This is a genomic window from Thalassovita litoralis, from assembly GCF_900182725.1.
GTDB lineage: Bacteria > Pseudomonadota > Alphaproteobacteria > Rhodobacterales > Rhodobacteraceae > Thalassobius > Thalassobius litoralis.
The window spans coordinates 1-56,830 of record NZ_FXTO01000021.1; the positions used below are offsets into that span (position 1 = coordinate 1).

The 56,830-nt window shown below is 60.1% G+C and carries 56 protein-coding genes (1 of these 56 cut by a window edge); 39 read left to right on the plus strand and 17 right to left on the minus strand.

Annotated features, from left to right (window positions below):
* The first annotated feature begins 140 nt into the window (after positions 1-140).
* Positions 141-986, plus strand: a complete 846-nt coding sequence (locus FN828_RS14085; protein ID WP_142494115.1) for an FAD-dependent monooxygenase — start codon at positions 141-143, stop codon at positions 984-986.
* Positions 983-1,156, plus strand: coding sequence for a DUF2783 domain-containing protein (locus FN828_RS14090; protein WP_142494116.1), 174 nt, complete (start codon positions 983-985; stop codon positions 1,154-1,156). Before FN828_RS14085 ends, FN828_RS14090 begins: the two co-directional genes overlap by 4 nt.
* Positions 1,157-1,199: 43 nt before the next feature.
* Here FN828_RS14090 and FN828_RS14095 read toward each other — a convergent pair whose 3' ends face one another.
* Positions 1,200-1,397, minus strand: a complete 198-nt coding sequence (locus FN828_RS14095) for a heavy-metal-associated domain-containing protein (RefSeq protein WP_142494117.1) — start codon at positions 1,395-1,397, stop codon at positions 1,200-1,202.
* Between the two features lie 141 nt (positions 1,398-1,538).
* On the opposite strand from FN828_RS14095, the gene FN828_RS14100 reads away from it, so the two are divergent.
* Both FN828_RS14100 and cueR read left to right on the plus strand, forming a co-directional pair.
* Positions 1,539-3,998, plus strand: coding sequence for a heavy metal translocating P-type ATPase (locus FN828_RS14100; protein ID WP_142494118.1), 2,460 nt, complete (start codon positions 1,539-1,541; stop codon positions 3,996-3,998).
* 4 nt (positions 3,999-4,002) lie between these two features.
* Positions 4,003-4,398, plus strand: a complete 396-nt coding sequence (gene cueR, locus FN828_RS14105; RefSeq protein WP_142494169.1) for a Cu(I)-responsive transcriptional regulator — start codon at positions 4,003-4,005, stop codon at positions 4,396-4,398.
* Between the two features lie 129 nt (positions 4,399-4,527).
* Here the strand turns inward: cueR and FN828_RS14110 are convergent, their stop codons facing one another.
* The 6 genes from FN828_RS14110 to FN828_RS14135 are packed head-to-tail and all read right to left on the minus strand — an operon-like array spanning position 4,528 to position 11,489.
* Positions 4,528-5,511, minus strand: coding sequence for an NAD(P)H-dependent flavin oxidoreductase (locus FN828_RS14110; protein ID WP_142494119.1), 984 nt, complete (start codon positions 5,509-5,511; stop codon positions 4,528-4,530).
* 4 nt (positions 5,512-5,515) lie between these two features.
* Positions 5,516-6,301 carry an enoyl-CoA hydratase/isomerase family protein gene (locus FN828_RS14115; protein ID WP_142494120.1) on the minus strand — a complete coding sequence of 262 codons (786 nt, stop codon included), beginning with the start codon at positions 6,299-6,301 and terminating at the stop codon, positions 5,516-5,518.
* 9 nt (positions 6,302-6,310) lie between these two features.
* Complete coding sequence (locus tag FN828_RS14120; protein WP_142494121.1) at positions 6,311-7,441, minus strand: CaiB/BaiF CoA transferase family protein; 1,131 nt, start codon at positions 7,439-7,441, stop codon at positions 6,311-6,313.
* A complete protein-coding gene (locus FN828_RS14125) occupies positions 7,438-9,585 on the minus strand; it encodes a 3-hydroxyacyl-CoA dehydrogenase NAD-binding domain-containing protein (protein WP_142494122.1) in 2,148 nt (715 codons plus the stop codon). Before FN828_RS14125 ends, FN828_RS14120 begins: the two co-directional genes overlap by 4 nt.
* Before the next feature lie 17 nt (positions 9,586-9,602).
* Complete coding sequence (locus FN828_RS14130; RefSeq protein ID WP_142494123.1) at positions 9,603-10,811, minus strand: acetyl-CoA C-acetyltransferase; 1,209 nt, start codon at positions 10,809-10,811, stop codon at positions 9,603-9,605.
* Between the two features lie 24 nt (positions 10,812-10,835).
* Positions 10,836-11,489: a TetR/AcrR family transcriptional regulator gene (locus FN828_RS14135; RefSeq protein ID WP_142494124.1), complete on the minus strand. Its 654-nt coding sequence runs from the start codon at positions 11,487-11,489 to the stop codon at positions 10,836-10,838.
* A gap of 204 nt (positions 11,490-11,693) precedes the next feature.
* On the opposite strand from FN828_RS14135, the gene FN828_RS14140 reads away from it, so the two are divergent.
* The 9 genes from FN828_RS14140 to FN828_RS14180 all read left to right on the plus strand — a co-directional run bounded on the left by FN828_RS14140 (position 11,694) and on the right by FN828_RS14180 (position 22,229).
* On the plus strand, positions 11,694-12,569 hold the full coding sequence (locus FN828_RS14140) for a branched-chain amino acid ABC transporter permease (RefSeq protein ID WP_142494125.1): 876 nt from the start codon (positions 11,694-11,696) through the stop codon (positions 12,567-12,569).
* Positions 12,570-12,573: 4 nt separating this feature from the next.
* Positions 12,574-13,668: a branched-chain amino acid ABC transporter permease gene (locus tag FN828_RS14145; RefSeq protein ID WP_142494126.1), complete on the plus strand. Its 1,095-nt coding sequence runs from the start codon at positions 12,574-12,576 to the stop codon at positions 13,666-13,668.
* Complete coding sequence (locus tag FN828_RS14150) at positions 13,665-14,435, plus strand: ABC transporter ATP-binding protein (RefSeq protein ID WP_142494127.1); 771 nt, start codon at positions 13,665-13,667, stop codon at positions 14,433-14,435. Before FN828_RS14145 ends, FN828_RS14150 begins: the two co-directional genes overlap by 4 nt.
* Complete coding sequence (locus FN828_RS14155) at positions 14,432-15,196, plus strand: ABC transporter ATP-binding protein (protein ID WP_142494128.1); 765 nt, start codon at positions 14,432-14,434, stop codon at positions 15,194-15,196. The genes FN828_RS14150 and FN828_RS14155 overlap by 4 nt, the downstream gene beginning before the upstream one ends.
* A gap of 4 nt (positions 15,197-15,200) precedes the next feature.
* Positions 15,201-17,045: an AMP-dependent synthetase/ligase gene (locus tag FN828_RS14160; RefSeq protein WP_142494129.1), complete on the plus strand. Its 1,845-nt coding sequence runs from the start codon at positions 15,201-15,203 to the stop codon at positions 17,043-17,045.
* Positions 17,046-17,115: 70 nt separating this feature from the next.
* The gene (locus FN828_RS14165) at positions 17,116-18,282 is read left to right on the plus strand and encodes an ABC transporter substrate-binding protein (RefSeq protein WP_142494130.1); all 1,167 of its coding nucleotides are present in this window, start codon (positions 17,116-17,118) and stop codon (positions 18,280-18,282) included.
* A 90-nt stretch (positions 18,283-18,372) separates the two neighbouring features.
* Positions 18,373-19,524 (plus strand): acyl-CoA dehydrogenase family protein, encoded by a 1,152-nt coding sequence (locus tag FN828_RS14170; protein ID WP_221930555.1) that lies wholly within the window; start codon positions 18,373-18,375, stop codon positions 19,522-19,524.
* Positions 19,525-19,527: 3 nt separating this feature from the next.
* A complete protein-coding gene (locus FN828_RS14175) occupies positions 19,528-21,069 on the plus strand; it encodes a long-chain-fatty-acid--CoA ligase (RefSeq protein ID WP_142494131.1) in 1,542 nt (513 codons plus the stop codon).
* Positions 21,069-22,229: an acyl-CoA dehydrogenase family protein gene (locus FN828_RS14180; protein ID WP_142494132.1), complete on the plus strand. Its 1,161-nt coding sequence runs from the start codon at positions 21,069-21,071 to the stop codon at positions 22,227-22,229. Before FN828_RS14175 ends, FN828_RS14180 begins: the two co-directional genes overlap by 1 nt.
* A 135-nt stretch (positions 22,230-22,364) precedes the next feature.
* Here FN828_RS14180 and FN828_RS14185 read toward each other — a convergent pair whose 3' ends face one another.
* Positions 22,365-22,772, minus strand: coding sequence for a group III truncated hemoglobin (locus FN828_RS14185; protein WP_142494133.1), 408 nt, complete (start codon positions 22,770-22,772; stop codon positions 22,365-22,367).
* 561 nt (positions 22,773-23,333) lie between these two features.
* Here FN828_RS14185 and ileS point away from each other — a divergent pair.
* A complete protein-coding gene (gene ileS, locus FN828_RS14190; RefSeq protein ID WP_142494134.1) occupies positions 23,334-26,237 on the plus strand; it encodes an isoleucine--tRNA ligase in 2,904 nt (967 codons plus the stop codon).
* Positions 26,238-26,346: 109 nt separating this feature from the next.
* Positions 26,347-26,811 carry a methylated-DNA--[protein]-cysteine S-methyltransferase gene (locus tag FN828_RS14195; RefSeq protein WP_142494135.1) on the plus strand — a complete coding sequence of 155 codons (465 nt, stop codon included), beginning with the start codon at positions 26,347-26,349 and terminating at the stop codon, positions 26,809-26,811.
* A 122-nt stretch (positions 26,812-26,933) separates the two neighbouring features.
* Here the strand turns inward: FN828_RS14195 and FN828_RS14200 are convergent, their stop codons facing one another.
* From FN828_RS14200 to fsa, 4 genes are all read right to left on the minus strand, one after another.
* Positions 26,934-27,632, minus strand: coding sequence for a CDP-alcohol phosphatidyltransferase family protein (locus FN828_RS14200; protein ID WP_268987213.1), 699 nt, complete (start codon positions 27,630-27,632; stop codon positions 26,934-26,936).
* Positions 27,633-27,656: 24 nt separating this feature from the next.
* Positions 27,657-28,577, minus strand: a complete 921-nt coding sequence (locus FN828_RS14205) for a tyrosine recombinase XerC (protein WP_142494136.1) — start codon at positions 28,575-28,577, stop codon at positions 27,657-27,659.
* Positions 28,574-29,281, minus strand: coding sequence for a DUF484 family protein (locus FN828_RS14210; protein WP_142494137.1), 708 nt, complete (start codon positions 29,279-29,281; stop codon positions 28,574-28,576). Before FN828_RS14210 ends, FN828_RS14205 begins: the two co-directional genes overlap by 4 nt.
* Before the next feature lie 93 nt (positions 29,282-29,374).
* Positions 29,375-30,028, minus strand: a complete 654-nt coding sequence (gene fsa / locus FN828_RS14215; protein ID WP_142494138.1) for a fructose-6-phosphate aldolase — start codon at positions 30,026-30,028, stop codon at positions 29,375-29,377.
* Between the two features lie 87 nt (positions 30,029-30,115).
* Between fsa and FN828_RS14220 the strand changes: the two genes are divergently transcribed.
* The gene (locus tag FN828_RS14220; protein ID WP_142494139.1) at positions 30,116-32,311 is read left to right on the plus strand and encodes a primosomal protein N'; all 2,196 of its coding nucleotides are present in this window, start codon (positions 30,116-30,118) and stop codon (positions 32,309-32,311) included.
* Positions 32,312-32,315: 4 nt separating this feature from the next.
* On the opposite strand, the gene FN828_RS14225 is transcribed toward FN828_RS14220, so the two are convergent.
* On the minus strand, positions 32,316-33,380 hold the full coding sequence (locus tag FN828_RS14225) for a YeeE/YedE family protein (RefSeq protein WP_142494140.1): 1,065 nt from the start codon (positions 33,378-33,380) through the stop codon (positions 32,316-32,318).
* A 185-nt stretch (positions 33,381-33,565) separates the two neighbouring features.
* Between FN828_RS14225 and FN828_RS14230 the strand changes: the two genes are divergently transcribed.
* The 4 genes from FN828_RS14230 to FN828_RS14245 all read left to right on the plus strand — a co-directional run bounded on the left by FN828_RS14230 (position 33,566) and on the right by FN828_RS14245 (position 37,552).
* Positions 33,566-34,798: an MFS transporter gene (locus tag FN828_RS14230; protein WP_142494141.1), complete on the plus strand. Its 1,233-nt coding sequence runs from the start codon at positions 33,566-33,568 to the stop codon at positions 34,796-34,798.
* A gap of 3 nt (positions 34,799-34,801) precedes the next feature.
* The gene (locus tag FN828_RS14235; protein WP_142494142.1) at positions 34,802-36,169 is read left to right on the plus strand and encodes an MATE family efflux transporter; all 1,368 of its coding nucleotides are present in this window, start codon (positions 34,802-34,804) and stop codon (positions 36,167-36,169) included.
* Positions 36,170-36,228: 59 nt separating this feature from the next.
* Positions 36,229-37,095 (plus strand): 50S ribosomal protein L11 methyltransferase, encoded by an 867-nt coding sequence (locus FN828_RS14240; RefSeq protein ID WP_142494143.1) that lies wholly within the window; start codon positions 36,229-36,231, stop codon positions 37,093-37,095.
* A 112-nt stretch (positions 37,096-37,207) separates the two neighbouring features.
* The gene (locus FN828_RS14245; RefSeq protein ID WP_142494144.1) at positions 37,208-37,552 is read left to right on the plus strand and encodes a hypothetical protein; all 345 of its coding nucleotides are present in this window, start codon (positions 37,208-37,210) and stop codon (positions 37,550-37,552) included.
* Between the two features lie 118 nt (positions 37,553-37,670).
* Here the strand turns inward: FN828_RS14245 and FN828_RS14250 are convergent, their stop codons facing one another.
* Positions 37,671-37,877: a DUF1127 domain-containing protein gene (locus FN828_RS14250; protein WP_142494145.1), complete on the minus strand. Its 207-nt coding sequence runs from the start codon at positions 37,875-37,877 to the stop codon at positions 37,671-37,673.
* A 305-nt stretch (positions 37,878-38,182) separates the two neighbouring features.
* Here FN828_RS14250 and ruvC point away from each other — a divergent pair, with 305 nt between their 5' ends.
* The 18 genes from ruvC (at position 38,183) to folD (ending at position 54,970) form a co-directional block, all read left to right on the plus strand.
* Positions 38,183-38,683: a crossover junction endodeoxyribonuclease RuvC gene (gene ruvC / locus FN828_RS14255; protein WP_142494146.1), complete on the plus strand. Its 501-nt coding sequence runs from the start codon at positions 38,183-38,185 to the stop codon at positions 38,681-38,683.
* Positions 38,680-39,372: a Holliday junction branch migration protein RuvA gene (gene ruvA, locus FN828_RS14260; protein WP_142494147.1), complete on the plus strand. Its 693-nt coding sequence runs from the start codon at positions 38,680-38,682 to the stop codon at positions 39,370-39,372. Before ruvC ends, ruvA begins: the two co-directional genes overlap by 4 nt.
* A gap of 3 nt (positions 39,373-39,375) precedes the next feature.
* Positions 39,376-40,401 (plus strand): Holliday junction branch migration DNA helicase RuvB, encoded by a 1,026-nt coding sequence (gene ruvB / locus FN828_RS14265; RefSeq protein WP_142494148.1) that lies wholly within the window; start codon positions 39,376-39,378, stop codon positions 40,399-40,401.
* 105 nt (positions 40,402-40,506) lie between these two features.
* Entirely contained in the window at positions 40,507-41,127 is a 621-nt protein-coding gene (locus FN828_RS14270; RefSeq protein ID WP_142494149.1) for a hypothetical protein, read from the plus strand.
* Positions 41,127-41,672: an RNA 2',3'-cyclic phosphodiesterase gene (gene thpR / locus FN828_RS14275; RefSeq protein WP_142494150.1), complete on the plus strand. Its 546-nt coding sequence runs from the start codon at positions 41,127-41,129 to the stop codon at positions 41,670-41,672. The genes FN828_RS14270 and thpR overlap by 1 nt, the downstream gene beginning before the upstream one ends.
* Positions 41,673-41,738: 66 nt before the next feature.
* The gene (ybgC, locus tag FN828_RS14280) at positions 41,739-42,122 is read left to right on the plus strand and encodes a tol-pal system-associated acyl-CoA thioesterase (protein WP_142494172.1); all 384 of its coding nucleotides are present in this window, start codon (positions 41,739-41,741) and stop codon (positions 42,120-42,122) included.
* Between the two features lie 128 nt (positions 42,123-42,250).
* Positions 42,251-42,946 (plus strand): protein TolQ, encoded by a 696-nt coding sequence (tolQ, locus tag FN828_RS14285; protein ID WP_142494151.1) that lies wholly within the window; start codon positions 42,251-42,253, stop codon positions 42,944-42,946.
* Positions 42,947-43,438: a protein TolR gene (gene tolR / locus FN828_RS14290; RefSeq protein WP_142494152.1), complete on the plus strand. Its 492-nt coding sequence runs from the start codon at positions 42,947-42,949 to the stop codon at positions 43,436-43,438.
* 7 nt (positions 43,439-43,445) lie between these two features.
* Positions 43,446-44,567 carry an energy transducer TonB gene (locus tag FN828_RS14295; protein WP_142494153.1) on the plus strand — a complete coding sequence of 374 codons (1,122 nt, stop codon included), beginning with the start codon at positions 43,446-43,448 and terminating at the stop codon, positions 44,565-44,567.
* Positions 44,567-45,886, plus strand: coding sequence for a Tol-Pal system beta propeller repeat protein TolB (gene tolB / locus FN828_RS14300; RefSeq protein ID WP_408033809.1), 1,320 nt, complete (start codon positions 44,567-44,569; stop codon positions 45,884-45,886). The genes FN828_RS14295 and tolB overlap by 1 nt, the downstream gene beginning before the upstream one ends.
* Positions 45,887-45,963: 77 nt before the next feature.
* Positions 45,964-46,467: a peptidoglycan-associated lipoprotein Pal gene (gene pal, locus FN828_RS14305; protein ID WP_142494155.1), complete on the plus strand. Its 504-nt coding sequence runs from the start codon at positions 45,964-45,966 to the stop codon at positions 46,465-46,467.
* Positions 46,468-46,477: 10 nt separating this feature from the next.
* Positions 46,478-47,311 (plus strand): tol-pal system protein YbgF, encoded by an 834-nt coding sequence (gene ybgF / locus FN828_RS14310; RefSeq protein WP_142494156.1) that lies wholly within the window; start codon positions 46,478-46,480, stop codon positions 47,309-47,311.
* Between the two features lie 2 nt (positions 47,312-47,313).
* Entirely contained in the window at positions 47,314-48,537 is a 1,224-nt protein-coding gene (gene tilS, locus FN828_RS14315) for a tRNA lysidine(34) synthetase TilS (protein WP_185959025.1), read from the plus strand.
* An 80-nt stretch (positions 48,538-48,617) separates the two neighbouring features.
* A complete protein-coding gene (gene ftsH / locus FN828_RS14320; protein WP_142494158.1) occupies positions 48,618-50,537 on the plus strand; it encodes an ATP-dependent zinc metalloprotease FtsH in 1,920 nt (639 codons plus the stop codon).
* A gap of 64 nt (positions 50,538-50,601) precedes the next feature.
* Positions 50,602-51,366 carry a methyltransferase domain-containing protein gene (locus tag FN828_RS14325; protein ID WP_142494159.1) on the plus strand — a complete coding sequence of 255 codons (765 nt, stop codon included), beginning with the start codon at positions 50,602-50,604 and terminating at the stop codon, positions 51,364-51,366.
* A 113-nt stretch (positions 51,367-51,479) separates the two neighbouring features.
* Positions 51,480-52,076, plus strand: coding sequence for an MOSC domain-containing protein (locus tag FN828_RS14330; protein ID WP_142494160.1), 597 nt, complete (start codon positions 51,480-51,482; stop codon positions 52,074-52,076).
* A gap of 101 nt (positions 52,077-52,177) precedes the next feature.
* Complete coding sequence (locus FN828_RS14335; protein ID WP_142494161.1) at positions 52,178-53,854, plus strand: formate--tetrahydrofolate ligase; 1,677 nt, start codon at positions 52,178-52,180, stop codon at positions 53,852-53,854.
* Between the two features lie 213 nt (positions 53,855-54,067).
* A complete protein-coding gene (gene folD, locus FN828_RS14340) occupies positions 54,068-54,970 on the plus strand; it encodes a bifunctional methylenetetrahydrofolate dehydrogenase/methenyltetrahydrofolate cyclohydrolase FolD (protein WP_142494162.1) in 903 nt (300 codons plus the stop codon).
* A 70-nt stretch (positions 54,971-55,040) separates the two neighbouring features.
* Here folD and FN828_RS14345 read toward each other — a convergent pair whose 3' ends face one another.
* Both FN828_RS14345 and FN828_RS20575 read right to left on the minus strand, forming a co-directional pair.
* The gene (locus FN828_RS14345; RefSeq protein ID WP_142494163.1) at positions 55,041-55,502 is read right to left on the minus strand and encodes a hypothetical protein; all 462 of its coding nucleotides are present in this window, start codon (positions 55,500-55,502) and stop codon (positions 55,041-55,043) included.
* A gap of 3 nt (positions 55,503-55,505) precedes the next feature.
* Entirely contained in the window at positions 55,506-55,667 is a 162-nt protein-coding gene (locus FN828_RS20575) for a hypothetical protein (RefSeq protein ID WP_185959026.1), read from the minus strand.
* A gap of 94 nt (positions 55,668-55,761) precedes the next feature.
* Here FN828_RS20575 and FN828_RS14350 point away from each other — a divergent pair, with 94 nt between their 5' ends.
* Complete coding sequence (locus tag FN828_RS14350) at positions 55,762-56,532, plus strand: LytTR family DNA-binding domain-containing protein (protein ID WP_185959027.1); 771 nt, start codon at positions 55,762-55,764, stop codon at positions 56,530-56,532.
* 16 nt (positions 56,533-56,548) lie between these two features.
* Here FN828_RS14350 and FN828_RS14355 read toward each other — a convergent pair whose 3' ends face one another.
* A protein-coding gene (locus tag FN828_RS14355) for a PaaI family thioesterase (RefSeq protein WP_142494165.1) crosses the window boundary here: on the minus strand, positions 56,549-56,830 show its 3' portion. The gene runs 138 nt beyond the window's last position; 282 of the gene's 420 nt are visible here — the last part of the coding sequence; the start codon falls outside the window, past its right edge; its stop codon occupies positions 56,549-56,551.

Here is a 56,830-nt window from a genome sequence, read left to right on the forward strand (position 1 = left end):
GGGAAAGAACGGTCGCAGCCGCGCCATCTGTTCGTCGGTCAGCCAAAATAGATTGCTCATGATACCCCCTGAAAGTTTGGGGATTTGAAGCATGCGACCAATGCGATCTCAAGCCGATTAATGGGTCCTGAGCCTACCAATTGCACCCCGGCGAAAGCGCCGAGGAGGCCACGCGCGAAGAAAACGTGCGGGCCTCGGTCGCATCGGTGTTGGAGGAGATCGGCCATCGCGGTGCGTGGGATCTGGAATGGTGGAGCGTCTATTCCGCCAATACGCTGGCCTTGGATAATTACCGCGATGGGCGGGTGTTCTTTATCGGGGACAGCGCCCATATCGTGCCGATTTTCGGGGTGCGTGGGCTGAATAACGGCATGGCGGACGGGCAGAATATCGGCTGGAAACTGGCCTGGGTGCTGAACGGTTTGGCGGACGAGGGGCTGTTGGACAGCTATTCGCCGGAACGGCGCGGGGCCACGTTGGATGTGTTCGCCAATGCGGGCAAAAGCACGCGGTTCATGACGCCGCCCACCGCCGGGTGGCAGGTGATGCGGGACGCGGCGCTATCGTTGGCGCTGACCCGGCCCCGGATGGGGCAATTGGCCAATCCCCGGCAGATGACGCCCTATACCTATGCGGATAGTCCGATCACGCTGCCGGATGCGGATACGTTCATGGCCGGACCCGCGCCGGGGGCGGTGGCGCTGGATGCCGCGCAGGGGGATGGATTCCTGAGTGACGGGTTTGGCGCAGGCTTTGCCGCGCTGGCCTTTGGTCCCGCCGGGGCCGAGGCGGTCAAGGGGATCAAAGCCACAGTGGTAACGCTGACCGCAACGGGGGCGGTGGCCGCGAAATACGGGGCGGTGGATGGCACGGTGTATCTGATCCGCCCGGATATGCACATTGCCGGGCGTTGGTTGCAGGCCCGCCCCAATCAGATTGGGGCGGCGTTGGACACGCTTTTGACCGTGAAAGGGGGCGCAGAATGACCCATCAGGATTTGGAAACCGTGTACGAGGCATTGGCGACAGGCATAGACGCCGTTGGCCCCGAACAGGCGCAGGTCTATCTGGCCAAGATCGCGCTGGCGCTGGCCGATGCGCTGAACGATCCCCCGGCCACGTTGGCGATTATCGCGGAATGTCAGGCGCATATCTAAGCCGAATATCAGGCGCACCCGGTTTGGGGTGCGCCTGAGCATGTCAGGCGGCTGTGGCCTCGAAACCGGCCTCTTTGATGGCAGCAATCAGGGCGGCCGCGTCATCGGCGCTGTCGATGTCCACGGTGCGGGTGTCCAGATCAAAGGACAGCAACGCGGTGGGGTCGGCGGCGGTGACGGATTTTTCGATGGCTGCCGTGCAATGGCCGCAGCTCATTTTTGGAACGCTGAATTTGGTCATGATGAGTCTCCTTTCTTGTCCTCAGATGGACCCTTCCCCCGCTGGAAGGTCAAGAGGGTGAAAAAATTATCGCGTCGTGCTTGACCTTCTAGCTAGTGGAACCTCTATCTAAGGGACAGCCTTGTGAAACAGGAGTCTGTCATGACCGCGCAAACCACTCAATTTCAAATCGAAGGTATGACCTGCGCCGCCTGCGTGGGCCGTGTGGAAAAGGCCCTGACCAGCGTGGCCGGGGTGCAGGACGCCGCCGTAAATCTGGCGACGGAAACCGCGCGTGTCAGTTATGACGCGCCCGCGGATGTACCGGGGCTGATTGATCGCCTGAAATCCGCAGGCTACCCCGCGCGGATTGAAACGGTGACGCTGGATATCGAAGGCATGACCTGTGCCTCCTGTGTGGGACGTGTCGATAAGGCGCTGGAGGCGGTGCCGGGCGTTATCCGTGTGGCGGTCAATCTGGCGAATGAAACGGCACAGGTTGAATATGCCGAAGGGGCAGTGAACCTGTCTGATCTGCTGAACGCGGCCAAGTCGGCGGGCTATCCGGCCAAACCGCGCGATACGGGCGCAAAGCAGGTGGAAAACCGCAAGGAAGAAGAAGCCAAAGCCCTGCGCAAGCGGTTGATTTTGGCAGCGGCGCTGGCATTGCCGGTATTCATTTTGGAAATGGGCGGGCATTTGGTGCCTGCGTTCCATCACTGGATTGATATGACGATTGGTCAGCAAACCAGTTGGTTGCTGCAATTCGTGCTGACGACGCTGGTGCTGATCGGGCCGGGGCTGTCGTTCTATACCAAGGGATTTCCGGCCTTGTTCAAGGGCGCACCGGATATGAATTCCCTGGTCGCGGTGGGGACGGCGGCGGCCTATGGGTTTTCCGTTGTAGCCACATTTGCACCGCAGGTTTTGCCGGGCGGTACGCGGGCGGTGTATTTTGAATCCGCTGCCGTGATCGTGGTCTTGATCCTGCTGGGCCGCTATCTGGAAGCGCGGGCAAAGGGCCGTACCGGACAAGCCATTCGCAAGTTGTTGGGATTGCAGGTGAAAACGGCGCGGGTGGAACGGGAGGGCACTGCAGTGGACCTGCCGATCGAGGAGGTGCAGCCGGGCGATATCGTGCTGGTGCGCCCCGGTGAACGGATCGCTGTGGATGGCGCCGTGATCGAAGGTAAATCCTATGTCGATGAAAGCATGATCACCGGCGAACCCCTGCCCGTGGCCAAGGAACAGGGTGCGCATGTTGTTGGCGGCACTGTCAACGGTACGGGGATGTTGCGGTTTCAGGCGGAAAAGGTGGGCAATGATACGATGCTGGCCCAAATCATCCGCATGGTGGAACAGGCGCAGGGGGCCAAGCTGCCGATTCAGGGCATGGTGGATCGCATAACGCTGTGGTTCGTGCCCGTGGTGATGGGCGTGGCGCTGCTGACGATGATTGCTTGGGCCGCGTTCGGGCCATCGCCTGCCCTGACACATGCGCTGGTGGCGGGCGTGGCCGTGCTGATCATCGCCTGCCCTTGTGCGATGGGGTTGGCGACGCCGACCTCGATCATGGTGGGGACGGGGCGGGCCGCTGAAATGGGCGTGCTGTTCCGCAAGGGCGATGCCTTGCAAGCGCTGGAAGGCGTGGACGTGGTGGCGCTGGATAAAACCGGCACGCTGACCGAAGGCCACCCGGCACTGACGGATTTCGTGGTTGCGGATGGGTTCGACCGGGCCGATCTGCTGCGCAAGGTGGCAGCGGTCGAGGCGCTGTCGGAACACCCGATTGCACGCGCGATTGTGGCCGCCGCCGAAGGGCAGGTGCCAGAGGCGGAAAATTTTGGATCGGTCACGGGCTACGGTGTGATCGGCACGGTGGACGGCGCGCGGGTCATGGTGGGCGCGGATCGCCTGATGACACGGCGCAAGGTCGATATGGGACCGCTGGAAGCCGCCGGAAAGGCATTGGCGCAAGCCGGGAAAACCCCGCTTTATGCGGCGGTGGACGGGCAGATTGCGGCGGTGATTGCCGTGTCCGATCCGGTCAAGGCGACCACGAAAGAAGTGATCGCCGCCTTCCATGCCAAAGGATTGCAGGTTGCCATGATCACCGGGGACAATCAGGCCACCGCGCAGGCCATAGCGGCAGAGCTGGGCATTGATCATGTCGTGGCCGAGGTGCTGCCGCAAGGCAAGGTCGAGGCGCTGCAAAGCCTTCAGGCTGGTGGCCGCAAGGTGGCCTTTGTGGGGGACGGGATCAACGATGCCCCGGCGCTGGCCCATGCGGATGTGGGGATTGCCGTGGGGTCGGGAACCGATGTGGCGATTGAATCGGCGGACGTGGTTTTGATGTCCGGTGATTTACGTGGGGTGGTGAATGCCTTTGGGATTTCGGGGCGTACCATGACGAATATCAAACAGAACCTGTTCTGGGCCTTTGGCTATAACACGGCGCTGATCCCGGTGGCGGCTGGGGTGTTTTACCCGCTGTTTGGCTGGCAATTGTCACCGATGCTGGCGGCTGGGGCTATGGCGATGTCTTCGGTGTTCGTTTTGTCCAATGCATTGCGGTTGCGGCGGGTGAAACCTGATTTGCAACTGACTGAAAAGAAAGGGTGATATGATGAATATCGGTGAAGTGTCCAAACGGTCCGGGTTGCCCGCGAAAACCATCCGCTATTACGAAGATATTGGCCTGATCCGGCCACATCGCAGCGAAAACGGGTATCGGGCTTTCGGGGAAAACGACCTGCACAAGCTGGCCTTTCTGGGGCGGGCGCGGGCGTTGGGGTTCAGCATCGAAGATTGCCGCAACCTGTTGACCCTATACGAGGATCACACACGCGCCAGTGCCGATGTAAAGGACATCGCGCGGCACCATTTGGATCGGATCGACCAGAAACTGACCGAGTTGCAAGAGATGCGTGCAACGCTGGCGGGGCTGGTTTCGGCTTGCGCCGGGGATAATCGGCCCGATTGTCCGATTTTGGCCGATCTGGCGGCTGAAAGCTGCCACTGATCGGATGGGGTTTACCCCGCAATGCGGAGGGGCGTGGAATAAAATAGGGTCAGACAGCCCCCCTCGGACTGTCTGACCCATCAGCGCGCATTGCCACGGGAGTGGACAATGCGGGCCGGTTCGGTCGCCTTAGCGGCGGTATTTCGCAACTTGCCCGGTCAGGCGGTCCGCTGCGGCGAAATATTCATCTGCCAGACGGTCCACCAGATCGGCGGTGGGCAGGACTTTTTTAACCGCGCCAATGCCCTGACCAGATCCCCAGATCGTGGACCAGCTTTTGGGTTTCTGGCGGTTTTCGCTGAAATCCATGTTCGATGGGTCGGACCGTTCCAGATTGTCCGGGTCCATCCCGGCAGCAGCGATGGACGGTTTCAGGTAGTTGCCCCAAACCCCGGTGAACAGATCGGAATAGACGATATCCGATGCGCCGCATTCGGTGATCATTTCCTTGTAGCGGTCAGCGGCGTTTGCTTCTTCCGTGGCGATGAACATCGACCCGGCATAGCCGCCGTCTGCCCCCATCGCCTGCGCGGCCAGAATGGAATCGCCCCGACCAATCGCGCCGGACAGGAATAGCGGGCCATCAAACCATGCGCGGATTTCCTGAATCAGCGCCAGCGGCGACAGCGCCCCGGCATGACCACCGGCCCCGGCAGCCACGGCGATCAGACCATCGGCGCCTTTTTCAATCGCCTTGTGGGCAAATTTGTCATTGATGATGTCATGCAGAACGACAGCCCCCACGGAATGCGCGGCCTCGTACACCCATTCCTGCGCCCCAAGCGAGGTGATCCAGACCGGAACCTTGTGTTTGACACACAGTTCCACATCGCGTTCCAGCCGCGCGTTCGAGCGGTGAACGATCTGGTTCACGGCAAAGGGCGCGGCGGGGCGGTCCGGGTTGGCTTCGTTATGGGCGGCCAGCGTGTCCGTGATGCGGGACAGCCATTCGTCCAGATCGTTGCCTTCTTTTTCCCGCGCGTTCAAAGCGGGGAAAGACCCGATGACACCGGCCTTGCACTGGGCAATCACCAGATCAGGGTTGGAAATGATGAACAGCGGCGACCCGATCAACGGAATGCGCAGCGTGTCGAATACAGCGGGAAGTGTCATCTGTTTACTGGCCTTTGAATACTGGTTTACGTTTTTCGATGAATGCCTGAACGCCTTCGTGGAAATCGGCGCTGTGGGTCAGTTTTCCCTGAATCTGTGCTTCTTGGGTAAACGCTTCGGAGAATGAAGCCTCGCCAATGTTGCGCAGGATTTTCTTGGCTCCGGCAGCGGCCAGCGGCGCGGCAAGGGCAATGCGGGCGGCCAGATCGCGGGTGGCGGTGTCCAGTTCGTCCTCGGGGACGATCTGATTGACCAGCCCGTATTGCTGGCATTCCTGTGCGGGGATTTTGCGGCCTTCGATGATGGCTTGCAGGGCGCGGTGATATCCCATGCCTTTCAGCAGCAGCCAGGTGTTGCCGCCATCCGGCACCAGCGCGATTGCCGCAAAGGCCATGTAGATCGAGGCGTTATCGGCCATAACCACCATGTCGCAGTTCATCGCAAAGGCTGCGCCGACACCAGCGGCGGCACCGTGAACCTGTGCAATCCACAGTTTCGGCGAATTGGCGATGCCAACAAGGCTGGGGCGATATTCGGCTTCCAGCAGGTGATCGGTGGGCATTCCGGCCAAGCCACCCTTCAAATCGGCCCCGGCACAGAAGCCGCGCCCTTCGCCTTTCAGGATCACGACGCGGATTTCATCCAGCGTATCGACATAGGCCACCACATCAATCAAAGCGCGGCGCAGGTCGGCGTTGATGGCGTTAAAGGCATCGGGGCGGGTCAAGGTGACGGTGGCAATGGCCCCGTCGGTTTCAAGTTTCAGGACGCCGTTGAAATCCTTAGTCATGTTTCCTCCTCAGGTCAGGGTGCCGCTGTCGCGCAGCCCTGCAATCGTATCAGCGTCATAGCCAAGTTCGGCCAGAACGGTTTCAGTATCGGAACCGGGGGCGGGCGGTTTGCCCACAGGGCCGGGTGCCGAGCGGCTGAAGCGGGGGGCGGGTGTGACCTGCGTCACGCCATCCACTTCGGTGAATACGCCGCGTGCCTTCATGTGCGGATGCTGTGGGGCCTCGGACCACGTAAGAACCGGGGCCACGCAAGCATCGGTGCCGTCAAACAGCGCGGTCCATTCGTCCCGAGTCTTGGTGCGGAATACTTGTGCATACAAGTCGTGACGCTGCGGCCATTCGGTTTCGTCGTTCTGGGTGATCTTGTGATCGGCGGGCAATCCGGCGAGATCGACCAATTGCGCAAAGAACTGTGGTTCCAGCGGGCCAACAGACATGTATTTGCCGTCAGCGCATTCGTAGGACCGATAGAACGGCGCACCGCCGTCCAGCCAGTTGCTTTCGCGCTGTTCGCCCCAAGTCCCCATCGCGATCATGGAATGGATCAGGGCCAGCAGCGCTGGCGCACCGTCCACCATCGCGGCGTCGATCACCTGACCACGACCGGAATGCTGACGTTCAAACAGGGCCGACAGGATGCCCAGCAACAGGAACATGGTGCCGCCCGCGTAATCCGCGCCGATGTTCAGCGGTGGAATCGGAGGCAGATCACGTTTGCCGATGGCGTGCAGAACGCCGGTGATACCCAGATAGTTGATGTCATGCCCAGCCATTTGCGACATGGGGCCGGTCTGCCCCCAGCCGGTCATGCGCCCGTACACAAGGCGCGGGTTGGCGTGCAAGCAGTCATCGGGGCCAAGTCCCATGCGTTCCATCACGCCGGGGCGGAAGCCTTCGATCAGCACATCGGCGCTGCCGATCAGTTTCAGCGCCGCCTCGATCCCTTTGGGGTCTTTCAGGTTCAGCGCAACGGATCGTTTGCCCCGGTTGTTGATGTCAGCCTTGTTGGCCTTGCCGGATTTGCGGGTGATCAGGATGACTTCGGCGCCGAGATCAGACAGGAACTGCCCCGCCAAAGGGGCGGGGCCGATACCTGCCATCTCGACGACCCGAAGGCCGTCAAGTGGTCCGTTTGTCATGCTGCCTGTGCCTTTTCGTTCCGAAGAATGTCAAAGGCCGAGGCATCCAGCGCAAAGCGTTCGCCGTATTTGTCCGCCAGTTCAGCGGCGCGGGCGGCGAATGCGTCGATCCCGATACCACGGATGAACTGAATCGCGCCGCCGGTATGGGCCGGGAAGCCGATGGCGAAAATGCCGCCAAGGTTGGCTTCCACTTCGGTGCGCAGGACGCCTTCGTTCAAGCAGCGCAGGGTTTCGATGGCCTGACGGTACAGGATGCGATCAATCGCGTCCTGAAGCTGCACATCGGCATTGCCCTTGGCGAATTGCGACAGACCATCCCACAGGGATTTGGACCCATCGGCCGCATAGTCATAGAAACCGCCACCATAGTGACGCCCGCCACGGCCCTGTTCGATCATCGCATCACACACTGCGCGGGACGCGGTGTTGTGTTTGCCAAAGCCGCTGTCCACGCCAAGCCGCGCGTCCAGATCCTTGTGGGTTTTGGACACTTTTTGCGACAGGACCAGCGATACCTCGTCATGCACGGCCAGCGGGCCAACGGGCATACCGGCCAGCCATGCGGCGCGTTCCACCGCGACGGGCGACATGCCGTCCACCATCAGCGAAATGCCTTCGTCCATGAAGGTGCCGAACACGCGCGAGGTAAAGAACCCGCGGCTGTCATTCACCACGATGGGCATATAGCCGATCTGCTGAACGTAATCATACGCTTTGCGCAGGGTTTCCACGGACGTTTTTTCGCCCATGATGATTTCCACGACCTTCATCTTGTCCACGGGGCTGAAGAAGTGCAGCCCGATGAAACGGCTGGGATCGGGGCAGCATTCCGCCAGAATGGAAATCGGCAGGGTCGAGGTGTTCGAGCCATAGATACCGTTATCGGACAGTTGCTTGAAGGTTTCGGGGATGACCTTTTCCTTCAGGCTGATGTCTTCAAATACGGCTTCGATGATCAGGTCGGTGCCTGCAAAGGCGCTGTCGTCGGTGGCCGGGGTGATCTGGTCCAGAAGCGCCTGTTTTTTGGCGTCATCCATCCGCCCGCGCTTGATGGCCTTATCAGCCAGCATCGCGGTATAGGATTTGCCCTTTTCGGCCTTGTCCAGTTCCATATCCTTCAACACGCTGGGCAGGCCCGCGTTGGCGTGCGCCCATGCGATGCCCGATCCCATCATGCCCGCGCCAAGGATGGCTGCATTCTGGGCTTTCCAGTGATCGCCAGCGGGGCGAACCTTGCCGCCTTTGATGGCCTGCATCCCAAAGAAGAAGGTGGTGATCGCCGCCTTGCATTCAGGAGTTGTGACCAGCGCGCACAGGCCGCGGCTTTCGCTGCGCAGGGCGGCGTCATAGTCGATCCGCATCGAATTGACCGCGATATCCAGAATTTTCGCGGGTGCAGGCAACAGGCCACGGGTTTTGGCATACAGGAACGCGGACGAACCAACGATCAACTGGCGCACCTTGGGGTGCAGCACGTCGCCGCCGGGATAGCGGAAGCCCTTGGCGTCCCACGGCTGGGTGTGGCTGTCGGGGTTGGCTTTGATCCATGCCTTCGCGGCGGGGATCAGATCGTCGGTGCTGGCAACGACTTCGTCCACCATCCCGGCCTTTAGCGCAGCTTGCGGTTTTACAGGCTTGCCTTCGGTCAGATGCGGCAGCGCCTTTTCCAGACCCAGCAGTTTGGTCAGGCGCACCACGCCACCGGCACCGGGCAGCAGGCCCAGTGTCACCTCGGGCAGGCCAACGACCGCGCCTTTGACATCGGCAATAATGCGGTGATTACAGGCCAGACACAGCTCATAGCCCCCGCCAAGCGCCGCGCCGTTGATGGCGGCAACCACCGGAACCTGTAGCTTTTCCAATTCGCGGTAGGGGCGTTTGTTTTCCTCGATATAGCCAAAGGTTTCCGCGTCAGCCTTTTCAATACCCAGCAGCAGGTTTAGGTCACCGCCCGCGAAAAAGGTTTTCTTGGCCGAGGCGAATACAACGCCTTTCAGATCGGTTTCGGCACGCAGTTTGCCCAGCACCTCGTCCATGCCCGGAACATAGCGTTCGTTCATGGTGTTAGCGGACTGTCCCTGCATGTCCATTGTGACGGTCACGATGCCGTCGGCGTCTTTTTCATAAATGAAGTCAGTCATTTGTCCGTATTCCCCCCTTAGACGCGTTCGATGATGGACGCGATGCCCATACCGCCGCCGACGCACATGCAGATCAGCGCGCGTTTCAGGTTCCGCCGTTCCAGTTCGTCCAGCATGGTGCTGACCAGCATCCCGCCGGTTGCGCCCAGCGGGTGCCCCATTGCAATGGCCCCGCCCACGACGTTCAGTTTTTCATCCGGCACGTTCAGGTCACGTTGCAGGCGCAGCGCGACGCTGGCGAAGGCTTCGTTGATTTCCACCAGATCAATGTCGTCGATGGTCAGGCCAGCCTTGGCCAGCGCCTTTTCCGAAGCGGGGCCGGGGCCGGTCAGCATGATGGTGGGATCGGTGGCGGTCAGACCCACGGACACAACGCGCCCGCGCGGGGTCAGGCCCAGATCTTTGCCCACCTTTTCATTGCCGACCATCACCAGCGATGCCCCATCCACGATACCCGAGCTGTTGCCGGGGGTGTGAACGTGGTTGATCGCTGCGACTTCGGGGTATTTCGCCAGCGCCACGGCATCGAATCCAAGCTGACCGGGCATGGCGAAGCTGGGCTTTAGGGCGGCCAGTTTCTGCATGTCGGTGTCTGGTTTGATGAAATCGTCCCGTTCCAGAATGATCACGCCGGTTTCATCGCGCACCGGCACGACCGAGCGGTCAAACCAGCCGTTATCACGGGCATGGGCGGCGCGTTTTTGCGATTCCATCGCAAAGGCATCCACGTCATCGCGGCTCCAGCCTTCGATGGTGGCGATAAGGTCAGCGCCGATGCCTTGCGGCACGAACCCGGTTTGAATCGCGGTGGCAGGGTCTTCGGCAAACGGGCCGCCATCGGCGCCCATCGGCACGCGCGACATCGATTCGTACCCGCCCGCACAAACCAGATCTTCCCAGCCGGATGCGACCTTGGCCGCGGCGGTGTTAAACGTATCCAGACCCGAGGCGCAGAAGCGGTTCACCTGCGCCCCCGCGACCTTTTCATCCCAGCCCGCTTTTTGCAGGGCGATCTTGGGCAGCACGGCACCCTGTTCCATCACCGGGGCCACGCAGCCCAGCATCACGTCATCGACGCGGCTGGTGTCCAGATCGTGACGGGATTGCATTTCGCCCAGCAGGGTTGTCACCAGATCAATCGGTTTGACCTCGTGCAGGGTGCCATCGCCCTTGCCCTTGGATCGTGGTGTTCGGATGGCGTCATAAATATATGCAGTTTCCGTCATATCGCTCCTCCTTACGGAAATGACTTAGCCCAAGATATGTTCGGGCGTTCTTTCGGGGTAATCCACGGTCGAAAAATCGACACGTGGCAGGGGTTCAAAATGTTGCGTACTTAGGGTGTGGGCCTCGTCCGGGGGGATGCCCACGGCGCGCAGAAACAGTTCGGCGGTATCGGCGCCGGATTTGCGCCACGTCGCCAGACCGATCAGGATTTGCGAGGTTGCCCCCATGACCGCGCCGCCGCCAAGTGCCGTGATGGATTTTACCTGATCTTCGCGGAAATCGAAGCGCCCGGATGCAAGCCCTTGCCGCAGCAGATCGGCGGGTAATTTTCCCCAGAAACGGCCAAGGCGCGGGTCAATCATGGCGAATTGGGCCACGAATCGGCCCCAGTCAGGCTCTTCGTAGACGCGGCGAATGGTCTGTCGGATGATAAAGGCCAGACGCAGGGCCGGGTCAGGCTCATCGGCATAGCTGGTGGCTAATGTCTGGCACAACTCCAGATACATCAAATCGCACAGTGTATTGAACAACTCGTCCGGGTTTTCCACGTTATTATAAATAGTTCCACGCGACAGCCCGGCCTCTTTTGCCAGATCGCTGATGGAAATTTGCATCGAGCCTTTTTCGGCAATCAACCGCAGGGCGGCGTGCAAAATTCGGGCATTTACGGGTTTCATCCGGGTCTTCCATGATCACTGTTGACAGAATTTGAACACGCGTGTTTAGATCAGTCAATAGCGTTCATCGGTCAAGGGAGGAGACAGAATGGATGCGTACAAGAGTGGCCCAACAGGGCCATTCCCGGCTAAGCGCCGGGCGCTTCTGACCGCGTGTCATGCCATCAAGCCGGAAAACCGGCAGGGTATTGGAAAGGCGGTCAAATGGAACTGATTCAACTTGTCATCGGGGGCATCGCCACGGGCTGTATTTACGGCCTTGTCGCGCTTGGCTTCGTGCTGATCTACAAGGCGACCGAGGGCGTGAACTTTGCCCAGGGCGATATGATGATGCTGGGCGCGTTTATCGCGCTGGGGCTGGTCAATTCGGAATACGGGGCGCTGCCCTTTGTGCCGGGTGTGATTCTGGCGGCGGTCATCATGGGGGGCGTTGGATATGGCGTGGACCGATTGGTGGTTCGCCAGATTTTCGGCCAGCCACAGTTTGCGCTGGTGATTCTGACCATCGCGATGGGTTTTGTGTTCCGGTTTGTCGCCGGGTCGATCTGGGGCTTTACCCCGCTGGTGCTGGAAACGCCGTTCGCGGGCAATACGCTGCATATCGGCGGCATCATCATCGGGTACGAGGATCTGACGACCATCATCGTGACGGCGTTGCTGACCTTGTCGCTATGGGCGTTTTTCCAATTCACAAAGCTGGGGCTGGCGGCACAGGCCGCATCGCAAAACCAGATGGCGGCTTATATCGTGGGCGTGCCGGTGCATCGGGTGAACTCGATCATCTGGGCGCTGTCGGGCGCTGTTTCGACCATCGCGGGGGTGCTTTACGCATCCAAGGGCGCGATTGATCCGAATATCGGTCTGCTGGGGATGAAAGCCTTCGCGGCGGCGGTGATCGGCGGCTTTGGCAGCCTGCCGGGCGCGCTGTTGGGCGGCATTCTGATCGGTGTGGTGGAGCCTGTGGCGGCGCGTTACCTGCCGGGCGGTTTCAGCCAGATGAGCCCCTATATCATCATGCTGGTTGTGCTTGTCACCCGGCCAAATGGGCTGTTCGCCCAGATCTACGCAAAGAAGGTCTGAGCCGATGAAAGTTATCTTTAAGACAAGCTACGACAACGATATCGACCTGCACGAAGATTGGTGGGATCGCGGTAAGATGATCGCGCTGGTCGCGGTTATGGCGGTGCTGCCTTTCGTTCTGGGCGAATACTATCTGGCCGAGATCACCAATACCCTGATCTGGTCCTTGGCGGGCATGGGTCTGATGCTGCTGGTGGGACACACCGGGCAGGCCAGCCTGGGCCACGCGGCGTTTCTGGCCATCGGGGCCTATACCGATGCGGCGCTGATGAATATCGGCGTGCCGTGGATCGTGGCCTTTCCGCTGGCGGGGATTGCCGCCGGGATTTTCGGGGCCATTGTCGCCATTCCGGCGGTGCGGATGTCCGGCATCTATCTGGCGATTGCCACGCTGGCGCTGTTCGTGATCGTCGAGGAACTGATCATCGTGGCCGAACCGATCACGGGTGGGGTCGGGGGGATTTTCGCCCCTTCGATCAATATTTTCGGGATTGATTTCGACCGCTATGCCAGCCTGAATAACTTCTACTGGTTGTGTCTGGGCGTGGTGGTTCTGGTGACGTGGCTGTATGCCAACCTGATGCGCAGCTCTACGGGGCGCAGCTTTCTGGCCGTGCGCGATTCCGAAGTATCGGCGCGGGCGCTGGGGATCAACGTAACCCGCACCCGTTCGCTGGCATTCGGTCTGTCCTGTGCGATGACCGGCTTGGCCGGGGCGCTGATGGGGCATTACATCACGTTCTTCAACTATGAACTGTTTTCGATCTTCATTTCGATCAACCTGCTTTTGGTGGTGACGATCGGGGGATTGGGGTTCATTCAGGGCGCGTTTTTCGGGGCGATCCTGATTACCGCCGTGCCGCAGCTTATTTCCATTCTGCGTGACAGCATGATGTCCAATCTGGGGATCGACCTGTCCATGCCGGGGCTGGATACGCTGATTTTCTCGGGCATTCTGATCGGGTTCATCATCTACGAACCGACGGGGCTGTATGGCCGCTGGCTGAAAATCCGCGTCTGGTTTGAACTGTTCCCGCTGGCGCGGCGCGACATGTTCCGCCGTCAGAAAACCTACTTGAAAACGGAGCGGATGAAATGAGCCTTTTAGAAGTCGAGGATCTGGCCGTTCATTTCGGTGGGGTAAAGGCGGTCGATGGCGTTTCGTTCAGGGTCGAAGAAGGCGAAGTGTTTTCCATCATCGGGCCGAATGGCGCGGGGAAATCCACCATCTTCAACCTGATTTCGCGGTTCTACAAACCGACGCGGGGGAAGATCATGTTCGACGGGCGGGACATCACGCCAATGTCGGCGCATGAGATCGCCCCGCTGGGAATTGCGCGGACGTTCCAGAATATCGAATTGTTCGATCATTCTACGGTGCTGGATAACCTGCTGATGGGGCGGCACACGCATCGGGGGACCAACTGGATTCAGGACATGCTGTTCCTGCCCAAGGTTCGCCGCGAAGAACGCGAACACCGCCGCGTTGTCGAGGAGGTGATCGAGTTTCTGGAACTGGAAGCGTACCGTGAAAAGCTGATCGCGGGCCTGCCGTATGGCGTGCGCAAGGTGGTGGAAATCGGGCGCGCGCTGTCGATCGGGCCAAAGATGATTTTGCTGGACGAACCGGCCTCGGGGCTGTCGGTCGAGGAAAGTCAGGAAGTCGCGTTCTGGGTCGAGGACATGCGCCGCGACATGGGGCTGACCGTGCTGATGGTGGAACATGACATGAAACTGGTGACGCAGGTCAGCGACCGGGTTCTGGCGGTGGCCAATGGTCAGCCGCTGGCGATGGGCAGCCCGTCCGAGGTGCAATCGGACCCGCAAGTGATGGCGGCCTATCTGGGAACGGAGGTGGACGCATGACCAAGGTTATGGAAATCCGCAACGTGGAAACGTTTTACGGCGCGATCATGGCGCTGCGGGGCGTGTCGCTGGAGGTGAACGAAGGCGAGATCGTTACCATTCTGGGGGCGAACGGTGCGGGCAAAACCACCCTGATGAAAACCATTTCAGGGTTGATGGACCCCGAAAAGGGTCAGATCGAATTCAATGGCGAACGGATTGACGGCAAACAGCCGGATCAGATCGTGCGGATGGGGCTGGCGCATGTGCCTGAAGGGCGCGAGGTGTTTCCTTATCTGACCATCGAAGAAAACCTGAAGATGGGCGCCTATTGTCGGTCCGGGAATATTCGGGACGATATTGATCTGGTGTATGAATATTTCCCGATCCTGAAGGAACGGCGCAGCCAGTCGGCAGGGTTCCTGTCTGGGGGGCAACAGCAGATGTTGGCGATTGGGCGGGGCCTGATGGCGCGACCCAAGCTGATGCTTCTGGACGAACCGTCCTTGGGTCTGTCGCCGCTGCTGACGCAGGAAATCTTTGCCATCATCAAGCGTCTGAATGCCGAACAAAAGGTGACGATGCTGCTGGTGGAACAGAATGCCAATGTGGCGCTGCATACGGCGCATACGGGCTATGTTCTGGAAATGGGCCGGATCGTGATGGCCGGTTCCTGCGAAGAACTGCGCAAATCCGACGATATTCAGGAATTCTATCTTGGCCGCCAGGAAGAGACCCAAAGGGGTCAGAAACGCTGGAAGCGCCGGAAGACGTGGAGGTAACGCGATGACGACAGATATGTTCATCCCCGCCGACGCGCCGATTGCGATGGACGGTTGCGATACCGTCGTGAAGCTTTGGGCAAAACGCTGCCGAGAACTGGGCCAGAAAACAGCGCACCGGGAAAAGGAACTGGGCGTCTGGCAGGCCTATAGCTGGGCAGATTATTACAACGATGCGCGTAACGCCGGGCTGGGGCTGCTGGCGATGGGGCTGGAAAAGGGGCAACCCGTCCAAATCCTGTCCGAGGACCGGCGCGAATGGCTGTATGTCGATCTGGGTGTTGCGGCTGTGGGGGGCATTCCCTCGGGGGTATACACCACGGATTCGGCCTCGCAATTGGCCTATCTGGTCAATGACTCTGGCTCGCCGTTCCTGTTCGTGGAAAATGACGAACAGTTGGACAAGTTTCTGGAAGTACGGGATGAAATGCCCGGCCTGAAAAAGGTCATCGTGTTCGACCGGGACGGTTTGGCCACGTTCAGCGACCCGCAGGTGATGTTCTGGGACGAACTGATGGAGCTGGGCGCGGCAGAAGCCAAGGCCAACCCCAAGAAGTTCGAGCAGGCCTTGGAAGCGGTGAAGCCGAACGATCCGCGGATGCTGATCTATACCAGCGGCACCACCGGCCCGCCCAAGGGCGCGATGATCACGCATCGCAACGTGATTTATCAGATGTTTGCGGGTGAACAGACGCTGGAATTCTTCGACACCGATGAATTGCTGTGTTTCCTGCCGCTGTGTCACGTTCTGGAACGGCTGATTTCGGTGGAATTCCCGATCTTGGCCGGGTGCAAGGTGAACTTTGCCGAAAGCCCGGAAACTGTGTTCGATAACCTGCGCGAGGTCAGCCCGCATTCCTTTACCGGGGTGCCGCGGATCTGGGAAAAGATCTATTCCCGCGTCACGATCATGCGGTCCGAAGCGGGCTGGATCGGCAAGGCGTTTCTGGATTGGGCTGTGAATGCGGGCATGAAGAAGGTGGCTGCCATCGAAGAAGGCAAACGCCTGAACCCGGTTGCCGCGCTTAATCTGGCGCTTGCGGATGTGCTGGTGTTGCGCAATCTGCGCAATCTGGTGGGGCTGGCGCGGACACGGCGCTGCACCACCGGGGCCGCTCCGATTTCGCCCGACCTGCTGCGCTGGTTCGAAGCCATCGGCGTGCATCTGCTGGAAGGGTACGGGATGACCGAAACCTCGGGGGTGGCAACGATCAACACGGTGGCCGAAAACCATATCGGCACGGTTGGCCCGGCCATTCCCGGCACACAGGTGCGGATTGCCCCGGATGGGGAAATTCAGGTCGGTGGTCCGGCGGTGTTCGGGGGCTACTGGAACAAGCCGGAAAAAACCGCCGAAACCCTGACGGATGACGGTTGGTTGCGCACAGGGGACATCGGGCGGCTGGATAATCGGGGCAACCTGACCATCACCGGACGCCTGAAAGACATCATCATCACAGCCGGGGGTAAAAATATCACCCCAGCCGAAATTGAAAGCAAACTAAAGTTTTCGCCCTATATTTCGGATGCGGTGGTGATTGGCGATAAGCGCAAATATCTGACATGCCTGATCATGATTGATCAGGAAAATGTTGAAAGGTTCGCGCAAGAGCGTCAAATTCCTTATGCGGACTTCGCGTCTTTGACGCGAGCAAAAGAGGTGGTGGAACTGATCGGCAAAGTGGTCACGGAAACGAACAAGTCTTTCGCGCAGGTGGAACAAATCAAAGATTTCCGCCTGATCGACATCTTGTTGACCGCCGAGGATGAAGAACTGACACCCACCATGAAACTCAAGCGGAACTATGTGAACTCGCGTCACGCCGGCTTGATCGACAGCATGTACTGATCGCGCCCAGAGGAGGGGCGCGGTTGGTAGATAACCAGATCGCACAAGATCAATGGGAGGAAGTAAAACAATGAAAGCAATCAAAACACTGGCCGCCGTCGCGGCGCTGTCGCTGGGGTTAGGCGCCCCGGCAATGGCCGAAGATGGCGTAACCGACACCGAGATCAAGCTGGGTGCGGCGCATGACCTTTCGGGCATTTTCGCGCCGTTTTCCGTGCCGACGGTGAAAGCCATCAACATGTATTTCGACGAGGTGAACGCCAAAGGCGGCGTGCATGGCCGCAAGATCACCTATATCATCGAAGATCACGGCTATCAGGTGCCAAAGGCCGTTCAGGCGGGCAATAAGCTGATCAACCGCGATAAGATTTTCGCGATGTTCATGACCTTGGGAACGCCGCATAACCTTGCGCTGTTCAAGATGATGGAGCCGAAGGGCATTCCCAGCGTTGCACCGCTGTCGTCGGCGCGTCAGATGGTGGATCCGCCTGCGCCGTGGAAATTCATGTCGAACGCTTCGTACTATGATGGGATCAAAACCGCGACAGAATATCTGGCCAAGGAACAGGGCAAGAAAACCTTCTGCCTGATGTATCTGCCCACCGATTTCGGCAAGGAAATCGAAATGGGTGTGAAGGATGGCGCAAAAGCGTCTGGCGCGGCCTTTGGTATCGAAACCCAGCACAAGCCGGATGAAACCGATTTTTCGGGCGCATTGGGTAAGCTGAACGACGCAGGTTGTGAACTGGTGGCAACGGCGCTGGGTATCAGCCAAACCATCAACGTGATCGCCACCGCCAACAAGCTGGGCCTGAAAATGGAGTTCCTGCAAAGCTCGGCCGGGTTCCACACCGTTGTGGCCAAAGGGCTGGGCGCGCAGGGCGTGACCGGCGGCGTTTGGGCTGCATCCGGCTGGCAGGATCTGGAAGCCCGCGTTTCGCAGCCCGAAGTAGCGGCATGGGTGAAATCCTATACCGAAGCCACGGGGGAAAAATTCCCCGGTACTGGCGCGCTGCTGGGCCGTTCTGCGGCGGAAATGATCGTGAAAGCGCTGGAAGCAGCCGGTCCCGATCTGACCCGCGAAGGTTTCATCAAGGCAATGGAAACGCTGGATTATGACGATCCGATCGTTGCCGCCCATGTGAAATACACCGCAGATAAGCATGTCGGGACGACCGATATCTTCATCTCGCGCGTGAATAACGGATCGTGGGAGCTGGTAGAAACCATCAAATAATCAACGCTGCGGGGCGGTTTCGGACCGCCCCGCGCCCCCCTAAATCCCCCTCGTAAAATTGTTAACTTTTGATCAGACAGGAGATGTCCCGTGCTGAAACGGACGATCTATGACGAAGAACACGAAATCTTCCGCAACTCGGTGCGCAAATGGGCCGAGGAAGAGGTGTTTCCCCATGCCGAAACATGGCGCGAGGAGGGGTGCGTCAGCCGCGAGGTGTGGAAAAAAGCCGGGGAACAGGGGTTCCTGTGCATGTATGCCGATGAAAAATACGGCGGTCTGGGGCTGGATGATTTCCGCTATGACATGATCCTTGCCGAAGAAATCAACCCGCGCGAGCCGGGGTTTTTCATTGCGCTGCACAACCGGATCGTGGCCCCCTATATTCATAAGCTGGGCACCGATGAACAACGCGACCGCTTCATGCCGGGAATCGTTTCGGGCGATTGTGTGCTGGCGATTGCGATGACGGAACCCGGCACCGGGTCTGATCTGGGCGGGGTGCGAACCCGTGCCGTTGAAATGGACGATCATTGGGTGTTGAACGGGTCCAAGACCTATATTTCCAACGGCTTTCTGGCTGGCTTGGTGGTGGTTGCCGCGCGTACTGGTGACGGCCATGAAATCGGGCTGTTTCTGGTCGAAGACGGGATGGAAGGCTTTAGCCGGGGCCGTAATCTGAAAAAGATGGGGCTGGCATCGCAGGACACCGCAGAGCTGTTTTTTGACGATGTGAAAATCCCCAAGGCCAATGTGCTGGGCGACCCGCGCAAGGGGTTCAAATCCATGATGATGAATCTGGCCGAAGAGCGGATCATGGGCGCCCTGGGGTTCACCGCCCGCGCCGAACGCGCCTTTGACGTCACGATGGAATATATCATGGATCGCCGCGCCTTTGGTCGTCCGATCGGGACGTTCCAGAATTCGCGCTTCAAAATGGCGTCGATGCGGACGGAACTGGATGCGGCATGGGCGCTGACGGATCATTGCGTGCGCGAGCACCTGAAAGGCGAATTAAGCGCCGAAATGGCCGCCCAAGCAAAGCTGTTCACATCCGAAGTCGAAGGCCGCGTGGTTGATGAATGCGTGCAGCTTCATGGCGGGGCGGGCTATATGGAAGAATACGAAATCTCTCGTCTGTACGGGGATGCGCGGATCAGCCGAATTTATGCTGGTACGTCTGAAATCATGCGCGAAATTATTGGGCGTGGTCTGGGTCTGGATGAACGGAGCCGGAATTGAGCCATGCAACTGACGTTAGCGCTTCATAAAGTACTGCGGGAACGACCGCAAAAAACCGCGACCGTATTTCAGGGCCGCCGCCAGACCAACGCCCAGATGATTGACCGCGTGGCGCGGCTGGCCGGGGCGTTTCAGGCGCATGGGGTGAAACACGGCGACCGTATTGGCATGTTATCGCCCAATACCGACAGATATATTGAATATGTCTGGGCAACCTTGTGGGCCGGGGGCGTGTTCAACCCGGTGAATGCCCGCTGGTCGGCGCAGGAAATCGCCTTTTCGCTAGAGGATAGCGATACGCGGGTTTTGTTGGTCACGGATGAATTCGTGCCGATGGTGGACAAGCTGCGGGATTTGTTTCCGGGGTTGGAAACCGTGATCCATGTAGGCGATGCCGATGCCCCTGATGGGATGCTGTCCTATGAAGGTCTGATCGCCAGCCATGACCCGGTGGACGACGCCGGGCGCGGCGGCGATGATCTGGCCGGGCTGCTGTATACCGGCGGCACCACGGGCCGATCCAAGGGCGTGATGCTAAGCCACGACAACATCCTGTGGAATGTCATGGGATTGGGGGCCGCCTGCCGGAACGCAGGGGATGCGCCGGGGCTGCATGTGGCTCCGTTCTTTCATATCGGTGGGATCGGTACGATTTTTCAGTTCTCCTATCGCGGGTCAACGCAGGTCGTTCTGGGGGCGTTTGACGCCGGAAAGGCCTTGCGCCTGATCGAAGAGGAACGCGTTGGCGATATTTTCGTGGTGCCAACGATGCTGCGCTGGCTGCTGGATCACCCGGACCGTCCGGAGCGTGATCTGACCTCGTTGCGGACGATCCGCTATGGGGCCGCCCCGATTGATATGGTGCTGTTGGAACAGGCCATCGCGGCGGTGCCGACCACGGGCTTTACCCATCTATACGGCCAGACCGAATTTTCCCCAGTGGTCACGGCCCTGCGCCCCGAGGATCATCTGGGCGAAGGGGCCGAGGCGCGTCTGAAAACCATAGGCCGCCCCATTCCCACAGCCGAGGTTAAGATCGTGGACGAGGACGACCGCGAAGTGCCGATTGGGGAAGTGGGCGAAATTGCCGTGCGCGGCCCGCAAACCATGCTGGGCTATTGGAACCGCCCCGAGGAAACCGCCCACGCCATGCGCGGCGGCTGGTTGCATACGGGGGATGCCGGGCGGGTCGATGAACAGGGCTATGTCTATATCGTGGACCGCGTGAAAGACATGATCGTGTCAGGGGGCGAAAACGTCTACTCGGCCGAGGTGGAAAACGCTTTGGCCAGTATGCCCCAGATTGCGGCCTCAGCCGTGGTGGCCGTGAAAGACCCCGATTGGAGCGAACGGGTCCATGCCGTGATCGTGCCGAAACCCGGTGCGAATATTACGCTGGAAAGCGTGCGGGCGCATGTGAAATCGCTGATCGCCGATTACAAGGCGCCCCGGTCTATATCGCTGGTCGAAGAATTGCCGTTGTCCCCGGCGGGCAAGGTTCTGAAACATGTATTGCGTGCTGAATTAGCAAAGGAGGCCGAGTGATGGCATTCCCCCGAGTTCATTTGGAAGAAGAACATGAAATGTTCCGCGATTCCGCCCGGAAGTTCCTGCAAAAGGAACTGTCAGGCGATGTGGAACGCTGGCGCGCCCAAGGCCATGTGGACCGCGAAGCCTTTTTGAAAATGGGCGAGCAGGGCTTGCTGTTGCTGTGGGCCGAGGAACAATATGGCGGCCTGGGTATTCGGGATTTGCGCTATGAACAGGTGTTGATCGAAGAAAGCATCCGCTGGACCGACATCGGGTTTTTCCACAACGCCCATTCCAAACTGGTCGGTCCCTATCTGGATCGCCTGTGTACGCCGGAACAAAAGGCCCGGTTCCTGCCGCCTGCCGTGCGCGGGGAATCCATCCTTGGCATCGCCATGACCGAACCCAACACCGGCAGCGATTTGGCCGGTATCCGCACAAAAGCGGTGGATATGGGGGATCATTGGCTGGTGAACGGGGCGAAGACCTTTATCTCGAACGGGATCATCGGCACGACCTTTGTCACGGCGGCGAAAACCGGCGACGGGCGCGGGCAGATCGGCCTGTTCGTGATCGAAGAAGGCATGGAAGGGTTTAGCCGCGGGCGGCATCTGAAAAAATTCGGCCTTCCCGCACAGGACACGGCAGAGCTGATTTTTGACAACGTCAAAGTCCCCAAGGAAAACCTGCTGGGCGATCCGGGGATGGGGTTTGCCTATATGTCCGAATGTCTGGCCGTGGAACGCACGATGAGCGCGATTTCATCGCTGTCTCATGCGCAGGTGGCCTTTGACGTGACGCTGGAGTTTATCAAGGATCGCCGCGCCTTTGGTCGTCCGGTGGGGGCGTTCCAGAATTCACGCTTCAAAATGGCGGAAATGCGGGCGCGGCTGGATGCGGCGCAGGCGTGGCTGGATCAATGTGTGATGCTGGCCAATGCCGACCGCCTGACCCCCGAAGATGCGGCGGCGCTGAAACTGCTGTGTTCTGAAATTCAGGGCGATATGGTGGATCTGGGCGTACAGATGCACGGCGGGGCCGGGTATATGGAAGAATACCGCATCTGCCAAATGTATCAGGACGCAAGGATCAGCCGGATTTATGCCGGGACATCCGAGATCATGAAGGAAATCATCGGTCGCGGTCTGGGGTTGGGTGAAAAAGACCTGCGTTGATGTAACGGGCGTCTTGCGGGGACGTTTGGGGGCTTTGCCCCCGGCCGCCTGCGGCGACCGCCCCCAGAGTATTTGAGATCAGAAAGAAGCGGATTGGTTTCTTTTTGATCTCTGCGGCTTTGCGACGCTATCGGGTCAGAACAGGCGTGGAATACCGTCTTTGCCGTGGGTTTTTTCCACAACGCCCGCGCGTAATGATCGCCCGATGCGATGGGCCAGTTCGGACCATGCTGCCGCCTGTTCAGGGCGCAATTCCAGCCGCAGGGTCAAATCAAACAGGCCGAGCCAAGGATCGAACATGCCGGGGCGCACATTCCTGGCTTGCCGGTGAACCTCTAGCGGGTTGCCGTCATAGCTGCGTTCGTACAGGATTGCATTGGCCCAGAACCGGATGATTTTTTCCTCGTGTTTGGGCCAGTCGGTGATATGCGCGGCAAAGACCGGGCCTAATCCCGGATGATCCCGCACCATCGCATAGAAGGCATGAACCACGCGGGCGATGTCATCACGCGTAACGTCGAACTTCGGGGGCAGGGCGGTCATGGTGGCTCCGGTCTGTGATGTGGTTCATCTAAGGGTAGGGGCAGCGTAAGGCAATGTTTTCCCGATAAGAATAACTGTGTCTTAATTCCGACTAAATAACTCAACATATTGAAATGTCGTAATAAATTGACGGGATGTCAGGGGCGCGCTATGTTGTCCCTAACACGCGAATCGCAGTTTTCCACCACGGAACGCGCAAGCCAGATACGCCACGCAGCCAGCCCTGTGCCAGCCACGCAGCCCAATCAAGCCAGCCATTCCGTTAGGGGATAACCGCGCATTCCCGTCTTGGGGTCGCGCCCGCGCCATCCAGCGTTTTGCCAGATGCAGCCAGCCTGTCGCCCCCGTTATTTTACGGATTTTTCTTTTATCTCGGCCCCTCGCAGCCGCTTTACCCTGCGCGTTGTGCGCCGTATAAGCCGCAGCATGACGCATATGATCGCGATCATTATTCGAATTACATGCCCGGCGCTCTGAGCATAAGAGCCGCCGGGACAAGGCGTATGGGTTTCCGCGCCGCCCCCATCCAGACTTCACACGACCATTCGAAGGACGCCACCGATGTGCGCCGACACCCCTGAATACAAAGACACGCTGAACCTGCCGCAAACCGATTTCCCGATGCGGGCGGGTCTGCCCAAACGTGAACCGGCTTGGCTGCAACGCTGGGCGGATATGGATATCTATGGCCGCCTGCGCGACAAGGCCAAAGATGGCAGCCGCCAGCCCTTTACCCTGCATGATGGCCCGCCCTATGCCAATGGCCACCTGCATATCGGCCACGCGCTGAACAAGACGATCAAGGATATGATCGTGCGGTCGCATCAGATGATGGGCTTCGATTCCCGCTATGTCCCCGGTTGGGACTGCCACGGTCTGCCGATTGAATGGAAGATCGAGGAACAGTACCGCGCCAAGGGCAAAAACAAGGACGAAGTGAACGTGGTGGATTTCCGCCGCGAATGCCGTGCCTTTGCCGAAAAATGGGTTGATATCCAGCGCGAGGAATTCAAACGTCTGGGCATCACCGGTAACTGGGACGATCCTTATCTGACGATGGATTACCACGCCGAGGCCGTGATCGCCGAAGAATTCATGAAGTTCCTGATGAACGGCACGCTGTATCAGGGATCGAAACCCGTGATGTGGTCGCCGGTGGAAAAAACCGCGCTGGCCGAGGCCGAGATTGAATACCACGATCATAAATCGCACACGATCTGGGTGCCGTTTGCTGTGGCCTCGGGGGCTGACACTTTGGCCGATGCCCGTGTCGTGATCTGGACCACGACACCGTGGACCATCCCATCGAACAAGGCCGTGGCCTTTAACCCGAAGATTGCTTATGGCCTGTACCGCGTGGACGCCACGCAGGATGAAAGCTGGACCAACCCCGGCGATCTGTATCTGTTCGCTGATGCCCTGGCCGAGGATGCGCTGACCAAATCCCGTGTGACTGAATTTACCCGTGTGCGTGATGTGGATGCGGCGGAATTTGACGGTATGATCCTCAAACACCCCTTCGCCGGTCTGGACGGGGCAAATGGCTTCTGGGATTACGACGTGCCGATGATCGACGGCGATCACGTCACCGACGATGCCGGGACCGGTTTCGTGCACACCGCGCCCAGCCACGGTGCTGACGACTATGAATGTTTCGTCAAGCGCAACTGGATCGACCGCATGACCCACAATGTTGGCGAGGAATCGGAATTCCTGCCGCATGTGCCGTTCTTTGCCGGGCTGAAAGTGCTGGATCACAAGGGCAAGGAAGGCAAGGCCAACACCGCCGTGATCGACAAGCTGGTCGAGGCGGGCGGTATCATCGCCCGTGGCCGTGTGACCCATAGCTATCCGCATTCGTGGCGGTCCAAAGCGCCGGTGATCTTCCGCAATACGCCGCAATGGTTTGCTGCCATCGACCGTCCGGCGGGCGGGGATGATACCTATGGCAAAACCATCCGCGAACGGGCGCTGACCTCGATTGACCAGTTGGTGAAATTCACCCCGCAATCCGGGCGCAACCGCCTGTATGCGATGATCGAAACCCGCCCCGATTGGGTGCTGTCGCGCCAACGGGCGTGGGGCGTGCCGCTGACCTGTTTCGTGAAAAAGGGCGCGCTGCCCACCGACGATGATTTCCTGCTGCGTGATGCTGCCGTGAACAAACGTATCTTTGACGCGTTTGAAACCGATGGCGCGGATGCTTGGTATGCGGACGGGGCCAAGGCCCGCTTTATCGGTGACGCGGCCAACCCGGACGATTACGAACAGGTGTTCGACGTGCTGGACGTGTGGTTCGACAGCGGTTCGACCCACGCCTTTGTTCTGCGCGACCGTGCCGATGGCACCGCGGACGGTTTCGCGGATGTCTATATGGAAGGCACCGACCAACACCGCGGCTGGTTCCATTCGTCCTTGCTTCAAGCTTGTGGCACCAAGGGCCGCGCACCCTATCGCAACGTGGTTACGCACGGGTTCACGCTGGACGAGAAGGGCAATAAAATGTCCAAGTCGTTGGGCAATACCATCGTCCCCGAAGAAGTGGTGAAGCAATACGGCGCGGACATCTTGCGCCTGTGGGTGGCCCAGACCGATTACAGCACCGATCAGCGGATCGGGCCGGAAATCCTGAAAGGCACGGCTGACAGCTATCGCCGTTTGCGGAATACCATGCGGTTCATGCTGGGGTCGCTGGCGCAGTTCGATGAATCGCAACGCGTGGCCCCCGCTGACATGCCCGAACTGGAACAATGGGTTCTGCACCGTCTGGCCGAATTGGATCATCGGGTGCGCAACGGTTATGCGACCTTTGATTTCCAGGGCGTGTTCAGCGCGGTGTTCAATTTTGCCACGGTGGATCTGTCGGCCTTCTATTTCGACATCCGCAAGGATGCGCTGTATTGCGATGGCGATACGTTGCGCGCCAATGCCGCCCGTACCGTGCTGGACATCCTGTTCCATCGCCTGACGACATGGCTGGCCCCGATCCTTGTCTTCACGATGGAGGAGGTTTGGCTGGAACGCTTCCCCGGCGATGACAGCAGCGTGCATTTGCAGGACATCCCCGAAACGCCTGCCGATTGGCTGAACGAACCGCTGGCCGCGAAATGGGCCAAGGTCCGTCAGGCCCGCCGCGTCGTGACCGCAGCGTTGGAAATCCAGCGCACGGACAAGGTGATCGGCGCATCGCTGGAAGCGGCCCCGGTGGTCCATGTCCGCGATGCCGATATGCTGGCCGCGCTGAAATCGGTGAACTTTGATGACATCTGCATCACCTCGGCCCTGACGCTGAGCGGCGATCCGCTTCCGTCCGAGGCCTTCCGTATGCCCGAAATCGAAGGCGTCGGCGTGGTGTTTGAAAAGGCAGAAGGTCAAAAATGCCAGCGGTGTTGGAAAATCCTGCCGGATGTTGGCACCCACAGCCATGCAGGCACCTGCAAACGCTGTGACGAAGCGCTGGGATAATCAACCCTATGCCATCATACATTCGGCCCCGCCTTGTGCGGGGCCGTTTGATTTTTAGCTGTCCGTTCAGTCTTGCGTCGTGCTGGCAACCTCTTGCACTATTGCAAACATGCACAGCCTGACCCTTGCCACCCCAACCGGGCCGATCACCCTGACCGAAAGCGATGGCACCATCATCGCTTGCCGATGGGAGCCGCCGCAGACCGCGACAAGCCAGCCGCCGACGCCGCTATTGCAAGACGCCGCCGACCAGATCACCGCCTATTTCAACGGAACGCTGCACGCCTTTGATCTGGCGTTAAACGTGCGTGGTACGGGCTTTCAACAGCAGGTCTGCGCCGCTATTGCCGCCATCCCGTTTGGCGAAACCCGCACCTATGGCGATCTGGCGCGGGATTTGGGCGTGTCCGCGCAGGCCGTGGGGCGGGGCTGTGGCGGCAATCCAATCCCTATTCTGATCCCGTGTCACAGGGTTCTGGGGGCCAATGGGTTGGGGGGCTTTTCCGGTCTTGGGGGCGTGGAAACCAAGGTTTGGCTGTTGCGCCACGAAGGCGGCGGTGGGCTTCTGATCTGACCGCTTTACCAAAGGGTAAGGTTAACGCGCCAGCCCGCCTTTCATCTTGCTAAAAATACTCAAATTCCGCCGCTTTCCCCAATGACCGGGGGGCGGTGGGGCGTTGTTTCATCCACTGCGGGTCAGTCGCGTTGTGGGATAACCTGCTGGGCGATCCCAACCAGCAACAAATAGATCGACGTCAGAACCAACCCCCAATGCGCCCAGCTTTCGGGGTGGAAATCCACCCAAGCCGCCCAGCCCGCGAAAAATGTCCATGCCAGCGCCACCGGCAAGGACAGCTTGCGCCAGCGTTCCGTGCGGACCGGGTGAATGAATTTCAGCGGCAGGAACATGCCCACGGCCAGCGCGGCAACCAACCCCAGAATGATCCAGAAATTCGGCTGCAAGGCGAACAGGACCAGCACCAGCATATTCCAGCAACCGGGAAACCCATGAAAGGAATTATCCTTTGTTTTCATGCGACTGTCGGCGAAATACATCGCGCTGGCAAAGGTGATAAGGATAATCGCAACCCAGCCGGTCCAGCCCGGCAACAGATCGGATTTGAACAACGCAAAGGCCGGGATGAACACATAAGTCAGATAGTCGATGATCAGGTCCAGCAACACCCCGTCAAACCGGGCGGCGTAATGTTTGACCTCGTATTTTCGGGCCAGTGGCCCGTCGATCCCGTCCACGGCAAAGGCCACAACCAGCCACAGGAACATCAGGCTCCATTTTTCCTCGACCGCGGCCAGCATCGCCAGCATGGCGAAAACCGCCCCTGTCGCGGTCAGCAGATGAACAGATAATGCTTTGGATTCATGTGTAAAAGTCAACGAATTCCCCTGTGGGTACAGTGCTTATGCCTTGGGATGGGTGTTTTCGTATACGTCCAAAAGCCGGTCCAAGTCCACCGCTGTATAGGTTTGTGTCGTCGACAGGGACGCGTGGCCCAGCAATTCCTGTATCGCCCGCAGATCACCCCCGGCATTCAACAGATGGGTGGCAAAGCTGTGCCGCATCGCATGGGGGGTGGCGCTGGCGGGCAGGCCCAGTTGCATCCGTGCCTTTTCCATAACCTGCTGAATTTGGCGGGGGTTCAAGGCCCCACCGCGTACCCCGCGAAACACGGGCTGATCAGGTTCCATCTGGTGCGGGCACAGGCTGACATAGCGATCCACCGCTTGCCGCGCCGCCCCGATGACGGGAACGATCCGTTCTTTGCCGCCTTTGCCCAGAATGCGCAGGCTGTCGCCCAGCGGTAAAACCCGGCCCTGTAATCCCAGAGCTTCGGAAATCCGCAGGCCGCAGCCATACAGCAGCGTGACCACGGCCAAATCCCGCGCTGCAACCCAATCCTTGCTGGCTTGCAATTCCACCGTTTCCAGCATCTTGCGGGCGGCATCAACGTCCAGCGGGCGCGGCAGCTTGCGGTGAAATTTCGGGCTGCGGGTGGACAGGACGGCAGAGGGATCAAAGCCCTGACGCTCGGCCAGCCAGCGAAAGAAGCTTTTGACCGAGGATAGTTTCCGCGCCATTGAGCGGGCCGCGATCCCATCGCCGCGGGTTTGTGCCATCCATGCCCGCATGTCGGACACGGTGACGCGCTCCAGCGCCTTCAATCCTTGTGGCTCGCCTTTATGAACCGTGATGAAACTCAGAAAATCCACCACATCCCGGCGATAGGCGTCCAGTGTGTTTTGGGATGATCCGCGCAGCGCACTTTGGCTTTCCAGCCACGATTGCAGGGCGTCCCGCGCGGCTGGTGAAATCAGGCTCATGCCAGCCAACGGCGCATGGTTCGTTCAAATACGCCTGCAAAAAACGACAGAAGGTCAGTGCCTTGCTGGGGGCTGAACTGGTGCGGGTCTTCCGATCCCATGACCAGCATTCCCGGCAATCGGTTCGGGCCGAAATCCAGCTTCAGGCAAGCTTCGGACCGGATAAAGCCCGCATCGTCGCCATAGACCCGTGTATTGCCCTCTTGGACTTGGCGCAATGTGACCTGCCGCACCGGCACATTGCGACCGGCTGTCAGGTAGTCGTCAATAAAGCCGGGGCCGGATATGGACAGCACCTTGCCCAGCCGTTGCAATACGGGGTCATCTTCGCTTTGGGCGGTTTCCAGCAGCAGCTTTACGCAATCCACCCGCAGCACCTCGGCCACGGGGCCGCCCAGATCGCGCAGGAAGGTTTCAAAGCTCAGCGGTTCCAGCATTCGCAGGATGGCACGATGCACCTGATTGGTGCCTGCCAGATTTTCATAGGCGGCGGCAATCACGCTGCGGTGGGTGTCTTCCAGCCGGTCCAGCCGGGTTTCCAGACGTTCCATCGCAATGCCGCGCAAATCCACGATATTGCTGCCCATTGCGCGTTCATTGGCGGCAACAAGGGCGCGCATCAAATCCGTGTCATCCAGAATGACATCGGGTTGCGCGATAATGCGTTCGCGCAAATTCGCGTCGATCAGGGGCTTGGTGCTCATTCGTGCCTCTTGGTCTTTACCGGGACAGTAGCAAATCCGCCCCGGTATTTCCTTATCTTTTTTAGAACAGGCAGAAGCCCGCCCGCCGTCCTTTTACAGGATCTTGATATTGGCGGCTTTGATGTCTGCCAGGAACGCGTCCAGCCCCTTGTCCGTCAGCGGATGGTTGACCATTGCCTTGATCACGGCGGGGGGGGCGGTCATCACATCGGCACCGATCCGGGCGCAATCCAGAACGTGATTCACCGACCGGATCGAGGCGGCCAGAATCTCGGTCGTGAACCCGTAATTGTCATAGACCACGCGGATGTCCTCGATCAGTTCCATGCCGTCCAGCGCGATGTCGTCCAGCCGTCCGATGAAGGGGCTGATAAAGGTCGCGCCCGCCTTGGCGGCCAGCAATGCCTGATTGGCGGAAAAACACAGGGTCACGTTGACCATTTTGCCTTCGTCCGTCAGCACCTTACAGGCCTTTAGACCGTCCCATGTCAGGGGGACTTTGACGGCGATATTTTCCGCGATTTCGGCCAGCTTACGGCCTTCGGCGATCATTTGATCAGCATCGGTGGCGGTGACTTCGGCGGATACGGGACCATCGACCAGATCACAGATTTCCTTGGTCACTTCCAGAATGTCGCGACCGGATTTTTTGATCAGTGACGGGTTGGTGGTTACGCCGTCCACCATGCCCAAGGCGTGCAGCTCGGCGATGGCGTCGATCTCGGCGGTATCAACGAAGAATTTCATGTCAGGGCCTCAAGTAGGGTTGGACTTTGCTATTGCAGGCTTTACCCCAGAAGGGATGATCCCGAAACCCTTTTCACCGGACGGAACGTGACGCAGGCGGAATTCTACAGCGAGGGCGAACTGGTGGGGGTGCTGACTGCGCAGCCCATCAATCGTGTGCTGGATTACAAAGCCCCCGAGGGCGGGTGTTGGGCCGGTGCCTTTGTCGAGGTGCCGCTGGGACCGCGCAAGGTGGTTGGCGTGGTCTGGGCGGGTGGCAAAGGGGATTATGACCGCAGCAAAATCCGCAGTATTATCCGCGTGTTGGATGTGGCCCCGATGCGAGAGGAAATGCAGATTTTCCTGCAACGCGCCGCCGATTACACGCTCACCCCGCTGTCTGCGATGCTGCGGCTGGCGTCCCGTGCGCCGGGGCTGGGCGATCCGCCGTCGATGCAGAAAGTCTATCGTTTGGGGGCGTCTGAACCGGATCGGATGACAGATGCCCGGACCCGTGTTCTGGCGGTGCTGGAGGATTATGGCGGGCTGGCCTTTACCCTGAAAGAACTGGCCGAAGCGGCAGGCGTGACGACGACCGTTGTCAAGGGATTGGTCAAGCAGGGCGCAGTGCTGGAAGAGGATCGCCCGCGCGATTTGCCCTTTGCCCATCTGGACCCGGCCTTTGGTGGCAAAACGCTGACCGGGGATCAGGAACAGGCGGCGCTGTCCTTGCGGGCGGCGATACAGTCGGGGCGCTATGGCACAACCTTGCTGCGCGGCGTCACCGGATCAGGCAAGACCGAGGTTTATCTGGAAGCTGTCGCTGAATGTTTGCGTCAGGGGCGGCAGGCCTTGGTTCTGCTGCCTGAAATCGCACTGACGGCGGAATTCCTGACCCGCGTGCAGGCGCGGTTCGGGGCGAAACCTGCGGAATGGCATTCTGGCGTCACAATGACCGAACGCCGCCGGATCTGGAAAATGGTCGGGCAGGGCGGGGCGCAAATGGTGATCGGGGCGCGGTCCGCGCTGTTTTTGCCGTTCCAGAACCTTGGTCTGGTGGTGGTCGATGAAGAACACGACACGTCCTATAAACAAGAAGATGGGGTATTGTATAACGCCCGCGATATGGCGGTTCTGCGGGCCAGCATTTGCGGGGCGCGGGTGGTTCTGGCGTCGGCCACGCCATCGCTGGAAAGCTGGACCAACGCCGAAGCGGGCAAATACGATAAGCTGACCCTGACCAGCCGGTTCGGCGAAGCGGTCATGCCTGATATGCGGGCAATTGATATGCGGGGGGAAAGCCTGCCCTCGGACCGCTGGATTTCCGGGGCCTTGCAGCGCGAGGTAAAAGCGCGGGTCGAACGTGGCGAACAGGCGTTGTTGTTCATCAATCGTCGTGGGTATGCCCCGATTACCCTGTGCCGTGCCTGTGGGCATCAGATCGCCTGTGATCATTGCGATGCGCGCATGGTTGAACATCGCTTTCAAAAACGGCTGGTGTGTCATCAATGCGGTGAATCTGCCCCGATCCCGGAAACCTGCCCCAATTGTGGGGCCGAAGGGCGGTTGGCCCCGGTCGGCCCCGGCGTTGAGCGCCTGACCGAGGAAGCGCAGGCGCTGTTTCCCGATGCGCGTGTGGTGACGCTGAGTTCCGATTTATACGGATCGGCCCGCGCCCTGAAGGCACAGATCGAAGACATCGCTGCGGGCGGGGCGGACATCATCATTGGCACGCAATTGGTGGCCAAGGGGCATAACTTTCCCTTGCTGACGCTGGTGGGGGTGATTGATGCTGATCTGGGCTTGCAAGGGTCCGATTTACGCGCGGCAGAACGGACGTTTCAATTGATGCGGCAGGTGGCCGGGCGGGCAGGGCGGTCTGAACGCAAGGGGCTGGCGCTGTTGCAGACCTATCAGCCGGAACATCCGGTCATCCGCGCTATTATCGCCGGGGATGAAGACGGGTTTTGGCGGGCCGAGGCCGAGGAGCGCCGCCATGCCGGTGTGCCGCCGTTTGGGCGGATGGCGGGGATCATCCTGTCCTCGCCCGATGTGCAGGATGTGTTTGATCTGGGTAATGACATGGCCCGCCGCGATGGGCCGCTACGGCAGGTCGGGGCGCAGATCTTTGGCCCGGCCCCCGCCCCGATTGCCCGGATACGCGGGCGGCATCGTGTGCGCCTGTTGGTCAAGGCGGATAAGGGCGCACCGCTACAGGCGGCGCTGACCCGCTGGCTGGCGCAATTCCGCCCCAGCAACCAAACCCGTATCAGTGTCGATATCGACCCGCAGACGTTTTATTGATGGCTTAGGCGGCTTTCGTTTTCAGGCCGCGTTGATCTAGCAAAATATCCGTGGCCATTGCGCCGACCCACATGCAGAACAGGGCCAGCCATGCGGTTCCGGCAAACACCGATCCGCCGGTCACGCCCGCCCCGATGGCACAGCCCCCGGCCAGCATCGCGCCAAACCCCATCAGCACCGCCCCGGTCATAGATCGGCGCATGTTGGATTCGTCGGAAAAGCCCTGAAACTTGAATTCACCCTTCAGGAAAGAGGATGTGAACGATCCGACCACGACCCCCGGCACCAAGCCGACCGAGAATTGCAGAACCTCGTTCCGGTCCAGAAAGAACATCAACGTATGGGCCGACGGGCCGGAAAAGGTGACGCTTTCGACCGTGACCGGATCAAAGGCGATCTGGCTCAGCGCGTAGGTGCTGACCCAGCCCACCGCCACGGCAAAGCCGACGCCCGCCCCAAAAATCAGGCGGCTGGCAGAAATCTGGTTTTTCCACGACAGCACCAGCGCCAGAATGGCGAAAACCACCCCAATCGCCAGCCCGCCCCATTGCGGCAGGCCGAAAAAGGCGACCAGATCCAGATTGCGCCCCCCGCTTGTCACCCACAGCGAGGCCAGCGTATTACGGAAATCGGACAGGATGCCGGACAGGCTCATTTGTGCCACCACCGCGAAAACCAGCCCCGACACCACGGACCGCAGGTTCCCTGTGGCGGCCAAAACCAGCAGGCGACCGGAACAGCCCCGCGCCAGAACCATGCCAACGCCAAAAATCAGCCCGCCGATGATGGCACCGGACCAGCTTCCGGGGATGGCCATTTGGCGGGCGTCGGCGCTGTTGAACAGGCCCAGCAATTGCGCCCCCTGTACCCAGACGACAGCGGTGGAAAAGGTCAGGAACCAAACGGCCACCTTGTCCCCCAACTGTCCACGGGCGAATTGTACGGTTGCGGCCCGCAGGCAGAATTGCGACCGCTGCGCCGAAACGCCAAAAATGATGCCGGTGATCAAACCCAGCACGGCGGCTGTGTGGTATTCACCCAGCCATTCAACAACTGAAAGAAGGTCCATCGCGCGTCTCCGTCCCTTGCTAATCTGGCGCATATGCCACGGACTGAATGTAAATGCCTTGATTCAGATCAGGTGATGACTGTGCCCCGCCTGTGTGGGCTGGTGCAACCGAAGTGCGCGCAGGCGCACACAGGGGATGGGGATTCTGCCTCGCCAAAGGATAGAAACGGGCGTAAAGAATTTTTATGATACGCGTGACCCCCTTGGATCAGGCCCGCCATTTGCCGGTCTGGCGCCGCCCCACCACATTGTTGTTTCTGATGGCTGCGGCCATGCCTGTGGCCTTTGCCACTTGGTCGGCGCTGCTGAATAATTTCGTGATCGAAGTGGCGAATTTCGATGGTTCGGACATCGGTTGGCTGCATACGGTGCGGGAAATTCCGGGCTTTTTCGCTATTGGGGTGATTGCCCTGATTATGGTGATCCGCGAACAAGTGCTGGGTCTGGTGTCGCTGATTTTGTTGGGGGTGGCCACGGCGATGACGGCGTGGTTCCCGTCCTTGGGCGGGATTTTGACGATTACGATGCTCAGCTCTATCGGGTTTCACTATTACGAAACGGTGAACCAGTCACTGCAACTGCAATGGCTGCCCAAGGATCGCGCGCCGCAAATTCTGGGCTGGTTGCTGGCGGCGGGGTCGGCGGCGACCTTGGTGGCCTATGGCCTGATCGTGCTAAGCTGGGATACCCTGGGGCTGACCTATAATACGGTTTATATGCTGGCGGGTGGTGTCACTGCGGTGATTGCGCTGTTTTGCTTACTGGCCTATCCGCAGTTCGAATCCCCCAATCCACAGGTCAAGAAATTCATCCTGCGCCGCCGGTACTGGCTGTATTACGCGCTGCAATTCATGGCGGGTGCGCGGCGGCAGATTTTCACGGTCTTTGCCGGGTTCATGATGGTCGAACGCTTCGGGTTCGAAGTGCATGAGGTCACGGGCCTATATCTGATCAATTTGGTGGCCAACATGGTGCTGGCCCCCGTCTTTGGGAAAATCGTCGCGCGGTTTGGCGAACGCCGGGCGCTGGCCTTTGAATATGTCGGGCTGGTGACGGTGTTCCTGTTGTATGGCGGGATCTACTGGTTCGGCTGGGGCGTTTTGCTGGCTTCGGCGCTATATGTGATCGACCATATGTTCTTTGCCTTGGCTTTGGCGTTGAAAACCTATTTCCAGAAAATCGCCGATCCGGGCGATATTGCCCCCACTGCTGCGGTTGCCTTTACCATCAACCATATTGCGGCGGTGTTCCTGCCCGCGTTGCTGGGCTATCTGTGGCTGGTGTCGCCGGGGGCGGTGTTTTTTCTGGCGGCGGGCATGGCGGGTATATCGCTGACGCTGGCCCTGATGATCCCGCGCCACCCAGAGCCGGGAAATGAAACCATATTTTCGCGCTTTGCCCCGGCACCGGCGGAATAAACCATGACAAACCGCGCGAAATTCACCACCGGGTCCACCATGCGGCATGTCGTGGTGATGACCCTGTCGGGGTCGTTGGGGCTTAGCTTCATGTTTCTGGTGGATTTTCTGGCCCTGTTCTGGGTCAGCCGCCTGAAGGACGAGGCGCTGATTGCCGCGATTGGATTTGCCGGGACATTGCAGTTTTTCGTCGTGTCGATTTCCATCGGGATGATGATTGGCGCGGTGGCGCTGGTCAGCCGGACGCTGGGCATGGGCAAGGTGCAGCGGGCGCGGCGCATTGCGACTTCGGCCATGATATACGGCATCGGGGCGCAGGTGGTGATCGCGGCGCTGGTCTATGTGTTCCGCTATCCGTTGCTGCGCCTGTCCGGGGCCGAGGGCGAGGTGCTGGAGGTCGCAGCATCTTTCCTGCAAATTTCACTGCCCTCCTTGCCGATGATTGCCGCGGGTATGATGGCTGGCGCGATTTTGCGGGCGCTGGGGGATGCGTTGCGGTCTATGCTGGTGACAAGTTCAGCCGGGTTGGTTGCCGTGGTGCTGGACCCGCTGTTCATCCTGTCTATGGGCTGGGGCGTCGAAGGGGCGGCGGCGGTGATCGTGATTTCCCGCGCGGCGATGACGGCGGTGGGGCTGTATTGGCTGCTGCGCACCCATAAAATGCTGACCCGCCCGGCGCTGCCGGATATGGCGCTGTATCTGAAGCCTTTTGCGGTGATTGCTGTCCCGGCGATTGCCACGCAGATTTCCACGCCATTCGGGAATTGGGTGCTGGTGCGGGCGATGGCCGAACACGGTGACAGCGCCGTGGCCGGGCTGGGTGTGGTGATGCGGCTGACGATCCTGTCCTTTGGTGGCATCTTTGCGCTGTCCGGGGCGATTGGCGGTATCATCGGGCAAAACGCCGGGGCTGGGCTAAAGGATCGTGTGTCCGGGGCCTATATGGATGCGATCAAATTCTGCGCGGTGTATACCGGGGTTGCTTGGGTCTTGTTGGCATTATTCGCGGATCAGGTTGCCAATGTTTTTGGCCTCAGCGGCGAAGGCGCGCAGATCGTGCATGTCTTTTCCATGTATGCGGCGGGCAGTTTCGTATTCACCGGGGCGCTGTTCGTGTCCAATACCGCGTTCAACAATCTGGGGCGTCCGTTGTGGGCGACCGTGGTAAACTGGACCCGCGATGGCCTGCTGATGGGGCCGCTTGCCTTTGTCATGGGCGCAGGGTTTGGCGCGGCTGGGGTTGTGATGGCGCAGGCCCTGGCGAATACCTTGGTTGGGCTGGTTGCGGGCTGGGTCGGTTGGCGCTTTGTCAAAGCGGGAAAAGGGATCGAACCCCGCCCCGGACACGGCCAAAAGCGTCCTGCCGCTTGACCGCGCGGGGGAAGGCGCTTAGGCGCTAGGGGCAACAGCCTTTAGCCTCGGAGAGCGCCATGCCCACCTTTACCGCCCTGACCACCCTTCCCGGAAAAGACCCTGCCGAGGCGCTGGGGCTGGCGATGGAAGATCTGATCCCCGAACCCACCGGCATTGGCGTGTTCGAGATCGAGGACGGTTCAGGCCTGTGGGAGGTCGGCGGATATTTCACCGAAGCACCCGATCAGGCCGGTCTGGCGCTGCTGGCCGTGGCCTATGGGGCGAAACCCTTTACCGTGTCGGAATTGCCGGAAACCGATTGGGTCGCCAAGGTAAAGCGCGAACTGACCCCGGTGTCGGCTGGTCGGTTCTTTGTCTATGGCAGCCATGACGCCGATAAAGTCCCCGAAGGGGCCGAAGCGCTGCTGATCGAAGCGGCAATGGCCTTTGGCACCGGACATCACGGCACCACGCAGGGATGTTTGCGTGCGCTGGACCGTCTGGCGAATAACGGCAAGGTTTGCAAAAACGTCATCGACGTGGGCTGTGGAACGGCGGTGCTGGCGATGGGCGCGGCCCGGATTTGGCCGAACCCGGTTCTGGCCAGTGATATTGACGAGGTCGCGGTTGACGTTGCCGAAGCCAATGTGCGGGTGAACGATCTGGAGGGCCGGGTAGTCTGTCTGGAAGCGGCCGGTTTTGAAAACCCCGAAATCAAGGCCAAGGCGCCGTTCGATCTGGTCTTTGCCAATATCCTGAAAGGACCGCTGATCGACCTTGCCCCGGATATGGCGGCCTATCTGACCGAAGGCGGCTATGCGATTCTGTCGGGGATTCTGAACGAACAGGCCGACGAAGTGATCGAGGTTTATGCACGGAATGGCATCAATCTTATCAATCGCGAAGAGATTGGTGAATGGACCACCCTGACCTTGCAGAAATGAAGTCATTTCAAGGCTGAATTGTAGCGAGATTGAGGCGCTTGCCCCATTTTCGCCACAATTCATTTGTAGTAATATCCTTGTCGCTGGTGGGGGCCAGCACAGGAGTCTGCCAATGGCTGACATGTTTGACCAGTTCGACGACCGTTTGCGGCGTATCGAAACCACGCGCACACGCATGAAGCGGGGCTATAAGCTGACCGTGGATCGCGACGGTCTGATTGTTGCTCGTCCCAAATCCAGCCGTCGGGGCTTTCCCGTAAAAGGTGCCATTTTTTTGGTTGTGGGCTTTATCGGGTTCAAGGCGTTGTTGATTGCCTATCTGGGTGTCCAGACCTATCAGGATCGTGTTTCGGTGCTTCAGGATGGGGCAACCATTGAACAGGCCGGTGCGTGGTTCATGCAGACAGATCGCGTGTCCTTGGAATTGGCTGCGAAATTGCGCCCCCTTATCCGCTAAGCGGGGGCGGTTCCTCTTCTCTCTCTACACTTTCTCTCTCGCAATATCCCTTCAAAAGCAAAACAGCCGCCTCGAATTCATCGAAGGCGGCTGTTTTCATGTCCGAAGGCGGTTCCGCTTAGCGGCGGGCAATCCATTCGATATCGCCACGTGACAGGCCAATATCATCCAGTTCACGGTCGGTCAGGCGCGACAGTGCGGCGCGGGTTGCGCGTACGTCGTTCCACGAGACAACAGCATTCACGATCAAGGCAAATGTGGTGGCAATACGGCTGGCAGCGCTGCCAGCCTGATACTGGGTGCGGGTGTTTGCAAAGACAGCCATATCAGGTTCCTAAAGTTTCAGGGTGGGTTGCAATTTCTGAGCCGCACATAAGATGCAAAAATATTCCGCACAATCGGGGCATTTTGCATAGTCCCTATGCGGTTTGTGCATGGCTTTCTGCGCTGCGGCGATCCATGAAAATAAGGGCTAAAACGTCAGTTTCGGGGGCTGTAGACGATCAGATATGACGTTCTGTGTCGTCGAAATGTCGTTTTCATGTGAACGATCCCGTGACGGTCATTCAGCTTGGCATGTGTTCGCGTTTTGTGCTACTGGGGTAAAAAGCAACAGAGCAGGGGATACAGATGCGGGTTTTGGGAATCGACCCCGGTCTGCGCAATATGGGATGGGGTGTGATTGAAGCGCAGGGCAGCCGACTCAGCCATATTGCGAACGGAATTTGCCATTCCGAAGGGGTGGAGCTGGCGGAGCGTCTGTTATCCCTGCATGACCAACTGACCGATATTGTCGCCCGATTTGCCCCGGATACGGCGGCTGTCGAGCAGGCCTTTGTGAACAAGGACGCGGTTGGCACGCTGAAACTGGGGCAGGCGCGGGGGATCGCGCTGCTGGTTCCGGCACAGGCGGGGATACCCATCGGGGAATATGCCCCCAATAAGGTAAAGAAAACCGTGGTCGGCGTAGGCCATGCGGCCAAGGTTCAGGTGGATCACATGGTTAAAATGCAATTGCCCGGCGTGGTGATTAACGGGCCGGATGCGGCGGATGCGCTGGCGATTGCGATATGCCATGCCCATTATGTGCGTGCGCCCGGTGCGACGCTGCGGGTAAAGGGGGCGGCATGATCGGCAAGCTGACAGGTATATTGGACTATCGCGGCGAAGATCACGTTCTGATCGACGTGCGCGGCGTGGGGTATATCGTGTATTGTTCGGACCGGACCCTTGCCAGCCTGCCCCGAAACGGAGAGCCGGTGTCGCTTTATACCGATATGTTGGTGCGCGAAGACCTGATGCAGTTGTTCGGGTTTCCGACATTGCTGGAAAAGGAATGGCACCGTCTGCTGATGGGGGTGCAGGGCATCGGGGCCAAGGCGTCACTGGCCATTCTGGGCACGCTTGGGGCCGAAGGGGTCAGCCGTGCGATTACGCTGGGTGACATTGCCGCCATCAAGGCGGCCAAGGGGATCGGCCCGAAAACCGCGCAGCGCGTGGTGATTGAACTGAAAGACAAGGCCCCGGCGGTTATGGCCTTGGGGGGGACATTGGCGCAAGCGGCGGGTGCGGTTGCGGCACAGCCGGATGACGCGGTGCTGGATGACGGCCCCGCGCCCAAATCAAAACCCAAGCCCGTGCAAGCGGCCCCCAACAACAGCGCCGCTGCGCAATCTGATGCGCTGTCAGCCCTGTCTAATCTGGGATATTCCCCGTCCGAGGCCGCCAGTGCCGTGGCTCAATCGGCGCAGGATGATCCGCAGGCCGATACAGCGGCGTTGATCCGGGCGGCGCTGAAACTGCTGGCACCGAAAGGCTAAGCCATGACAACGCCCGAACCTGCCTTGCGGCCCGATCCGCTGCCCGAAGATAACGACCGCGCCCTGCGCCCGCAGGCGTTGGATGAATTTATCGGTCAGGCCGAAGCCCGCGCCAACCTGAAGGTATTCATCCAGTCCGCCCGCCAGCGGGGCGAAGCGATGGATCACACGCTGTTTCACGGCCCGCCGGGGCTGGGAAAAACCACGCTGGCGCAGATCATGGCGCGGGAACTGGGCGTGAATTTCCGCATGACCAGCGGCCCGGTTCTGGCCAAGGCGGGCGATCTGGCGGCGATCCTGACCAATCTGGAAGCGCGGGATGTGCTGTTCATTGATGAAATCCACCGCCTGAACCCGGCGGTCGAAGAAGTGTTGTATCCCGCGCTGGAAGATTACGAACTGGACCTTGTGATCGGCGAAGGTCCGGCGGCGCGGACGGTGCGGATCGAATTGCAGCCCTTCACGCTGGTGGGGGCGACGACGCGGCTGGGATTGCTGACCACGCCCTTGCGGGATCGGTTCGGCATTCCCACGCGGTTGCAATTCTACACCGTGGACGAACTGAACGAGATCGTCACCCGCAACGCCCGCCTGTTGGGTGCCCCGGCCGATCCCGAAGGCGCGCGCGAGATTGCCAAACGATCCCGTGGAACGCCCCGGATTGCCGGGCGGCTGCTGCGCCGGGTGGTGGATTTCGCCGTGGTCGAAGGCAACGGGCGGGTGACGCAGGCGATTGCGGATCACGCGCTGACTCGGCTGGGGGTGGATCATCTGGGGCTGGATGGGGCTGACCGGAGGTATCTGCGCCTGATTGCGGAAAACTATGGTGGCGGCCCGGTCGGGATCGAAACCATGAGCGCCGCGCTGTCAGAAAGCCGTGATGCGCTGGAGGAGGTGATCGAACCCTTCCTGCTGCAACAAGGGCTGATCCAGCGCACGCCACGCGGGCGGATGCTGGCCGCGAAGGCATGGCGGCATCTGGGGCTGGATGCGCCCAAGGCACCGGGGCAGTCGGATTTGTTTGGCTGACCTGTCATACAAATCCGCTGGCCGATCCGCTGGTGGTCAGGTCGGGATTTGGATATTTGGACCAAGAAAGAACCAGAAGGGGCGTGTCCCCATGAAGGAGTGCGCATGACCCCGGCCCAGATCGAAGCCCTGTTTACCCGTGCCGATGGCACCTATGGCTTTGCCCGGTGGGGGCGGCCCATCGTGCCGATTGTGTTCGGGGTCGAAGATAAGACGCTGGAAACAGTGAAGGGCGCGATCGAAGCCGTTGTGGGCATGGCAGGGCATCAGATGGCCGAAACTGACCCGGAACTGGGCGTGAACCTGATGTTCTTTTTCTTCCGTGACTGGGACGAGCTGTTGGCGGTGCCTGATCTGGATTGTTTGATCCCGGACCTTGCCGCGTTGGTGGCACGGCTGACGGCGGCGGATGCAAACCAATATCGGGCGTTTCGGTTCGAGAATGACGGGGCGATTCAGGCGGCGTTTGTGTTTCTGCGGATGGATGCGGAACTGTCGAAAATGCCCGCCGAAGTTTTGGCGCTTAGTCAGGTGGTGCAGGTGATGGTGATCTGGGGCGACCGCGCCTTTGCCGAAGTGTCGCCGCTGGCGGTGGCGGGCGGGGTGACGATCCTGCGGCCCGACATCGCGGATGTCATCCGGGCGGGGTATGACCCGGTGATGCCGCGCGTGGCCGGGGACAAAAGCCACGCTTTGCGGTTGTTCGCACGGGTGCAGGCGGGCTGATGCGGCTGTTCGTGTCGCTGGACCTGCCTTTGGGGTTGCGGCAGGTGTTGGGCGACATACAGGACGATCTGGGCGTCGGGCGCATGGTGCCGGATGAAAACCTGCATCTGACCCTGACCTTTCTGGACGATCAGCCCCCACAAATGGCCGAGCGGTTGCACGCTTACCTGTCCGCCATTCGCGCGCCTGCGGTGCGTCTGGCGATAAGTGGGGTCGAAGTGTTTGGCGGCAATCACCCCGCCGCGCTGGTGGCCTTGATCCAGAACACCCCCGAATTGACCCTGCTACATGATAAGGTGGCACAGGCCGCGCGTATGGCTGGGATCGACCTGCCGCGCCGTCGGTTCAAGCCGCATGTCACGCTGGTGCGGTTTCCGCGCCGGATGCTGGATTATGCCCCGCACCGGATTGCGGCATGGTTATCCCAGAATGGGGATTTGCAGGCGGTGGGGGATGTGGCGGCACAGTTCAGCCTGATCCGGTCCACCCTGCATCAGGATGGGCCGCTATATGAAACGCTGGCCAGCTATCCCTTGGTCCCGTGACGGGTTGCACGGGGTAGGTGCCGCGCCTAGTCTGCGCCCAACCACACAGCGGAGAGCGACATGAACATGCATAAGATGAATATCCGGGTCTATTACGAGGATACGGATATGGCCGGGATCGTCTATTATGCCAATTACCTGCGCTATATCGAACGCGCCCGCAGCGAATGGGTGCGTGAACTGGGGATCGACCAACGCGAACTGAAGGAAAACGGGCTGGTGTTCGTGGTTCGCCGGGTCCAGGCGGATTATCTGGCCCCCGCGCGGCTGGATGATTTGCTGACGGTCGAGACAGAGACGACTCAGCTTACCGGGGTCCGCTGGATTCTGGAGCAGCGGGTGAAGCTGGGCGAGGATGTGCTGTTTCATGCGATGGTCACTGTCGTGATGATGACAGATACCGGCCATCCCACGCGAATGCCGGCAAATATCCGCCAGCTAATTCACTAAAACACGCGGCAAACTGGAGTTCTGTTTCCCAGATGACGCCAATGTGTTGGCTTTCCCCTTAAAAGTCGGCTATTTTCGCCTGTAACTCAGGTCCACGACAGAAACGGGCCGAAACAAAGAGCAGGCTTATGGAAACAGAAACCCTGGCACTGGCGCAGGAGATTGATTTCTCTATGTGGGCGCTTTTTGCCCGTGCAACCCTGACTGTGAAGCTGGTGATGATTATGTTGATCGTCGCCTCGTTCTGGTCTTGGTCGATTATTGTACAGAAAACCATCACCTATCGCGCCGCTCGGCGCGAGGCGCAGCGGTTTGACCGCGCCTTCTGGTCAGGGGAGCCGCTGGACGAATTGTTTGACCAGATCGGCCCGGAACCTGATGGCAGTTCGCAGCGGATTTTCGCGGCGGGAATGATTGAATGGCGACGGTCACATCGCAATGATGGCGGGCTGATTGCCGGGGCATCCGCGCGGATTGATCGGTCTATGGATGTCGCTATCGCCAAAGAAGCGGAAAAGCTGCAAGGCGGATTGCCGGTCTTGGCAACAGTCGGGTCCACGGCCCCGTTTGTCGGGCTGTTCGGAACGGTCTGGGGCATCATGCACGCGTTTATCAATATCGCGGAACAGCAGAACACCAATCTGGCCGTTGTTGCGCCGGGGATCGCCGAGGCGCTGCTGGCGACCGGGCTGGGCCTGTTGGCGGCTATTCCGGCGGTGATCTTCTATAACAAGCTGAGCGCCGACAGTGATCGTATCATCGCGGGCTACGAAGCCTTTGCTGATGAATTTGCCACCATCCTTAGCCGTCAGTTGGACAGCTAAATGGGGGCGGGTGTGATGCAAAAGGGCGGGGGTGGCGGACGCCGCCGCCGTCATCGCCGTGGCGGGGCGCGGCCCATGTCGGAAATCAACGTCACGCCTTTTGTGGACGTGATGCTGGTGTTGCTGATCATTTTCATGGTGGCGGCCCCGTTGATGACGGTGGGGGTGCCGGTGGAACTGCCAAAGACTGCCGCGAACGCGCTGCCGTCCGAACAAGAAGAGCCGCTGGCCGTGACCATCACCGCCGAAGGTGTGGTGATGATCCAGAAAACCGAAGTACCGCTGGACGATCTGGTGAACCGTTTGCGGGCGATTGCCGCCGAACGCGAAGGCGACCGCGTGTTCCTGCGGGCGGATGGGGCCGTGCCTTATGAAACCGTGGTGCAGGTCATGGGGGCGCTGAACCGGGGTGGGTTCAGCAACATTGGTCTGGTGACGGATACAGGCGGCCCCAAGCTGGATGGCGCGGGGCAGGCGGGACAGGGAAACTGAGCCGCAGATGAATACGGGGCAGTATATCTCGGGGATTGGCCATATCGGGCTGATCGGCTGGCTGTTGCTGGGCGATGTATTCGCACCGGCCCCAGAGCCGTTCGAGGTGACAGAGGTGGCCGTGGTATCGCCCGAGGAATACGAACGCATCGTGGGGATGCAGCAGCCGCCGGAAACCGAAAGCGAAGCCCCGCAGCCGCCGAAGCCAGTGGACGTGACAGACCCCGAGCCGGTGCAGCCCGTGACCGAGCCAGAGCCGCAGCCTGTCCCTCGCCCCGAGCAGCCAGAGCCGGTGCAGGATACACAGCCGCGTGACGATAGCCCGGACGTGGCCAAGGTGTTGCCACCCGAACCGACCGAGGTACAGGACACGCCGCCGGAAATCGCACCGCCCCCCCAAGAGGATGTCGTGCTGGCCCCCAAAGAATCGGTGCGCCCCAAACCGCGCCCTGCGCCGCGCGTGGCCCCCGAACCTGTCGCCCAGCCCGCGCCGGAATCCAAACCGGATGACGTGGTCCGCGAAGAGGTGCGCAAGGACGACGCGGGCGAGGTGCAGAAGGAAGAGGCGGATGCCACGGCCCCCGAAGAGGCCGCCAAAGAGATCGTGACCGAAGCCGAGGATGAACCAGCCCGTGCGCCGGTGTCGTCCCTGCGCCCCAAAACCCGCCCGGCGGCCCCTGCAAAACGGGCCGAGAAACCGGCGGAAAAGGATGATTTGCAATCCGCCATTGAAAAGGCGGTTGCCGAAGCGGCTGGTGGTGCGGACAAACCGGCCCCCGCCGATACGCCTGCGGCCCCTGCCGGTCCGCCGCTGACTGCCGGGGAAAAAGACGCGTTACGGGTTTCTGTGCAACGGTGCTGGAATACAGGGTCTTTGTCCTCGGATGCGTTGCGGACGACTGTTATTGTCGCGGTGCGCCTGTCCGAGGAAGGGCGGCCCGATGCAGGATCGATTCGTATGGTATCCAGTTCGGGGGGCACGTCGGATTCGGCCCGGCAGGCCTTCGAGGCGGCGCGCCGCGCGATTATTCGCTGTGGGGCCAGTGGCTTTAATTTGCCGAAAGATAAGTATGCGCAGTGGCGCGATATTGAAATGACATTCAACCCGGAGAAAATGAGGATCAAATGATGAAACGCTTTCTGACCCTCCTGTCCGTCTTTTTTTGTTTGCTTGGGGGGCAGCCATTGGCGGCGGCACCACTGCGGATTGAAATCACCGAAGGGGTGATTGAACCGCTGCCCTATGCCGTACCCGATTTCGTCGCTGAAAACGCGGCTGCGGGGACAGTGGCGCGGGATCTGGCCCGTGTGGTGGCCGAAGATCTGAGCGGCACCGGATTGTTCCGCGATATTCCGGCCAGTGCGCATATCAGCAAGATCACCAGCTTTTCGTCGCCAGTGGAATTTGCCGACTGGAAGGCGATTAATGCGCAGGCGCTGATAACCGGGGCGGTCAGCCTGCAATCGGGTGGGCGTCTGGTGGTGAAATTCCGGGTCTATGACGTGTTCGCCGGGCAAGAGCTGGGCAATGGTCTGCAATTCGCCGGAACGCAGGATGGCTGGCGGCGGATGGCCCATAAGGTCGCCGATGCGGTCTATAGCCGGATCACCGGCGAAGGCGCGTATTTTGACAGCCGGGTGGTGTTCGTGTCGGAAACCGGCCCCAAGGATGACCGCAAGAAGCGTTTGGCGATCATGGATTATGACGGGGCGAACGTGCAATATTTGACCGACAGTTCCAGCATCGTGCTGGCACCGCGGTTTTCGCCCACCGGGGACCGGATTTTGTACACCAGCTATGAAACCGGGTTCCCGCAGATTTATGTTCTGGATGTAGCCAGCGTGGGCCGCCGCGTGCTGGAGCAGCAGGCCGGAACGATGAGCTTTGCGCCGCGTTTCAGCCCGGATGGCCGGGCGGTGGTCTATTCGCTGACGCAGGGCGGCAATACCGACATCTATAAGATGGACATCGGCACAGGCCGGTCGCAGCGGTTGACCAGTGCGCCGTCGATTGAAACCGCGCCCAGCTTTAGCCCCGATGGCCGCCGGATCGTGTTTGAAAGCGACCGCAGCGGCACCCAGCAATTGTACATCATGAGCGCGGACGGCGGAGAGCCGCAGCGGATCAGTTTCGGGCAGGGGCGTTATGGCACTCCGGTTTGGTCGCCGCGTGGTGATCTGGTGGCCTTTACCAAGCAATCCAAGGGCCGGTTCCACATTGGCGTGATGCGCACCGACGGGTCCGAGGAACGGCTGCTGACCGCCTCGTTTCTGGACGAAGGGCCGACATGGTCCCCGAATGGCCGCGTGATCATGTTCACCCGTGAAAGTCAGGGCGCGAACGGATCGGCCAGCCTCTATACCGTCGACATCACAGGGCGGAACCTGAAACGGGTGAAGACCATCAGCGGGGCATCCGATCCGGCATGGTCCCCGTTGCAGGACTGAAATCGGCATCTGCGTTCCCAGACGGGGCGCGATATGGTACAACCAAAGAAAATACGCAAATCGAGTAGGACAATTCCATGAAACATCTGACGCGGGCCGTTCTGCTGACTTCGGTCCTTGCCCTTGCAGCCTGTTCCAACCCTGATCGTTTTCAGGGGAATGAAGTCAACCTTGGCGGTGGTGCCGGTGGGCCGGGGTCGGCCAGCGATCCGACCTCGCCGCTGTATTTCCAGCAATCGGTCGGTGATCGGGTGTTGTTTGCCGTGGATCAGTCCAATCTGGGCAGCGATGCGCAGATCACGCTGGATGGTCAGGCGCAGTGGTTGATGACGAATTCGGATTACACAGCGATCATCGAAGGCCACGCCGATGAACAAGGCACGCGGGAATATAACCTTGCACTGGGGGCGCGCCGGGCCAATGCGGTTCAGGAATATCTGATCCAGCAGGGGGTTTCGCCATCGCGGCTGAAAGTGGTCAGCTATGGCAAGGAACGCCCGATTGAAATTTGCAGTCAGGAAGCCTGCTATGCCAAAAACCGGCGGGCGGTGACGGTCATCGCGGCCGATTACAACAGCTAAGGGGATCGTGATGCGCTGGGTTTTCGCCGCTGTTATCGCTGTTTCACTGCTGCCCGCCCTGCCGGGGCGGGGGCTGGCGCAGGACCGTACACAGACGCTGGCCGATATTCGTCAGGAATTATCGGTTCTGTATGTCGATATTCAGCGCCTGAAGCGGGAACTTAGCACCACAGGCGCACCAACGGGCGGCAGCGGCGGGTCTGTTCTGTCGCGGGTCGATGCGATCGAAGCGCAGATGCAACATCTGACCGCCAAGACGGAACAGTTGGAATTTCGGATTAACCAGATTGTGCGCGATGGCACCAACCGGATCGGTGATCTGGAATTCCGTCTGGTCGAACTGGAAGGCGGCGATGTGTCCAAACTGGGCCAGACGACCACCTTGGGCGGGGATCAGGGCAGCACTGGCCCCGCGCCCGATACCCGGCCTGCCGACGCAAACGGTGATGCGCAGCTTGCCGTGGGTGAACGCGCCGATTTCGAGGCCGCGCAAAAGGCATTCGCGGATGGCGATACTGCTGGGGCTGCGGCCAAAATGCAGGCGTTTCTGGATGCCTATCCGGGCAGCCCGCTGACAGCGCAGGCGCATCTGGTGCGCGGCAAGGCTCTGGACGCAACCGGCGAACAGGCTGGCGCGGCGCGGTCCTTTCTGAATGCGTTCAGCAGCGACCCGCAGGGGCCGGACGCCCCCGAGGCGCTGTATCATCTGGGTAAATCGCTGGGCAACTTGGGGCAAACCCAAGAAGCTTGCGTGACCTTGGCCGAAGTTGGCGTTCGGTTCCCGACCTCGGGCTTTGTGCCGCAGGCGCAAGAAGGGCGCCGAGCGCTGCAATGCCAGGGGTGACGGTGAGGGCGGCTTTTGCTGCTGCCATGCGGGATTTCAGTGAACCGGCCCTTGGGGTGGCCGTATCGGGCGGTGGGGATTCCATCGCCCTTTTGCGTATTGCGGGGGATTGGGCGGCGGATCGGGGCATCCGGTTGGCGGCGGTGACGGTGGATCACGGTTTGCGCCCCGAGGCCGCACAGGAAGCGGCATTCGTGGCCGAGACTTGTGCCGCGTTGAGGGTGGCGCATGACACCCTGCATTGGGGCGGCTGGGATGGGCGCGGGAATTTGCAGGCGCAGGCCCGTGCGGCACGCTATCGGTTGATTGCAGACTGGGCCGGGGCACGGGGGATTGGCGTGGTGGCGCTGGCGCATACCTGTGACGATCAGGCGGAAACCTTTCTGATGCGTCTGGCGCGTCAGGCGGGGGTGGATGGCCTGTCTGCAATGGCGGATCGTCGGATGGGCGATGTGCGGTTCATGCGGCCTTTGTTGTCGGTATCGCGGGCAGCGTTGCGCGATGAATTACAGGCGCTGGGGCAGGGTTGGGTCGAAGACCCGTCTAACACCGATGTGCGCTATGACCGGGTGCGGATGCGTCAGCAGCTTGACGGGCTGTCCGATTTGGGGATCACGCTGGGGGCATTGTCGGCGGTGGCACACAACCTGTCACAGGCCCAAGAGGCGCTGAACTGGGCCGCGCATGGCTTTGCCCTGCAACATGTGCGGATGAACGGCCCGGATGTGATGATTGACCGGGCGGCGTTTTTGGCCTTGCCGGTAGAGCTACAGCGCCGGGTGATGGTCCATACGTTGAAGTGGCTGACGGGCGCTGATTATGCCCCGCGCCGTCAATCCGTGGCGGATGTGCTGGACGCGGCGCAGGGGCTGCGTCCAGCCACATTGCATGGAGGCCGGATGACCCACCGCAAGGACACGCTGTACCTGTTTCGGGAATATGCGGCTGTGGCGGATATGCGGGCGGCCCCCGGTCAGGTTTGGGATCGGCGCTATTGCCTGAGTGGACCCGAGGGGGGGCATGTCGCGGCGCTGGGACAGGTGGGATTAGACGCGCTGCCGAATTGGCGCGACATGGGCCGTCCGGCGGCGGCGGTGATGGCGGACCCGGCGATCTGGCAGGACGGGCGGCTGCTGGCCGCCCCGGTCAGCGACATGGCCGATGGATGGCACATAGATTGGGCGCCGGGCCGCACAGATTACCATTCGGCGCTTTTAACGCATTGAAGATGGGTGCATGATCTCTATTTAAACACCGTGGTCGCTGTGATAGGCGCAGGGCCAACCGAAATTTTGGGAGACTATCCTTGGGCAACGCGAAAAATATCGCCTTCTGGGTCGTTCTGTTCCTGCTGATCCTTGCCCTGTTCAACCTGTTCAGCGGCTCCGGCTCGACGCTGCAAAGCCAGTCGATTCCGTATTCGGATTTCGTGCAGGCGGTTCAGGATGAAAAGGTCAGTAAAGTGACCCTTGACGGGGAAAAGGTGCGCTATCGCAGCACCGATGGGCGCGATTATGTGACCATTAAACCCGACGACGCCAAAGTGACCGATCTGCTGATCGACAAGGGCGTGCCGGTCACGGCAGAAAGTCAGGAACAATCGGGCTTTCAGGCCTTTATCCTTAGCCTTCTGCCCTTCTTGTTGCTGATCGGTGTCTGGATTTATTTCATGAACCGGATGCAGGGCGGCGGCAAAGGCGGGGCGATGGGCTTTGGTAAATCCAAGGCCAAGCTGCTGACCGAAAAGCAGGGTCGCGTGACCTTTGACGATGTGGCCGGTATCGACGAAGCCAAGGAAGAACTGGAAGAAATCGTCGAATTCCTGCGCAATCCGCAGAAATTCAGCCGTCTGGGCGGTAAAATCCCCAAAGGGGCGCTGCTGGTTGGCCCTCCGGGGACGGGTAAAACGCTGCTGGCGCGTGCTATCGCAGGCGAGGCGGGTGTGCCTTTCTTCACCATCTCTGGCTCGGATTTCGTGGAAATGTTCGTGGGTGTGGGCGCATCGCGTGTCCGTGACATGTTTGAACAAGCCAAGAAAAACGCGCCCTGTATCGTTTTCATCGACGAGATTGACGCCGTGGGCCGTGCGCGTGGCGCTGGTTATGGCGGCGGGAACGACGAACGCGAACAGACCCTGAACCAGTTGCTTGTGGAAATGGACGGGTTCGAGGCGAACGAGGGCGTGATCATTCTGGCCGCCACCAACCGCCGCGACGTTCTGGACCCTGCGCTGTTGCGTCCGGGCCGGTTTGACCGGACCGTGACGGTGCCGAACCCCGACATCAAAGGCCGTGAAAAAATTCTGGGCGTTCATGCCCGTAAAACCCCGCTGGGGCCGGATGTGGACCTGCGGATCATTGCCCGCGGGACCCCCGGATTTTCTGGTGCGGACCTGATGAACCTTGTGAACGAAGCTGCGCTGATGGCCGCCCGTGTGGGCCGTCGTTTCGTCACGATGGAGGATTTCGAGAACGCCAAGGACAAGGTCATGATGGGGGCCGAGCGGCGTTCTATGGTGCTGACGCAGGACCAGAAGGAAAAGACCGCCTATCACGAGGCAGGCCATGCCATCGTTGGTCTGGCGCTGCCGAAATGTGACCCGGTGTATAAGGCCACGATCATCCCGCGCGGTGGTGCGCTGGGGATGGTGGTCAGCCTGCCGGAAATCGACCGTTTGAACTGGCACAAATCCGAATGCGAGCAAAAGCTGGCGATGACGATGGCCGGGAAAGCCGCCGAAATCCTGAAATACGGAGAGGACGACGTGTCCAACGGTCCGGCTGGCGATATTCAGCAGGCGTCCAGTCTGGCGCGGGCGATGGTGCTGCGCTGGGGTATGTCCGACAAGGTGGGCAATATCGACTATTCCGAAGCGCACGAGGGCTATTCGGGGCAGACGCCCGGTTTCTCGGTTTCGGCGCACACCAAGGAAATGATCGAGGAAGAAGTGAAACGCTTCATCCAGGACGGTTATACCGAAGCGATGCGCATCCTGACCGAACGCAAGGACGAATGGGAACGTCTGGCCCAAGGGTTGCTGGAATACGAAACCCTAACTGGCGAAGAAATCGAACGGGTGATCCGGGGCGAACCCCCGCAGGCTGGCCCGGACGAACACGACACGCCGGATTCTGGGGGGACGGCTTCGGTCACGGCAATCCCGAAGACCAAGCCGAAGTCCAAACCCAAGGATGACGGCGGGATGGAGCCGGAACCCACCGCATAATCAGATCGAAAAGGCCGGGGCAGTCCCGGCCTTTTTTTGTGGCTTGTGAACAGGGGAACGGCTGATGGATTGGAACCCGGCCAAATACGCACGGTTTTCCGGGCTGCGATTGCGCCCGGCGGTGGACCTGTTGGCGCAGGTGGGCACGTTGCCGGATGGTCCTGTCTGCGATCTGGGATGCGGGGCCGGGGCGGTTGGCCCGGTGCTGCGGGAACGGTTTGCGGGGCGGCATCTTCTGGGGCTGGACAGTTCAGCGGCGATGTTGGGCAAGGCGGCAGAAATCGGGGCATACGACGCCCTGCAACAGGCGGATATTGCAGATTGGCACCCTGAACAGCGGTTCGCGCTGATCTATTCCAACGCCGCGCTGCATTGGCTGCCGGATCACCCCGGCCTGCTGCCGCGACTGGCCGGGATGCTGACCCCCGGCGGGATGCTGGCGGTGCAGGTGCCGCATCAGAACGATGCGCCATCCCATCGGGCGTGGCAGTCCGTGGCGGCGCGGTTGTTTCCGGGCCGGATTGCCGAAGATGGCGGTCCGGGTGTTCTGGCTGCGCCTGCCTATTTCGATCTACTGTCGCCGCTGGGACAGGTTTCGGTGTGGGAAACCGAATATATGCAACGGTTGGACCCCGTGGCGCAGGGGCATCCTGTGCGGCATTTCACGGAATCCACCTTTGCCCGCCCGATTTTGAACGTGCTGAACGCGGCGGAACAGGCCGAATTGATTGCCGCCTACGAGGTGGAAATGACACGGGCCTATCCGCTGCGTCCGGATGGGTCGGCGCTGTTTCCGTTCCGCCGCTTGTTTTTCACCCTGTCGGTTTGATCGCCATTCCGGCGGGTGATACCGCAGATCACAAAGACATGGGTTGAGCATGGCGCAGGGGCAGGGCAAAACTTCGCCCAGTGATCTTTGTGCGATCTTACAGGAGTGTCCCAATGCCCGCCTTGAAACCCACGCAATTCCGCGCCACCGTCACTTATCTGGGCTATGTGCCGGACCGGGGCGCATCCCTGCGGTCGCAACCGTTGGAACAGGCCATGCTGACATGGGCCGGGATCGCGGGCGAGGCACATGGCGGCACCACGCGGCCATCGTGTTCGCGGGTCAAATCGCAACACCCGCGCGATACGGAAATCCGCAACGTGCGCCAACTGTCCATTTTGTCAGCCGAAGAACTGGCACAGGTGGCGGCGCACATTGGCGTGGATCAGTTTCAGCCCGAATGGGTGGGCGCGTCGATGATCATCGAAGGCATTCCCGATTTCACCTATGTGCCGCCGTCATCGCGGCTACAGGCGCCGTCCGGTGCGACGCTGGTGATCGACATGGAAAACCGCCCCTGTGTGCTGCCCGCCCCCGTGATCGAGGCGGACGCGCCGGGCGCGGGCAAGCTGTTTAAGCCTGCTGCCGAAGGCAAGCGCGGCGTCACGGCCTGGGTCGAGCGTGAGGGGCTGATTCAGGTGGGGGATACGCTGGTGCTGCATATCCCGGATCAACCCGTCTGGCCGCATCTGGGCGCAGCCCGCGCCTGAGCGCAAACGGCGTTTTGCGCTGGGAAATGTCGGATTTACCAGCCTTTGCGCGGGCGGGCTGCGGTATAGCGGGTCATAGAGTACAGACCGAGGGAGGGGATATGAGTTACAAATCCGACATCGAAATTGCACGCGCCGCGCAGAAGCAACCGATACAGAAGATCGGCGCGGGGTTGGGAATCCCTTCGGAACATTTGCTGCCCTATGGGCACGACAAGGCGAAGATTTCGCAGGATTTCATCAACTCCGTGCAAGACCGCCCGAACGGGAAGCTGATCCTTGTGACGGCCATCAACCCGACCCCAGCGGGCGAAGGGAAGACGACAACCACCGTTGGGCTGGTGGACGGGCTGAACCGGATCGGCAAGAAAGCGGCGGTGTGTATCCGCGAAGCCAGCCTTGGCCCGTGTTTCGGGATGAAGGGCGGGGCCGCTGGTGGCGGTTACGCGCAGGTCGTTCCGATGGAAGAAATGAACCTGCATTTCACCGGCGATTTTCACGCCATCACCAGCGCCCATAACCTGCTGTCGGCGATGATCGACAACCATATTTATTGGGGCAATGAACTGGAAATCGACGAACGCCGCGTGACGTGGCGGCGCGTGATGGACATGAACGACCGCGCCCTGCGCGATATGGTGACATCGCTGGGTGGGGTGGCCAACGGGTTTCCGCGCCAGACCGGGTTTGACATCACCGTTGCATCCGAGGTTATGGCGATCCTGTGCCTGTCCCGCAATCTGGACGACCTGCAAAAACGTCTGGGCGACATCATTGTGGCCTATCGCCGTGATCGTTCGCCGATCTATGCGCGTGATCTGAACGCGGATGGCGCCATGACGGTGCTGCTGAAGGATGCGATGCAACCCAATCTGGTGCAAACGCTGGAAAATAACCCGGCCTTTGTGCATGGTGGTCCGTTCGCCAATATCGCACATGGCTGTAACTCGGTCATCGCTACCACCACGGCGCTGAAGCTGGCGGATTATGTGGTGACGGAAGCGGGCTTTGGCGCTGATCTGGGCGCTGAAAAGTTCATGAACATCAAATGCCGCAAGGCCGGGATTGCGCCGGATGCGGTGGTGATCGTGGCAACGATCCGCGCGATGAAGATGAACGGCGGCGTTGCAAAGGCCGATCTGGGGGCCGAAAATGTTGATGCCGTGGTTCGGGGGTGTCCGAACCTTGGCCGTCACATTGCCAATGTGAAATCCTTTGGCGTTCCGGTCGTCGTGGCGATCAACCATTTTGTCACCGATACTGACGCCGAAGTTCAGGCGGTCAAGGATTACGTGGCCCAGCAAGGCAGCGAGGCGATCCTGTGCCAGCATTGGGAAAAAGGCGGCGAAGGAACCGAAGGGCTGGCAACCCGTGTGGCAGAGCTGGCAGATGGCGGCTGGTCGCATTTTGCGCCGCTATATCCCGACGACATGCCGCTGTTTCAGAAAATTGAAACCATCGCCAAGCGGATTTATCACGCGGACGAGGTGCTGGCGGACAAGAAAATCCGTACTCAACTGCGCGAATGGGAAGAAGCCGGATATGGCAATCTGCCGATCTGTATGGCGAAAACGCAATACAGTTTTTCGACCGATCCGAACCTGCGGGGCGCGCCCACCGGGCATTCCGTGCCGGTCCGCGAGGTGCGGCTAAGCGCCGGTGCCGGGTTTGTCGTGGTGATCTGCGGGGAAATCATGACCATGCCGGGCCTGCCGCGCCACCCCAGTGCCGAACAGATCATGCTGAACGACTTGGGCCAGATCGAAGGCCTGTTCTGATACCCCCCCCGCCAAATACGGGTCAGCCGGGTTGGCGGGGGATTTTCCGCACGATTGTTGCCTTTTGCGGCGGCCCGTTGCGGATTGGAAACTTCAAAACGCCGCAGGGTGGGAATTTTCCAGAACTGATGCTGGCCCAAAGCCAGCGCCAAAGGTAAATGCGTGGCAACGGGCCTGTCGGGATGCGGGTCCACAAGTGGAAAGGTCAGGCGCATGACGGCACAGATTATCGACGGCAAAGCCTTTGCCGCAACAGTACGCGAAAAGGTGGCGGGCCATGTGGCGCGTCTGAAAGCGGATCACGGAATCACGCCGGGTTTGGCCGTGGTGCTGGTGGGCGAAGACCCGGCCAGTCAGGTTTATGTGCGGTCCAAGGGAAAACAGACCGTCGAGGCCGGGATGAATTCCTATGAGCACAAACTGTCCGCCGACACTGCGGAGCAGGATTTGCTGGCGCTGATCCAGCAGTTGAACGCCGATCCGGCGGTGCATGGCATTTTGGTGCAATTGCCGCTGCCCAAGCATCTGAACGAAGATCTGGTGATCAACGCGATTGACCCGGCCAAGGATGTGGACGGGTTCCATATCTCAAACGTGGGTCTGTTGGGGACGGGGCAGAAAAGCATGGTGCCTTGCACGCCGCTGGGGTGCCTGATGATGCTGCGCGATTATCACGGCAGCCTGTCGGGAATGGATGCGGTTGTGATCGGGCGGTCCAATATCGTGGGCAAACCGATGGCGCAGCTTTTGCTGGGTGATAGCTGTACCGTGACGATTGCCCACAGCCGCACCAAGGATTTGCCCGAGGTGGTGCGCCGCGCCGATATCGTGGTGGCCGCCGTTGGTCGCCCGCAGATGGTGCCGGGCGATTGGATCAAGCCGGGGGCCACTGTGATTGACGTCGGCATCAACCGCATCGACGCCCCGGAAAAGGGCGAAGGTAAAACCCGTCTTGTGGGCGATGTGGATTTCGACAGCGCGGTTCAGGTGGCAGGCGCGATTACCCCGGTTCCCGGTGGCGTGGGGCCGATGACGATTGCCTGCCTGCTGGCGAACACCGTGACCGCCTGTTGCCGCGCCAATGGCCTGCCAGAACCCGAGGGGCTGACGGCCTGAACCGGTTTCGCGGGATAGCGCGGATCAATCGAACTGGGGGCGGATCACAGGATGCGCCCCCGGTTTTAATTCAGCTATGGCCCACCCGGATGGCCCGGCCCAGAAACGTGCCGGAACATAGACCCAAAACAATGGCCAGCGTTGCGATATAGCCCGGTGCTGTCAGCAAGTCGGGGGCGATTGCCCGGATCACGCCGGTTACAAAATTCGACCAGAACAGGATCATGACAACGATCAGCGTCAGCCACTCCGGGCGCAGGGTCACGGTATTGCGGGTCCGTTCAATCAGCCAGCGGCCTTGCAGGCGGTATCCCACGGCGGCACCGATCAGCAGCAGAACCGCCCAAAGCGCCAATCCCCATCCGGGGGCGGGCAGGGCCAACAGGCTGCGCAGCCCAAGCAACCCCAGAAATGGCAGGGCATAGAACAAGGCAATGGGCGCGCGGCGCGGACGTATGGCACGCAGCCCGACAAACAGCAACAGCACAAGCAGCGGCCACACCCAAATCGGGGCATTGGTAAAGAACGCCATGTTTCAGCCCGCCATCAATACGTCATGTGTGATCCGATCGGGCAACCCGGCCCCGGTCAGTCGGATTTCATGCACCCAGAACGAAGATAGCGGAACTAGGGCCAGTGCGATGAAAGCATGAAGCTTTATTGCGAAAGGGGCCAGTAATAGTGGCATCAGGTTCATCTGGGAAACTCCGTTTTGGTCAGTTAGAACCTGATGAAATGGCGTAGGCGGCAGACAAAGCGGGTTTTCGTCAATGAAGAATGGGGATGCGTGGGTGACGAGTTTGGGGGAACAACAGGCATTGGCGCTTCGTGAATGGCAGTGGCTTTTCGTGCCTGTCGTGGTGTGGGTCGTGTTGACAGTGCTGGCCGCGCTGGCGGGACCGTTTGAAACCTATGACAGCCTGACATTCCTGCCTCGGTTGGCCTATTGGGCGCTGGTAGTCGGGGTGTCGGTAGGGATCGACGCCGGTTTTCGTTGGGTGTTGCGTCACTGGCCTATAGTCTGGCGCGTGGCGGCCCGGTTGGGCTATGCCGCAGTGTTGGGGGCGGTCATTCACGGGATCAACAGCGCGGTTTTTCCGGCTTGGACGGGCTGGGGGCGGTTGTTTTGGTTGGTGATGATCGTCTGGGTCGTGGCTATGGCGGTCGAAGGGATGGTGGCGCTGATGAAGCATGTCACCCTCGCAAACCATGCCGACATTCCCGCCGAGGCTGAAACCCCGGCCCCGGATGCTGTATTCCAGCAGCGCCTGCCGCACGATAAGCGCGGTACGTTGATCCGGCTGGAGGCGCAGGATCATTACCTGAATGTCGTAACAACCGCAGGAGAGGCGTTAATCCTGATGCGGATGTCGGACGCGGAAATGGAACTGGCGGGGTTTGCAGGGCTGCGCGTGCATCGTTCGCATTGGATCGCGGCGGCGCAGGTGCAAGACGTCAACCGCGCTGGCGGGCGGCTGACGTTGTTGATGGCGGACGGGTGTACCATCCCGGTCAGCCGCAGTTTCCGTTCCGGGGTCGACGCCGCCGGATTGCTGGCATAGGGCGCGGCCTACAGGCTCAAAGCGGCACCGGCACCATCGTGCCTTGTAAGATCGCCACCAGTTTTTCCTGATCGCCGGTGCGGGCCACCACCTCGGATGTGACGATGACCAGCCGCTTGCCGGGTTTGATCACCTTGCCGGTCGCAATCAGCAGATCACCGCGGGCGGGGGCCAGCAGGTTGATTTTGATTTCGGCGGTTACAACTTCGTGATTCTCGGGCATGGTGGTCAGGGCCGCATAGCCCGCGGCTGTATCCCCGATGGCAAAGGTCAAAGCCGCATGACCATGCCCTTGTTG

Bases quoted from the DNA above. Each gene is read 5' to 3' on its own strand.
- FN828_RS14125 (WP_142494122.1), bottom strand. From the start codon at position 9,585: ATGACTGACTTCATTTATGAAAAAGACGCCGACGGCATCGTGACCGTC.
- FN828_RS14135 (WP_142494124.1), bottom strand. From the start codon at position 11,489: ATGAAACCCGTAAATGCCCGAATTTTGCACGCCGCCCTGCGGTTGATT.
- FN828_RS14165 (WP_142494130.1), top strand. From the start codon at position 17,116: ATGAAAGCAATCAAAACACTGGCCGCCGTCGCGGCGCTGTCGCTGGGG.
- FN828_RS14175 (WP_142494131.1), top strand. From the start codon at position 19,528: ATGCAACTGACGTTAGCGCTTCATAAAGTACTGCGGGAACGACCGCAA.
- ileS (WP_142494134.1), top strand. From the start codon at position 23,334: ATGTGCGCCGACACCCCTGAATACAAAGACACGCTGAACCTGCCGCAA.
- FN828_RS14210 (WP_142494137.1), bottom strand. From the start codon at position 29,281: ATGAGCACCAAGCCCCTGATCGACGCGAATTTGCGCGAACGCATTATC.
- FN828_RS14295 (WP_142494153.1), top strand. From the start codon at position 43,446: ATGAATACGGGGCAGTATATCTCGGGGATTGGCCATATCGGGCTGATC.
- FN828_RS14325 (WP_142494159.1), top strand. From the start codon at position 50,602: ATGGATTGGAACCCGGCCAAATACGCACGGTTTTCCGGGCTGCGATTG.
- FN828_RS14145 (WP_142494126.1), top strand. From the start codon at position 12,574: ATGAAAGTTATCTTTAAGACAAGCTACGACAACGATATCGACCTGCAC.
- FN828_RS14345 (WP_142494163.1), bottom strand. From the start codon at position 55,502: ATGGCGTTCTTTACCAATGCCCCGATTTGGGTGTGGCCGCTGCTTGTG.
- tolB (WP_408033809.1), top strand. From the start codon at position 44,567: ATGAAACGCTTTCTGACCCTCCTGTCCGTCTTTTTTTGTTTGCTTGGG.
- FN828_RS14140 (WP_142494125.1), top strand. From the start codon at position 11,694: ATGGAACTGATTCAACTTGTCATCGGGGGCATCGCCACGGGCTGTATT.
- ruvA (WP_142494147.1), top strand. From the start codon at position 38,680: ATGATCGGCAAGCTGACAGGTATATTGGACTATCGCGGCGAAGATCAC.
- FN828_RS20575 (WP_185959026.1), bottom strand. From the start codon at position 55,667: ATGAACCTGATGCCACTATTACTGGCCCCTTTCGCAATAAAGCTTCAT.
- FN828_RS14240 (WP_142494143.1), top strand. From the start codon at position 36,229: ATGCCCACCTTTACCGCCCTGACCACCCTTCCCGGAAAAGACCCTGCC.
- FN828_RS14130 (WP_142494123.1), bottom strand. From the start codon at position 10,811: ATGACGGAAACTGCATATATTTATGACGCCATCCGAACACCACGATCC.
- FN828_RS14110 (WP_142494119.1), bottom strand. From the start codon at position 5,511: ATGACACTTCCCGCTGTATTCGACACGCTGCGCATTCCGTTGATCGGG.
- thpR (WP_142494150.1), top strand. From the start codon at position 41,127: ATGCGGCTGTTCGTGTCGCTGGACCTGCCTTTGGGGTTGCGGCAGGTG.
- tolR (WP_142494152.1), top strand. From the start codon at position 42,947: ATGGGGGCGGGTGTGATGCAAAAGGGCGGGGGTGGCGGACGCCGCCGC.
- FN828_RS14205 (WP_142494136.1), bottom strand. From the start codon at position 28,577: ATGAGCCTGATTTCACCAGCCGCGCGGGACGCCCTGCAATCGTGGCTG.
- ybgF (WP_142494156.1), top strand. From the start codon at position 46,478: ATGCGCTGGGTTTTCGCCGCTGTTATCGCTGTTTCACTGCTGCCCGCC.
- FN828_RS14120 (WP_142494121.1), bottom strand. From the start codon at position 7,441: ATGACAAACGGACCACTTGACGGCCTTCGGGTCGTCGAGATGGCAGGT.
- folD (WP_142494162.1), top strand. From the start codon at position 54,068: ATGACGGCACAGATTATCGACGGCAAAGCCTTTGCCGCAACAGTACGC.
- pal (WP_142494155.1), top strand. From the start codon at position 45,964: ATGAAACATCTGACGCGGGCCGTTCTGCTGACTTCGGTCCTTGCCCTT.
- FN828_RS14100 (WP_142494118.1), top strand. From the start codon at position 1,539: ATGACCGCGCAAACCACTCAATTTCAAATCGAAGGTATGACCTGCGCC.
- FN828_RS14150 (WP_142494127.1), top strand. From the start codon at position 13,665: ATGAGCCTTTTAGAAGTCGAGGATCTGGCCGTTCATTTCGGTGGGGTA.
- ruvB (WP_142494148.1), top strand. From the start codon at position 39,376: ATGACAACGCCCGAACCTGCCTTGCGGCCCGATCCGCTGCCCGAAGAT.
- FN828_RS14250 (WP_142494145.1), bottom strand. From the start codon at position 37,877: ATGGCTGTCTTTGCAAACACCCGCACCCAGTATCAGGCTGGCAGCGCT.
- FN828_RS14245 (WP_142494144.1), top strand. From the start codon at position 37,208: ATGGCTGACATGTTTGACCAGTTCGACGACCGTTTGCGGCGTATCGAA.
- FN828_RS14180 (WP_142494132.1), top strand. From the start codon at position 21,069: ATGGCATTCCCCCGAGTTCATTTGGAAGAAGAACATGAAATGTTCCGC.
- FN828_RS14270 (WP_142494149.1), top strand. From the start codon at position 40,507: ATGACCCCGGCCCAGATCGAAGCCCTGTTTACCCGTGCCGATGGCACC.
- FN828_RS14230 (WP_142494141.1), top strand. From the start codon at position 33,566: ATGATACGCGTGACCCCCTTGGATCAGGCCCGCCATTTGCCGGTCTGG.
- tolQ (WP_142494151.1), top strand. From the start codon at position 42,251: ATGGAAACAGAAACCCTGGCACTGGCGCAGGAGATTGATTTCTCTATG.
- ybgC (WP_142494172.1), top strand. From the start codon at position 41,739: ATGCATAAGATGAATATCCGGGTCTATTACGAGGATACGGATATGGCC.
- FN828_RS14115 (WP_142494120.1), bottom strand. From the start codon at position 6,301: ATGACTAAGGATTTCAACGGCGTCCTGAAACTTGAAACCGACGGGGCC.
- FN828_RS14095 (WP_142494117.1), bottom strand. From the start codon at position 1,397: ATGACCAAATTCAGCGTTCCAAAAATGAGCTGCGGCCATTGCACGGCA.
- FN828_RS14160 (WP_142494129.1), top strand. From the start codon at position 15,201: ATGACGACAGATATGTTCATCCCCGCCGACGCGCCGATTGCGATGGAC.
- FN828_RS14225 (WP_142494140.1), bottom strand. From the start codon at position 33,380: ATGGACCTTCTTTCAGTTGTTGAATGGCTGGGTGAATACCACACAGCC.
- FN828_RS14185 (WP_142494133.1), bottom strand. From the start codon at position 22,772: ATGACCGCCCTGCCCCCGAAGTTCGACGTTACGCGTGATGACATCGCC.
- FN828_RS14235 (WP_142494142.1), top strand. From the start codon at position 34,802: ATGACAAACCGCGCGAAATTCACCACCGGGTCCACCATGCGGCATGTC.
- FN828_RS14195 (WP_142494135.1), top strand. From the start codon at position 26,347: ATGCACAGCCTGACCCTTGCCACCCCAACCGGGCCGATCACCCTGACC.
- fsa (WP_142494138.1), bottom strand. From the start codon at position 30,028: ATGAAATTCTTCGTTGATACCGCCGAGATCGACGCCATCGCCGAGCTG.
- cueR (WP_142494169.1), top strand. From the start codon at position 4,003: ATGAATATCGGTGAAGTGTCCAAACGGTCCGGGTTGCCCGCGAAAACC.
- FN828_RS14090 (WP_142494116.1), top strand. From the start codon at position 983: ATGACCCATCAGGATTTGGAAACCGTGTACGAGGCATTGGCGACAGGC.
- FN828_RS14155 (WP_142494128.1), top strand. From the start codon at position 14,432: ATGACCAAGGTTATGGAAATCCGCAACGTGGAAACGTTTTACGGCGCG.
- FN828_RS14330 (WP_142494160.1), top strand. From the start codon at position 51,480: ATGCCCGCCTTGAAACCCACGCAATTCCGCGCCACCGTCACTTATCTG.
- ruvC (WP_142494146.1), top strand. From the start codon at position 38,183: ATGCGGGTTTTGGGAATCGACCCCGGTCTGCGCAATATGGGATGGGGT.
- FN828_RS14335 (WP_142494161.1), top strand. From the start codon at position 52,178: ATGAGTTACAAATCCGACATCGAAATTGCACGCGCCGCGCAGAAGCAA.